This is a genomic window from Glycomyces sp. NPDC048151 (assembly GCF_043202775.1).
Classification (GTDB): Bacteria; Actinomycetota; Actinomycetes; order Mycobacteriales; family Micromonosporaceae; genus Glycomyces.
Window position 1 is genome coordinate 56,549 of sequence record NZ_JBIDBB010000002.1, and the last position, 57,362, is coordinate 113,910.

A 57,362-nucleotide genomic window follows, 5' to 3' on the forward strand; every position below is an offset into this window, starting at 1 on the left:
CCTGTAACCGTCGCCCCAAGCTCTTACACTGATCAGCAGGTGTAGGAGGTGCGGGTTGACAACGACGACAGGGGACCTGACCGGTGCGCGGGTCGACGGCCGGTACCGGCTCACGCGGCTCATCGCGCGCGGCGGCATGGCCGACGTCTACGAGGCGCAGGACGAGCGCCTCGACCGCACTGTCGCGGTGAAGATCATCACGAACGCGGCTGTCGCCGGGTTCGACGTGAAGGCGTTCGCCGACGAGGCGAAGACGATCGCGCGGCTCTCGCACCCGAACGTCGTGGCCGTGTTCGACCAGGGCGTCCACGAGGGACTGCCGTACGTCGTCATGGAGTACGTGCCCGGCACGACCCTGCGCGACCTGCTCAACCGGCGGCGGCGCCTGCGCCTCGAAGAGGCCGTGGAGCTGTGCGGGCAGGTGCTCGACGGGCTCCAGGCCGCGCACGACGCGGGGCTCGTGCACCGCGACATCAAGCCCGAGAACATCCTGCTCAAGAACGGCGGCCGGGGCGACCGCGTCAAGGTGGTGGACTTCGGTCTGGCCGAAGCGGTCCACGGCGACCGTGACACCGGCGGCCCGCTCGTCGCCACCGCCGCGTATGTCGCGCCCGAGCTGGTGAACGGCAAGCCGGCGACGACCGCGAGCGACGTGTACTCGACCGCGATCCTCCTGTACGAACTGCTCACGGGCGAAGTGCCGTTCGACGGCCCCGACTCGGGTGCGGTGGCGCGCAGGCACGTCGACGAGGACGTGCCGACCCCGCAGGAGAAGGCCCCTGACGTGCCCGACGGCCTCGCGGAGCTGGTGCTCGCGGCGGCCTCGCGGCGGCCCGGCGCGCGCCCCGTCGACGCGGGGGCGTTCCTGCGCAGGCTCCAGGCGGTCGACGTGCGGCCCGCGAAGGGCAGCACCGGGAAGGTCCCGCGGCCGACCCGGGTCGTGCAGACCACGATGGTCGTCGAGCCGCCGAAGGCGAAGCGGTCGTGGAAGGCCCTGTCGACGCTCGGGCTCATCGCGGTGCTGCTCGTCGGCGTCGCCGCAGCCGGGTGGTGGATCGGGATCGGCCGGTACACGGCCGCGCCGTCGCTGCTGGACCAGAGCCGCGAGAGCGTCGCGGCGTACGCCGAGGAGCAGGGCTTCGAAGTCGAACTCGTCGACGGCTACAGCGAGAGCGTTCCTGTGGGCGGGATCGTCTCGCAGGACCCGGGCGTGGGCGACCGGATCAGGCGCGGCTCGACGATCACCGTCGTCATCTCGCAAGGGCCGGAACGGTACCAGGTGCCGAGCCTGAAGGGGATGACCGAAGAGAAGGCCCTGTCGGAACTCGCTGCGTTCGACGCCGAGGTGAAGGTCGAGCACGAGTACAGCGTGGACGTCAAGGCGGGCGAGGTCACCCGCACCGACCCTGCCGCAGGTGAAGAGGTCAAGGCCGGGACGCCGGTGACGCTCTTCGTCTCCGACGGGTTCCCGCCGATCACCGTCCCCGATGTGGTGGGCCAGGACGAGGACGCCGCAGTCGACGCGCTCGAAGCGGAGGGGCTCGTGATCGGCGAGGTCACCCGCAGCCACAGCGACACGATCGATGCCGGGCAGGTCATCTCGCAGACCCCCGCCGGAGAGGCCCCGGCGGGACCGGGCGACACCGTCGACCTGGTGGTCAGCGACGGGCCCGAACCGGTCGAGGTGCCGGACGTCGAGGGCATGGAGATCGGCGAGGCCACCGAACTGCTCGAAGGCCTCGGGTTCGCGGTGAAGACCGCGCAGATCTGGTTCACAGGGAAGGTCTTCGACCAGTCCCTCGACCCGGGCTCCGAGCACCCGAAGGGGTCCGAGATCTGGCTCTGGGCCAGGTAGGCGACGAGAAAGGGGCCGGACGAGTGATCGTCCGGCCCCTTTCCTCTTCGCTCAGTTCGCTCCGGCGGCCTTCAGCTCGGTCATCGTGAACAGCGCCTGGATCTGCACGTCGATGTCGGACAGGTTCTTCAGCCCGCCCGACTCGCGGTCGATGACGCACACGCCGCCCTCGACGATCCCGCCCCGGTTCCGCAGTTCCTTCACGGCGTCGAGCACGGCGCCGCCCGAAGTGATGACGTCCTCGACGATGAACAGCCGCCGACCCTCGACCTCGCCGCCCTCGGCCAGACGGCACGTGCCGTACGTCTTGGCCTCCTTGCGCACGAACAGGGCCGGAAGGCCCGTCACCTGCGACAGCATCGTGACGATGGGGATGCCGCCGGTCTCCAGGCCCGCCAGGGCGTCGACGCCGTGCGCGGGCACCAGCGGTGCCAGCGCCTCGGCGATGCGCCGCAGCAGGACCGGGTCGGACTCGAACAGGTACTTGTCGAAGTACTCGTGTGCGACCACACCGGACCGGAGCGTGAACTCCCCGGTCAGGTGCGAGCGGTTGAAGATGTCGCGCGCGAGGTCGGCGTCAGTGGTGCTCATGCGGTCAGCCTGCCACGTGCGGGCCCTTACGGGCGCAGCGGCGGGTAATCCGGGTCGAGGAGGTCACGCTCGGCGAGCCAGTTGTACAGCGGCGTCTCCTTCGGCCAGTGGCCCCAGCCGTGGTCGCCGGTGGGCATGTGGCCGCCGAGCATCTGCTGCTGGACCGGGTCGAGGTCGTTCCACCACGGCTCGTTGGGCAGGTGCTCGACGATGTCGCGGGCGCGGATCCAGCGCGGCGTGAACCCGAAGAACGCGACCTTGCGGGTCAGGTCCGAGTAGTTGTCGCTGCGGGCGTGCCAGATGCGGCGGTCGAAGAACATGACGTCGCCGGCGTTGCCGGTGACCTCGATGGCGCCTTCGGGGTCGGGCCACTCCATGTCGCGGCGCGGCGGGCCGTCGATCCGGTTCCACTTGTGGGAGCCGGGGATGATCTTGGTGTTGCCGCGGCCCTCCTCGGCGAGGTCGGTGAAGAAGTAGGCGAGCTTGACCGACAGGCGCGGGCGCGGGTCGGTCTCGGTCTCGCGGTTCTGGCGGCCGCCGTCCTGGTGCCACTCGAAGCGGAACGGGCGCTTGCCCTCGATCGGCGGGTGCTTGTCCACGTGCGAGTGGTAGACGTGGAAGTTCCAGCCCAGGATCGACCACACGTAGTGGAAGGTCTTGGGGTGGTTGAGCAGGAACGCGAGTTCCGGGCAGGAAGTGACGGCGTCGAGGCGGTGCATCGCGCCTTCGGGGCTGAGCCGCCCCGCTTCCTTCTCGATCTCGTACACGCGGTCCAGAGCGTCGTTGCAACGCTTGAGATCGTCGGCGTCGAGCGCGCCGCGGATCATCAGATAGCCGTCGCGATCGAAGGCTTCACGCTGCTCAGGGGTGAGAGCTGCGGCACCGACCGATGTCAATGCGGTCATCTCAATGCCTTTCCGGGTTCCAGGGGGGATCTTGTCGTCTAGCTAGACGCCTGATCCGCCCAATGCGGTTGCACTGCGGGAGTCGGAAAATCAGGCAAGATTCCCGCGGTGTTCATTACCGGAAATCGTAGTGGCCATCACTTCACAGGCGCTGGAGAAAGACTCGAAGTTCCATGGGAAGTCGCGAAACATGCCGCACCGAAAGCGAACGGGCCGTCACTCTCCGAAGAGGTCGGTGATCCAGTCGAACCAGCCGAAATCAAGCGAGATCCAGTCCCAGCTGAGCTGGTCGAGGTAGCTCATGCCGACCATGAACAGGAAGACGCCGGTCGCCAGGTGCGCGAGGCGCGCGGACTTGCGCTTGGCGTGCAGCCAGCGGCCCCACAGGATGCCGCCCGCGACGCGGATCAGGAAGAACAGGCCGACGGCCACTGCGAGCACGAACAGGTAGCTGAAGACCTGGCTGCGCAGCGTGTCCATGCCCTGCTGGATGGCCCAGATGAGCCACATGATCAGGGAGAACAGGCCGCCGATCACCGACAGCTCGAAGCCCTTCGAGAGCGACCCGGGCGGGCCGAGCAGCGGGGGCCGGTCGGCCTTGTCGAGCTCGCGTTCGCTCGGTTCCTCGGGGTCTGTCGAGAGCTTGAGGCGCGGCAGCGGGTCGCGGCCGGGGGGCGGCCCGGCGGAGCGGCCGGGCGAGTAGCCGTCGGGGCGCTCGTTCTGACTGGGGACGCGGACGCGCCCGGCGGGCTTGTCCTGCACCGGGCTCGGGGCGCCGGCCTCCATGACGCGGGTGCCGTCGGCCATGACGCGGGTGCTGTCCGCGGCCGGGGCGACGGGCGTGACCTGGGTGGGCGCCGCGAGCGGCGCGTTCGGCCGGTCGAGGCGGCGGGTCGCGGCGGTGTCGATCGGGCGGCCCATCGGGGCCGAGTGCACGCCCGCGGTGTGCTCGGTGTTCCAGTCGACGCCGAGGTCGGGGAGGTTCGAGCGGGTCATGACCGCGCAGAGCTCGCCGATCCAGCGCGGCAGCTCCTCGGTGCGGGGCCGGTTCTCCGGGTTGTCGTCGAGCGTCGCGGTGAGCAGCTCGCGCAGGCGCGGGTTCGCCTCGAGCGCCGGGTGCTTGCGCAGCCGCGCCCACGGCACGGACTGCTCCTGGCCGGGCGAGTCGGTGCGGGCGCTCGCGCCCGTCACGAGGTAGAACGCGATCGAGCCGAAGCCGTGCACGTCGTAGGCGGGGCCGACGGTGCCCTGGTGCGCTTCGGGACCGGCGGTCTCGCGCGTGTACGCGATCGTGGTCAGGTGCGCGGGGGTGTAGTAGCGGGCGCCGGTGAAGTCGATGACCTTCGCCGAGCCGTCAGGGCCGATGATCACGTTCGCGGGCTTGAGGTCCATGTGCAGGACCGGGTGCGCGCCCGTGGGCGGGTGGTGCATCGCCTGCATGACCTCGGCGACGGACTTCAGGGTGCGGGCGGCGTCGACGCGGCCGAGCCGCCACTGCAGCAGCTGGCGCAGGTCGTGCCCGGGCAGGTACTCCAGGACCTGGAACGGGACGGGCTCGCCGGTCGGGGCCTGGCCGGGCGGGTGCGGCAGGCGGCCGTAGAACGCGTCGATGCGGCGGCAGATCGCGCCCACGTTCCGGCCGTGGAGGTCCATGAGGACCGCGTCGCCCTTGTCCCAGGAACGGAACTGGTGCTCGCGCGTGTCGTGCGGGTTGAGCCGGAGGACCTTGACGCTCAGGGGCGCCGAGGCGACCCCGGCGGAGACGCGAACGGCCTGGTACACGTCGGCCTGCCCGCCCGAGCCGAGCAGGCCGGTCAGCCGGTAGCTCTGCTCTGACCCCGGCAGGGGGTCGGCCGGGCCGCAGACGAGGTCGACGGTGGCGTTCGACATGAAGTGGTCCTTCGCGATGAATAGTCCGAGCCAATAGCGTAACGCCCGGAACCCACCCTCCACGGCCCCCAGAGGCGGCGCTGTTCGCATCGTCTCAGCGAGCAACCGCTACCCGCCCGGAGCGGGTCAGCGACCCGAGTTCCACGGGCTCCCGGCCTGCGGCGACGACGGCCCGCCCGCGGACGGCTGCCCGTACGAGCTGGCGGGCGGCGCGGGTGCGATCGAGCTGTTCATCGGCTCGAACACGCCGCCGGTCTGCTGCTGCGGCTGCGACGGGACGGGTGTGACCTGCACGCGGTCGAACGTCCCAGTCGAGGCGGGCGCGGCCTGGCCTCCGGCACGGGAAAGCGACCACAAGGCGGGTGAGAGCGCCAGGGTGAGGATGCCGAAGCTGATGGCCCACAGCTCGACCGGGGCCGAGTCCTCGGCGAGGCCGGTCAGGTCGAAGTCGGCGATGTACCAGAGCAGGGAGGAGGTGATGAACAGCAAGGTGCCGATCAGGCCGATGACCTGGAAGACCTGGAGGAGAACGCGAAAACCCTTATTCATGGGTTGACGCTACCAACACCCGTCCAATTACTCCAGATCCGATGTGTCGAATTCTCCTGGTTTTCGCCCACGGAGAAGGCCCGGGCCGAAACCCGGGCCTTTCCTCTGCTTCGTTGCCGCTTAAGGCAGTTCGGGCAGCTCGTGGGTGGACTCCCACTCGGTGAGCATGTCGATGCGGCGCTGGTGGCGCTCGGCGCCGGAGAACGCCTCGTCCACGAACGCGTCGGCGAAGCTGGTCGCCTCGTCGAGCGAGTGCATGCGGCCGCCGATGGCGACCACGTTCGCGTCGTTGTGCTGGCGGCCGAGCTTCGCGGTCTCCACGCTCCAGGCCAGGGCCGCGCGGCAGCCCGGGACCTTGTTCGCGGCGATCTGCTCGCCGTTGCCGGAGCCGCCGATGACGATGCCGAGGCTCCCCTTGTCCGCGACCACCTGCGAGGCGGCGTTGAGGCAGAACGGCGGGTAGTCGTCCTCGGCGTCGTACTGGTGCGGGCCCACGTCGACGACCTCGAAGCCGCGGCCGCCCAGGTGCTTCACCAGGTGGTCCTTGAGTTCGAGGCCCGCGTGGTCGGAGGCGAGATAAATGCGCACGATGGGACCTTAGCCTTTCGGAAGCTCGACGATGGCGAGACCGGCGCGGGCCTTGGGCACGAACCAGGTCGACTTGCGCGGCATCTTCAGCCGCTGGAGGTTCACGTCGATGAAGTCGGGGACGGTGACCGGGGCGATGAGGATCGCCAGGTCGGCCTTGCCCGCGTCCACCTGCTCGGCGAGCCACGACGCCGGGTAGTCGCCGCCCACGTACGTGATGCGCTTGTCCCCCGCGTCCCAGCCGAGCAGGCCCGTGAAGACCTCGTTCTCGACCTGCGTGTGGTCGAGGCGGTCGACGACCGAGCCTTCGACTCTGGGGAAGGCGATCTCCCAAGTGCGGCCCTGGCCGTAGACGACCACGGTGCCGCCCTCGGCGGGCGTCTGGGGCGGGTCGTCGACCTCGATGACCGAGGCGCCGATCTGCCCGATCTGCTCCACCAGCTGCGCGGCCGAACCGGGCAGGCCCTTCACGAGGCGGTGGTAGGGGCGGATGACGACCGACTGCGGGGTGGTGATCACCGCGAGGAACCGGTCGAGCTCGCCGACCTGCGCGGCCAGCGAGCGGTGGTTGCCGTCGGCCACGATGAGGTCGCCGTCCCCGGCCAGCGCGGTCAGGGCCTCCCCGGCCTCGCCGCCGATCGCCCAGATCTCGTGCGCGCGCCCGGCCTCGTCGACGTCCTTCGCGACGGGCTCGCCGGCACCGGCGATCGCGGTCTCGATCGCGGCGTGCAGCTCCTCGCCGCGGCTCGACTGGAGCAGCAGGACGGGGCTGAGCAGGTGGCGCAGGCGCTGGTTGAGCTCGTTGCGCTGCTTGACCTTCTCGATGAAGACGTCCTCGTTGCGGATGACCTTGCCGGGCTCCTCGGCGGAGGAGGAGATCTCGGCGGTGTCGACGAGGCAGAACACGCCGTACGCGGTGGGCTCCTCGCCGCCGGAGATCCGGTAGGCGACGGCGACGTCGCCGAACGCGGCGAAGCGCCCGGCCTCCTTGAGCGCGGAGAGCCGCTCGGCCGCGGCGGGCAGGGCCTGCTCGAACGTCAGTCCGGCGGCCACCGCCTCGGGCGTGTGCGCGGGCATCTCGACGCCCAGCATGGACGCGGGGTTCGCCTCGATGATCCGGGTGATCTCGGTTTCGTCGGGGAACTCGTCGTAGTTCTTCGCACCAGTGCTCCCGGTGGAAAGCCAGGCCTGGTCGATCGGGTGTGCAGCAGTCACGCCACGAGCGTAATCGACCCTGTTCATCGCCGACGTGGCCGCCGAGTGAACTCCCGAGATGTGACACACTTCTTTCATATCCGAATCCCTGACTGGAGGCACTGTGGCGGCAACGCACATTCTCACTCGAGACGAGGCTCAGCGTCGCGCTGAGCTGCTCCACGTCGAGTCCTACACCGTGGAGCTCGACCTCACCGGGCACGAGCAGGGCGACACCTTCGGCTCGCGCACCGCCGTCAAGTTCTCCTGCACCGAACCGGGTGCGGAGACGTTCATCGAGATCGCCGCCGAACGCATCGAGGACGCCTTCCTCAACGGCGAGCCCGTCAGCCTCATCGGCTACGACCCCAAGGACGGGCTGAAGATCACGGGTCTCGCGGCCGAGAACGAGCTGGTCGTGAACGCGGTCTTCGCGTACTCGACCGACGGGCAGGGCCTGCACCGCATGACCGACCCGGTCGACAAGGAGACCTACCTCTACTCGCAGTTCGAGGTCGCCGACGCGCAGCGCGTGTACGCGTGCTTCGACCAGCCGGACCTGAAGGCCGCGTTCACGTTCCAGGTGCGGACCCCCAAGCACTGGACCGTGATCTCGAACATGCCCGCCGAGCACGAGACCGTGGTCGAGGACGTCAACCTGAAGGTGACGCTGTTCAAGCAGTCGGTGCGGATGAGCCCGTACATCACCGCGATCTGCGCGGGCCCGTACGTGGGCGTGCACGCGGTGCACGACGGCATCGACATGGGCCTGTACTGCCGCCAGTCCATGAAGGACTACCTGGACCCCGAGGGCGTCTTCGAGGTCACCCGCCAGGGCTTCGACCACTTCCACGAGCACTTCGGGGTGCGGTACCCGCTGCCGAAGTACGACCAGGTCTTCGCCCCCGAGTACAACTTCGGCGCGATGGAGAACTTCGGCTGCGTCACCATCGCCGAGGCCTCGTTCCTGTTCCGCTCGCAGGTCACCGACTTCGAGCTGGAGCAGCGCGCGAACGTGATCCTGCACGAGATGGCGCACATGTGGTTCGGCGACCTCGTCACGATGCGCTGGTGGGACGACCTGTGGCTCAACGAGTCCTTCGCCGAGTGGGCCTCCCACTGGGCGAACGTCGAGGCGACCCGCTTCGACGGCGCGTGGACGACGTTCCTGTCGGCCCGCAAGAACTGGGGCTACGGCGCCGACCAGCAGCCGACCACGCACCCGGTGTACACCGCCGCAGGCGACACCGAGGAGATCCAGGCGAACTTCGACGGCATCACCTACTCCAAGGGCGCCTCGATCCTCAAGCAGCTCGTCGCCTACGTCGGCATCGACCCGTTCCTGGCGGGCCTGCGCGCCTACTTCGAGAAGCACCAGTTCTCCAACGCGGTGTTCTCGGACCTGTTGGGCGAGCTGGAGGCCGCGAGCGGCAAGCCGCTCAAGGACTTCGCGGACACGTGGCTGCGCACCGCGGGCGTCTCGACCCTGCGCCCGGACGTGGCCGTGGACGCGGACGGCAACTACACCAAGGTCACTGTGCTGCAAGAGGTTCCGGCCGAGCACCCGACGCACCGCACGCACCGCATCGCGATCGGCCTCTACGACCTGGAAGCGGGCGTGCTCAAGCGCCGCGACCGGATCGAAGTGGACGTCACCGGTGAGGCCACCGAGATCACCGCGCTCGCGGGCGTGAAGCAGCCGGACTTCCTGCTGCTCAACGACGACGACCTGACGTACGCGAAGCTGCGCCTGGACGAGCGGAGCCTCGCCACGGCCGTCGAGCACACCTCGGCGCTCGAGGACTCGCTCGCGCGGGCGCTCATCTGGGCCGCCGCGTGGGACATGCTCCGTGACGCCGAACTGACCGCGACACAGTTCGTACAGCTCGGCGTGAAGAGCCTCACGACCGAGACGGACATCAACATCGTCACCGTCGCGCAGCGGCAGGTCGCCGGGGCGCTCGCCTACGCCGACCCGGCCCACCGCGCCGCGCTGCGCGAGTCCTGGGCGCAGGCCGCGAAGGCCGCGATGGAGGCCGCCGCGCCGGGCTCGGACCCGCAGCGGTCGTGGGCGAAGGCCTACGCGTCCGCGTCGCGCTCCGAAGCGGACCTGGCCCGCATCGGCGGGTGGCTCGAGGGCAACGAGGTCCCTGAGGGTCTGGCCGTCGACGCCGACCTGCGGTGGGCCCTGCTCACCGGGCTCGTCGGCAACGGGGCAGTCCCCGAGGACGCCATCGACGCCGAGCTCGACCGCGACTCCACGGCGGACGGCCAGCGCCTGGCGATCATCGCCCGCGCGGTCGTCCCGAACGCGGAGGCGAAGCAGCGCGCCTGGGAGCGGATCACCGACCCGAACTCGGAGAACTGGGTGCGCCGGTCCTCGATGCTCGGTTTCGCGCCGCTCGACCAGGCCGACCTGGTGCGCCCGTACCTGCGGCCGTACCTGGACGCGGTGCCGGAGCTGTGGGAGAAGCTGGGCGCGCAGCAGGCCGTCGAGTTCTCCAAGCTCGCGTTCCCGTCGAACCTGATCGAGGCGGAGACGCTGGAGACGCTCGACGCGTGGCTCGCCGAGGACCGGCCCGCGCCGGTCAAGCGCGGCGTGGCCGAGGGCCGGGCGGACATCGCCCGTGCACTGAAGGGCCGGGAACTGGACAAGTCCGCTTAAACTCGGATCGAGTCTCATCGGGGCTCCGGGACCGCCGCGCACATCGGCGTCCCGGAGCCCCGAGCGCTTTTCGCGCCGTTGATAAGCTCGCCGTGTTCCACACCCCCGCCTTAAGAGGAAAGAGCCGTCTTGTCCGCGCTTTTGCCGGTGGTCGTCCTGAGCGCCACCCTGGTCGCGTTGTTCGGGATCGTCCTGCCGCTCCTGCTGCTCGGGCCCGTGCTCGCCTCGCGCACCCGGCCCCAGCCGCAGCAGCTGATGTTCGCCGTCGTGCTGCTCATCCCGACCGTGCTCATCGGTTCGGGCTTCCTGGCCTGGTGGGCGGTCGACTGGCTGCGCCGGTACGACGTGCCCGCGCCCGAGCTCGTCGGCATCAGCCTGGTCGTGTCGGGCGTGATCGGCCTGATGGCGCCGCTGCGCGTGCCGACCGGGAGCGGGCCGTTCTGGCTCAAGCCGCTCCTCGGCCTGGCCGCGGGCGTGCTCGTGCCGATGTCGATCATCTGGACGGTCGACGCGGGGCTGCACGAGGTCGCGGCCGTCGGCATCGGCGTGCTCGTCCTGGCCGCGCTCGTCGTGGTGTTCCGGGTGGTCGCGAAGCCGCTCGCCGACCGGCGGCAGGCGAAGCAGGCGCGCAACTCGGTGCGGCGTTTCCAGGGGCAGCTCGTGGACGTCACCGACACGGCGTGGAGCCTGTCGAGTGCGCGCGGGGACGCGAACCGGATCGTGCTGACCTACAGCGGCGAGTCCGGCGGCAAGACCGTCGGTGCGTCCCTGATCCTCAAGCGCGACATGGAGTGGGTGCCGAAGGCCAAGGAGAACGAGTCGGCGGTGTTCGAGCTCGCGAAGGGCCTCAACGGCCAGCCGACCGAGGCGGTCCTGGCGCAGAAGGCGATCGGCTCCCCCGCGACACTGACGATGCGCATCCCGGGGACGACGATCCTGTCGATCCGCGAGACCGTCGCCGATTCCCTCTCGTGGGTCGAGTTCATCGGGAAGCTCGAGCTGACCGAAGCCGACGACCTGCTCAAACGCCAGTTCCCCGAGGACGCGAAGCGGAAATGAGCGAGCACGAGAACGGCCCGGAAGCCGAGGCTTCCGGGCCGTTCCGCTGTCTCTGGTCTAGCGGCTCGCGGCGGTCTCCGCGAGCATGCGCAGGCCGGTGATGATGCCCCCGGCGAGCTGTCCGGCGCCGAACGCGGCCTCCATGGAGAAGACCACGAGCGCGGCGGAGCGGTCCGGGACCTTCTCCTGGGCGAGCTTGCCGGTCACGATCTCCAGCTGCCGCTGCTCGGGCGAGACGGCGATGAGGATCGAGCGGTCCGGGTCGGCGAGCTTGTCGTGCAGCGCCTCGGCCGCGCCGCGGACCGGGTCGTGCAGGGGCCCGACGTAGACGCTGTAGTGCAGGCCGCCGCCGTCGCGCTCGGCCACGGAGAGGGCCTCGTCGATGTGCAGCAGCTCGCGGGTGTCGAACGGGCCTTCGAGCATCGCGGGCTTGACGTCCTCGGGGCTCTTGTCGACGCCCTCGACGATCGCCACCTGGTTACCACTTGCCATGCGAGCCTCCCTTGGGTCCACTGGCGACGGTCTCGGCGCCGTGGGCGCCGGACTCGAGTTCGGCCAAGCCGGACTCGCCTGCCACCGCGCCATTGCGGGCGACGAACCACACCGGTTTGAAGTTGTAGGGCTCGCCCGTGCGGTAGCGGGACTGCGGCCTCGGGTGCCGAAGGAAGATCAGGGCGAAGACCGCGACCACGACCAGGATCGGGGCGCCGAAAAGTATCAGCCAGTCCTGGAAATTCATGTTGCTCCCCTAGATTTCGATACAGGTGACCCGGCGGACTCGCAGGCTGGCGAGCAGGCGCCGTCACCATGGCCCTCAGACTAATCCAATTACGCCCCTCACATCGCCGCAGGTGGTAACTCCGTGCACCCGGTCGCACAGGGTCCGAAAGCGTTGGTGCGGCAAGGCAAGCGCACGAACGGGGCCCGCCGACGGTCATGCGACTGTCGACGGGCCCCGCTCGTCCGATGGCGGCTCCTACGAGAGCCGGGCGCGCTCCTTCCCGTGGCGGGGCAGCCAGGCCTCCCACGCCGGGTCGGGGCGGCGCTGGCCGCGGAAGCCGCGCAGCTGCCAGCCCGAAGGCGGCCGGGGCGCCCGGGGCAGGCGCCAGCCGAGCTCGGCCAGGGTCTTGTCGCTCTTGCGGTGGTTGCAGGGGGCGCACGCCGCCACGACGTTGTCCCACGTGTGCGTCCCGCCGCGCGAGCGGGGCACCACGTGGTCGATGGTCTCGGCCGACGCGTTGCAGTACACGCACCGCCAGTCGTCGCGGGCGAACACGCCGCGCCGCGACGGGCTCGACCCGACCTGCCTGGGGATCGGCACGTAGCGGTTGAGCCTGACCACCGAGGGGACGGGGATGTGCATGGTTTCGGAGCGCAGAAAACCGTCACCAGGAGTGACGGTTTCGGCCTTTCGAGTGAGCAGCAGCACCGCCGCCCGCTTGACTGGTATCACGCACAGCGGCTCGTAACTCTGGTTCAGGACGAGGGCGGAGCCCAGCGTGGCCGCGTTGTGCGTGAAGAGATTCGGGAGCACCCCTGGGGAAGGGTCGCTGTCGAGAGCGCTCCTATGTCGAGGACCTATCACGGTGACGTACCTCCAAGCCATCGGTCCCCACAAGTTTGACCTAAATCTCAGAAAATTGCACCCTGGTTCCGTGGGATCTTGAATGACACGCGAATATCGTCTGTGCGGGCCCAGCGCGACACCGGATCGGACGGACGTCGGTAAGGGTGCCGGAGAGGCGTGAACACTGCGCCCGCGCCTGGATGACCTTGAGAAGGACGAACGTGGAACTGCTAGCCGCCACCGAGGAGACCTCGCCCTGCGACCCGGGTTTCAACTCGTGTTCAGTGCTGTGGAGCGTCACCAAGAACGACAACTTCGCCGTCGACGGCGGCGTGGTGCTCGACAAGATCGGGCAGGTCCTGCTCATCATCTTGGCGGCGTTCTTCCTGCGCTGGCTCGTCAACCGCGCCATCGGCCGCATCATCAAGCAGGTCACCTCGATCAAGGGCCCGCAGTCGATCGCGGAGCTCGCCGACAAGCTCGGCTCGGGCAACGCCCGCCGGGACGAGCTCCTGGGCGACCGCAGCGACAAGCGCGCCGAGACCCTCACCGGCGTGCTGCAGCACGTCGCCGGGATCGTCATCTTCTCCGTCGCGTTCATGCTGGTGCTCAGCGCCTTCAACGTGAACCTCGCGCCGATACTCGCCAGCGCGGGCATCGCGGGCATCGCGATCGGCTTCGGCGCGCAGAACCTGGTGCAGGACTACCTGGCCGGGATCTTCATCCTCATCGAGGACCAGTACGGCGTGGGCGACAACGTCGACGTCGGCGACGCCCAGGGCACCGTGGTCGACATGGGCCTGCGGGTCACGACGCTCAGGTCGCTCGACGGGACACTGTGGTACGTGCGCAACGGCCAGATCCTGCGCGTCGGCAACTCCAGCCAGAGCTGGGCGTACGTCGTGGTCGACACGCCGCTGCCGCCGACCACGGACATCGACCGGGCCGGGGAGATCATCACGCAGGTCGCCGAGGAGTTCGTGCAGGACGAGGAGTGGAGCGACCACATCCTCAAGGAGCCCGAGTACCTCGGCCCGATCGCGATCACCATCGACGAGATCAAGGTGCGCCTGGGCGTGCGGACGACCTCCGACCAGCAGTGGGCGGCGGGCCGTGAGCTGCGGCTCCGCGTCTCCGAGGCGCTGCGGTCGGCCGGGATCATCGACCTGGCCGCCACCGGGCGGATCTACGTGCCGCGCACGGTCGCGGGCGGCGGGGCCGCCGGTGCGGCCGGCGCGGCGGGGACGACTCCCTAGGTACCGCGCTTTCCAGGTGATATAGAGCCCATTCGGTGTGACGCGTGCCGGATCGCCTTCCCAGTCGGTCCGGCCCTTGGCACGATTGGGAGATGCCTAGTGACAGCCCGCGAGCCGTAGTGGCTCTGACGCCCACCGGACAGCCTGCGCCCACGCAGTCCTTCTATGAGGCCGTGGGCGGCGAGGCGACGTTCGAGCGCCTGACGAACGCGTTCTACGCGCACGTGGCCGACGACCCGATCATGCGGCCGATGTACCCCGAGGAAGACCTGGCCCCGGCCGCACGGCGGTTGAAGATGTTCCTGGAGCAGTACTGGGGCGGGCCGCACACGTACTCCGAGGAGCGGGGCCACCCGCGCCTGCGGATGCGCCACAATCCGTTCACCATCGGCGAGCGCGAGCGCGACGCCTGGTTGAAGTGCATGCGCGCGGCCATGGACGAGGTCGCCCTGCCCGCCGAGTACGACCAGGTCATGTGGGAGTACATGGAGCGCGCGGCGGACTTCATGAGGAACGAATGAAGCTTGAGCGCAGCATGCGCAACGAGTAGGCCTGCGGGCCAACGAGACTGAAGACGAGAACGGAGCGGCGGGGAGACCCGCCGCTCCGTTCTTCTCTGCGTTCAGGTCAGGCGAGGCACTGGCGCTCGACCTCGCGGAAGAGCTCGTCGTGGGCCTCGGCCCACTCGAGGTACTCGGCACTGACGAGATCCTCGAAGCTGTCGATCGTCCCCGGATAGTTGTCGGCGATGAACGCGTCGAGCGCGTCGGAGCAGGCCTGGCGGGCGTCGGAGTCGGCCTGGAGGGTGTCGCGCTCCAACTGGAGGGCGACGACCTCGTCCTCGAGGTCGTCGCGTTCGGTCTCGGTCGTCTCGAGCTGTCCGGCCTGGTCGTCGAAGTCGTTCGTCTTCTCCGAGTAGAGGATGCCGAAGGTCGCCGCGACGCCGGCCAGCACGACCGCGATGACCGCGAAGGCGATCGCGGCCTTGTTGCGGGGCTTGCGCGGGGCCATCGGCATCGGGATCGGGCCGGTCGGCATCCCGGGCGGGGGCACGCCGGGTCCTCCGACCGGCATGCCCGGGGGCGCTGCGGCCGGGGATCCCATCGGCGGCGGGGTCATCGCGTAGCCCTGGGCGGGCGGCGGGACCGGCGAGGGGAGCGCCGTCTGCGGCAGTGCGCCGGTCGATGCGGTAGCGGCCGGTGCCATGGCGCTCGCCGGGGCGGGCGGCACGGCGGGGGGCGAGTATCCCGGAGCCTGCGCGGCGACGGGTGCCTGTGCCTCCGTGAGGAAGTCGTCGGTCGCGGAGGCGGGCTGCGGGGCCTCGGCCGTCGGAGCGGCGGGCTGCGGGGCGGCGCCGGGGACGACCTTCACGGTGGCGTCGTTCTCCCCTGAGAAGACCGAAGGCGATGAGTCCGGTTGCGGCGCTGCCGAAGACGGGACCGCGGGCGGCTGGGGCTGGGCCGCTTGCGGCGCCTCGGGTTCGAGACCGGAAGTGAAGTCAGGGGTCTGGGCGGGCTCGGGAGGCTGGGGCTGGGGTTCGGGGCTCATGGGGTCTCCTATCCAATTTGGAGGTGGGGGTTCCTCATGATCGTACCGGCTCAAAGCGAAACGCACCTGCTCAAAGCGGCGCCCCGGGCTCCTCGCGGAACCCGGGGCGGCGTCTTGCACAGGTGCACAACGGTCAGACCGGCAGCCTCTAGAGCAGTTCGCCTTCCAGCCACTCGACGAATGTGCCCGAGATCGCGGTGCCGCAGTCGATGAGCTCTTCGAGCAGGGCGGTGGTGATGCCGGGGCGGACGGGGACCTGGATCTCGCCGAAGACCGGGAGCGCGCCCGAGTCGGTCGGCTCGCCGAGGTAGGCCTTGAGGAAGCGGCGGGTGCGGTTCCACTCGTTCATGGCGGCGTAGCCGCGCTCGGCCCACTCGCGCGGCACGGTCTGGTAGGCGCGGGCGCGCAGCACCAGGATGTCGCGGTCGGGGCCCTCGGCGCGGACCTGGACGATGTGGCGCTCCCAGAGGGCCACGATGCCGCCGTTCTCGTCGACGAGGTAGCGGATGTCGAGGTTCTTCAGGGCCGCGATGATGCGGTCCGAGTCGAGCGGAGCGGCCTCGTCGACCTCCTGGGCGACCGCGTCGGCGGCGATCTGCTCCAGGTCGGTGATGAAGTCGGGGTCGATCTCCTCGAGGTCCTTCTTGATGAGATGCCAGCGGTCGACCTCGGAGATCTGCTCGTGCTCGGGGCCGAGCAGGAGCTGTTCCGCGGTGAGCTCGTGACGCAGCTCGCGGGAGGCGAACTCGAGGTCGACCTCGAGCTCCTCGGTGTCGAACTCGGGGTCCTCGTGCCGTTCGGCGCGCGGGTTCGGGACCGCGCTCGGCTGGCTGCCGCGCGCCTGGGCGCGCTCGGCGGCTCCGCCGAGCTCGCTGTCGGCCTCGGCGACCGCCTCGGCGATCGACTCTTGCTGTGCGTCGCGTTTTCTGCTGCGCCACCATGCCATGGTGTTGTCCGCCTTCCCACCCAAAATGCGAATCACTGGCAGTGTTGGGTAATACGTTGGCATTCATGCTGAGCTGAACCATTGGATGTGATTGGTCGTGCTTCGCGGGGCATAGCCAAGTTACGTCGTGTTGCAGTGAGCAGGCTACGACCTCGCTACGACTTGGCACAACCGTCAACCAATCCTGACCAAAAGTATGAACCGTCGAGCGTTTGTTCGCAGGCGCGAACGGGGTACTGTCACCGGTTTCATATGTATCAGAACAGGAAGGGCCGTCCCATCCTCCGGACGTCGGGTATCCGTCACCGATCGGGGTGACAGTCACTCAGTGTTCCGAATCGGTCACAACAAGGGAAGGCCGCGGTCCCGGTCCCAGACGGTGCCGTAGGTGGCGGCGAGGCCGATGCGCCGGCCCGACTTGAGGACCCGGACCGGGTCCGTCCCGAGGAAGCCCATGCGGCAGAGCCCGGCGACGAGCCGCAGCTCGACCGGGTAGATCCGGCCGTCGTGCTCGACGCGGAGCGTGACGTGGTCGAGCATGGCGTCGCGCAGGCGGCGGTCGCCGATGCCCTGGCCGCGCCGCTCCCGCAGGGCCTGGGCGGCCTTCTGGTCGATGTCGGCGATGTCGGCGGCCGGGACGGACTCGACGGTCGTCCACGGCCGCTTCGGGAGGCGCCCGCGCCACTCGGCGGCGGGCCGGGCGGCCGGGGAGCCCGCGGCGAGGTCTCCGGCGCGGTAGAGGCCCTCGGGGAGGGCCGTCGCGCCTTCGCGGACGGCCAGGACCCCGAAGGGCAGGGCGGCCCACAGGAGGCCGCCCTGCGCGAGCACGAGGGTGTCGGGGTCGAGCCTGGCGGCGCGGGCAGCGAAGGCCGCGTCGTCCCCGGCGGTGGTCGGTTCTGGTTTCAACGGATCGTCATTCGCGGACTAGTCGGTCCACTGCTCGAGGTACGCCCGCTCCTCGGCGGTGATGCGCCGGGGCCGCTGGGAGACGATGTCGTACGGCACCATCACGGTCTTGGCGCGCAGCGCGAGCTTGTCGTTCGCGATGAGCTCGTAGGCGAACGAGAACGAGGAGTTCCCGATCCGCTCGACCCAGAGCTCCACGCGGGTCTCGGCGGGCACCGTCACCGGCAGCAGGAAGTCGACCTCGTGGCGGGCCACGACGACGCCCTCGCGGAACCCGGGGACGCCGGACTCCGCGGCGGCGGAGAACATCATGGCGACCCGGGCCTCCTCGAGGAGGACCATGAACTGGTTGTTGTTCACGTGCCCGAAGGCGTCCATGTCCGACCAGCGCAGCGGGACGTCGACCTTGAAGCGCGCCACGGCTAGTCCCGGGTGAGCTTCCGGTGCGTGACCCGGTGCGGGTTCAGGGCCTCCGGGCCGAGGCGCTCGGCCTTGTTCTTCTCGTACGACTCGAAGTTGCCCTCGAACCAGAACCACTTCGGCAGGCCGTCCTCGTCCTCGCCCTCCCAGGCGAGGATGTGGGTGGCGACCTTGTCGAGGAAGGCCCGGTCGTGGGAGATCACGACGGCGCAGCCGGGGAACTCAAGGAGCGCGTTCTCCAGGCTGGAGAGCGTCTCGACGTCCAGGTCGTTGGTGGGCTCGTCGAGCAGGAGGACGTTGCCGCCCTGCTTGAGGGTGAGCGCCAGGTTCAGGCGGTTGCGCTCGCCGCCCGAGAGGACCTTGGTGGGCTTCTGCTGGTCCGGGCCCTTGAAGCCGAACGCGGCGATGTAAGCGCGCGAAGGCATCTCGACCTTGCCGACCATGAGGTAGTCGAGGCCGTCGGAGACGACCTGCCAGACGGTCTTGTCGCCGTCGAGGCCCGTGCGGTTCTGGTCCACATAGGAGATGTCGACCGTGCCGCCGATGTTCACGACGCCGGAGTCGGGCTTCTCGAGGCCGACGATGGTCTTGAACAGGGTGGTCTTGCCGACACCGTTCGGGCCGATGATGCCGATGATGCCGTTGCGCGGCAGGTTGAAGTCCAGGCCGTTGATGAGCGTCTCGCCGTCGAAGCCCTTGACCAGGTCCTTGACCTCGATGACGGTCGAGCCCAGGCGCGGGCCCGGCGGGATCTGGATCTCCTCGAAGTCGAGCTTGCGGGTCTTCTCGGCTTCGGCGGCCATCTCCTCGTAGCGGCCGAGGCGGGCCTTGGACTTGGTCTGGCGGCCCTTGGCGTTGGAGCGGACCCACTCGAGCTCGTCCTTGAGGCGCTTCTGGAGCTTGGAGTCCTTGCGGCCCTCCACCTTCATGCGCTCGGCCTTCTTCTCCAGGTAGGTGGAGTAGTTGCCCTCGTAAGGGTAGGTGCGGCCGCGGTCGAGCTCGAGGATCCACTCCGCGACGTTGTCGAGGAAGTACCGGTCGTGCGTGATCGCGATGACCGCGCCCGGGTAGGTGGCGAGGTGGCGCTCCAGCCAGAGGACGGACTCGGCGTCCAGGTGGTTGGTGGGCTCGTCGAGGAGCAGCAGGTCGGGAGCCTCGAGCAGCAGCTTGCAGAGCGCCACGCGGCGGCGCTCGCCGCCGGAGAGGTTGGTGACGGGCCAGTCGCCGGGCGGGCAGCGCAGCGCGTCCATGGCCTGCTCGATCTTGGAGTCGAGCTCCCAGGCGTTGGCGGCGTCGAGCTCCTCCTGCAGGCGGCCCATCTCGGCCATGAGCTCGTCGGTGTAGTCGGTGGCCATCTCCATGGCGACCTCGTTGAACCGGTCGAGCTTGCCCTGGATGTCCGCGACGGCCTCCATGACGTTGCCCATCACGGTCTTCTCTTCGTTCAGCGGCGGCTCCTGCGCGAGCATGCCGACCGTGGCGCCCGCGGCGAGCTTCGCGTCGCCGTTCGAGACCTGGTCCTGACCGGCCATGATGCGCAGGAGGCTGGACTTACCGGCGCCGTTGGGGCCGACCACGCCGATCTTCGCACCCGGGTTGAAGTACAAGGTGACGTCGTCGAGGACGACCTTGTCACCGTGCGCCTTACGCGCCTTTTCCAAGGTGTAGATGAACTGCGCCACGCTGATCCTTCGCTTTGCGACGGGCTGTACTGAACTGACCGGTGTCAATGATGTCAAGTCCCGGGGGCCGACCGCCAATCGGGCCGTCGCCGGACCCGTCTGCGTCACCGCGACCGCCCGGCGGCACTCCCCGGTAGGCTTGCGAAAAGGAGGAAATACGAATTGAGCAACGCATCCTTCATTGTCGTCGCCAACCGCCTCCCCGTCGACGCTGTGGTCGACTCAGAGGGAAACCGAACCTGGCGCCGATCCCCTGGCGGCCTCGTCACCGCCCTCGAACCCGTACTCCAGGCCAATCAGGGCACCTGGATCGGCTGGGCCGGCATCGCCGGCGAAGCCCCTGACGCCTTCGAGTCCGACGGCGTGACCCTCATGCCGGTCCCGTTGAGCGAGAACGAGGTCCTGCGCTACTACGAGGGGTTCTCGAACGCCTCGCTGTGGCCGCTCTACCACGACGCGGTCGAACCGCGCGTCTTCCGCCGCTCCTGGTGGAAGTCCTACTACGAGGTCAACGAGCGCTTCGCCGAAGTCGCCGCCCGCGAGGCCGCCCCCGGGGCGGTCGTGTGGGTCCAGGACTACCAGCTCCAGCTCGTCCCGGGCATGCTGCGCGAGCGGCGCCCCGACCTGCGGATCGGGTTCTTCCTGCACATTCCGTTCCCGCCGGTCGAGCTGTTCATGCAGCTCCCCCACCGGATGGAGATCCTCAAGGGCCTCCTGGGCGCCGACCTCGTCGGCTTCCAGCGGCCCCTCGCGGCGCAGAACTTCCTCGCGCTCACCCGCCACCTCCTCGGCTACCGGCCCAGGGGCCACTACGTCACCGTCGACGACCGGCTCGTGCGCGCGGACGCCTTCCCCATCTCGATCGACACCGCCCACAACGAAGAGGTCGCGAGCACCGAACGGGTCCGCCAGCGCGCCAAGGAGATCCGGGCCGAGCTCGGGGAGCCGGAGACGATCATCCTCGGTGTCGACCGGCTCGACTACACGAAGGGCATCGAGCAGCGGCTCAAGGCCTTCCGGGAACTCCTGGAGGACGGGCGGCTGGAGGTGCCGAAAGCGGTCATGGTCCAGGTCGCAACCCCCAGTCGCGAACGCGTGGACCAGTACCGGGCGCTGCGCGAGCGCGTGGAGCGCGAGGTCGGGCGGATCAACGGCGAGTACGGGCAGGTCGGGCTCCCGGCGGTGCACTACCTGCACCAGAGCTTCGACCGGTACGAGCTGGCGGCGCTGTACCAGGCGGCCGACGTCATGGCGGTGACCCCGCTGCGCGACGGCATGAACCTGGTCGCGAAGGAGTACGTGGCGAGCCGCGTCGACAACCGCGGCGCGCTCGTCCTGAGCGAGTTCGCCGGTGCCGCAGGCGATCTGCGGCAGGCGTTCCTGGTGAATCCGCATGATTTGACCGATTTGAAAGACGGATTTGTGACAGCGGCGACCGCGCCCCTCGACGATAAGATGAAGAGGATGCGCGCGATGAGGCGGTATCTGCGCAAGCACGACGTGAGTCGCTGGGCGCGCAGTTTCCTCACAGCGCTAGGAGTTCCGGAGCGCAGCGCGGCGTACAATCCGGGCAGCCCGACAGCCGAAGTCTGATACCCGGCGTCGGGCGGCAGGCCAGAATTTCCGCAACGACGGTGTTGGAGAGATACGCCACGATGACCGCACCACGCCCTGAGGGCCCCGCGCCGGAGGACTTCAGCTCCTCCGAGGAATTGCGCTCAGCCCTCACACTGCTCGCCCGCGTTCCGCAGCTGCTGATCGCGTGCGACTACGACGGCACGCTCGCGCCGATCGTCACCGATCCCTCGCAGGCCATGCCGATTCCGGAGTCGGTCTCGGCCCTGCGGACGCTGGCGAACCTGCCGCAGACGAAGGTCGCGGTCATCTCGGGCCGCGCGCTGCGCGACCTGGCGGCGCTCTCCCGCCTGCCTTCCGAGATCCATCTGGTCGGGTCCCACGGATCCGAGTTCGACGTCGGCTTCACCCGGGCGCTCTCCAGCGAGGACCAGCGGTTGCGCGACAAGCTCGTGGCCGAGCTGTCCGCGATCGCCGAACGCTACGAGGGCGCCCGGGTCGAGCCCAAGCCCGCCGGTTGCGCGCTGCACGTCCGCGAGGCGTCCGACGCGGACGCGATGCGGGCCGTCGAGGACGTCCGCGAGGGTCCGTCCACTTGGGACGGCGTGCAGACGACCGAGGGCAAGGCCGTCATCGACCTGTCCGTGGTCACCACCCACAAGGGTGACGCGCTCGACAAGCTGCGCCACCAGCTGGGGGCCTCCGCGGTCCTCTTCCTGGGCGACGACGTCACCGACGAGAATGCGTTTGCGCACCTGCACGGCCCCGACGTCGGCGTCCGCGTCGGCCCGGGCCCCACCCGCGCCTCGTTCCGCATCTCCGACCCCGAGGACGTGGCGAAGCTCCTCGCGCGCCTGGTCGACACCCGCCGCGCCTGGCTCCAGGGCGAATCGGCCCAGCTCATCGAGCGGCACACGATGCTCGCCGACGGCGCCAACCACGCGCTGCTGACCCCTGACGGCCGCGTCACCTGGATGTGCCACCCGCGTCCGGACTCCGGCTCGGTCTTCGCCGACCTGCTCGGCGGCGAGCACGCCGGGCACTTCACCGTCCAGCCCGTCAACGCCGGCATCCCCCTCGGCCAGCGCTACGTCTCCGGCACGATGACCGTCGAGACCCGCTGGCCGGGCCTGTCGGTCACCGACTGGCTCGACTCCACGCCGCGGCGCCGGGGCGACCTCAACGCCACCGTCCTCGTCCGCGAGATCAGCGGCGAGATCCCGGTCAAGCTCACCTTCGCGCCCAGGCCCGAGTTCGGGCAGCTGCCCGTGCAGCTCCAGCCGGTCGGCGACGACGGCCTGCACGTCCTGGGCGGCCGCGAGCCCATCAGCCTCCGCTCGCCGGGCGTGGACTGGCACATCGAGTACGACGGCCAGCACTCGCTCGCCGTCGCCGTCGTCGACCTCGCCGCCGTCGGCGGCAGCCTCGTCCTCGAGATGCGCGCCGGATCGGCGAGCCTCGACGAGTGGTCGCCGGTCGTCGGCGTCCGCCGCCGCACCACCGAGGCGGGCTGGCGCAACTGGTCGGACTCGCTCAAGCTCCCGCGCGTCGAGACCGAGATGGTCTCGCGTTCCGCACTGGCGCTCAAGGCCCTCTGCTACCAGCCGACGGGCGCGATCCTCGCGGCCGGTACGACCTCGCTCCCCGAGGAGCTGGGCGGCGTCCGCAACTGGGACTACCGGTTCTGCTGGATCCGCGACGCCGCGATGACCGCGAACGCGCTCGTCGACCTCGGCTCGCTCCAGGAGGCCGAGGCGTACTTCGCGTGGGTCGCCGGGATCCTCGAGCGCACCGCGGGCCACCCCGAGCGGCTGGCCCCGCTGTACGACATCGAGGGCATGGCCCCGAGCCCCGAGGCGATCATCGACACGCTCCCCGGTTACGCCGGGGCGCGGCCGGTGCGCATCAACAACGCCGCGTCGAACCAGGTCCAGCTGGACGTGTTCGGCCCGGTGGCGATGCTCGTCGAGGCCGTCGCGCAGCGCCGCGGGCACCTCTCGGACTTCGAGCAGCAGGTCCTCGCCAATATGGTCGAGGCCGTCGCGAAGCGCTGGCACGAGCCCGACCACGGCATCTGGGAGGCCCGCCAGGCCCCCCGCCACCACGTGTACTCGAAGGTCATGTGCTGGGTGACGGTGGACCGCGCGCTCAAGGTCGCCGAGCACTTCGGCATGGAGTACGGGCCGGACTGGCACGAGCTGCGCGACCAGATCGCGAAGAACGTGCTGGAGCTGGGCTGGAACGACGAGGCCGGGGCCTACACGGCCGCGTACGGCCACGAGGACCTGGACGCGGCGTCGCTGTGGGTCGGCCTCTCGGGTCTGCTCGCGCCGGACGACCCGCGCTACCTCAAGACCGTGCTCAAGATCGAGGCCGGGCTGCGTTCGGGCCCGACCGTGTACCGCTACCACCGCGACGACGGCCTGCCGGGCACCGAGGGCGGGTTCATCATCTGCGCCGCGTGGCTCGCGGAGGCGTACCTGCAGGTGGGCCGCCGCACCGACGCCGAGGAGCTGTTCGAGCAGATCCTCGCGTGCGCGGGCCCGACGGGCCTCCTGCCCGAGCAGTGGGACCCGATCGCCGAGCGCGGCCTGGGCAACCACCCGCAGGCGTACTCGCACCTGGGCCTCATCCGGGTCGCGAACCTGCTGAACGGCCAAAGCGGACGCATCTGAGTCACCCTCAAGGCGAGGGCTACTCTGTTCAGGACGACAGCACGCTCTCCTGACAGGAAGCCCTCGCCTTGAGCTCCCCCACTCCTGCCATCCCCGGCTACCGCGACTTCGCGATGGTCGCGCACGGGTCGACCGCGTTCGTCTACACCGCCGTCCAGGAGCGGCTCGACCGCACGGTCGCGGTGAAGGTCCTGCTCGTCGACGACGACATGACCACCGCGGACTCGGTCGAGAAGGAGCTCGAGGCCACCGTCGCGGTCTCGAACCACCCGCACATCGTCTCGATCATCGACACCGGGCACACCGACGCGGGCCAGCCGTACATCGTCATGGAGTACTGCGAGGGCGGTTCGTACTCGGCGATCCTGAAGGCCAACGGGCCCTTGCCCGTCGACGACGTGATCGACGTGGGCGTGAAGATCGGGCAGGCCCTCCAGGCGGCGCACAACGCCGACATCCTCCACCGGGACGTCAAGCCCCAGAACATCCTGCGCGGCCAGTACGGGCCCGCGCTGGCCGACTTCGGCATCGCCCGCAGCGGCGCCTCGCTCGCCGCCACGGCCGCGATCGACAAGCTCACTCCGCTGCACGCCTCCCCTGAGGCGCTGCTGCGCCAGGCCCAGACCCCCTCGAGCGACCTGTTCAGCCTCGCGTCGAGCATGTGGCACCTCCTCGCCGGGTACGCGCCGTTCGCGAACCCCGAGGGCGGCACCGACCCCGACACGCACCGCGAACGCGTCACCTCCGACGCGCCGCCGCCGAAGCTGCCGCGCGAGGACGTGCCCGAGTGGCTGGAGAGCCTCCTCGTGCGCGGCCTCTCGCGCGACCCTGCCCGGCGGCCCGCTTCGGGCCAGGCGTTCGCCGAGGAGCTCCAGAGGGGCATGTACGGCGGCGGGGTCGGCAAGGCCGCCGCGCCTTCCGTCATCGGCGACGTCAGCAACGAGGCGACGGTGTACCGCCCCGAGGTCGCCTCGCGGGGCACCCGGGTGCCGCTCGACCCGTTCGCGCCCGTGCAGCCGGTGCCGCAGCCCGAACGGGGTGGCACGCTCGGCGGCGGCATGACCGGCGGCCGCACCGGCGGGTACGGCGCTGAGCTCGGCCACGCGGTCGACCCCCGGTACGCCCAGCTCGACGGGAGCACGCAGGGAGGCCCGGTCTCGGCCGCGCCGTTCTCCGGCGCCCCGATGAGCGCGCAGCCGTTCTCGGGTGCGCCCATGAGCGCCCAGCCGTTCTCCGGTGCGCCGCAGCAGCACGCCGCGAACGTCGCACCGTACTCGGCGCCGCCGCAGGCACCGGTGAGCATGCAGCCGCCGCCGATGCCGTGGAACGGGCAGGCCCAGCAGCAGTCGGTGCAGCAGGCTCCGCAGGAGCAGGTCTTCGCGCCCCCGGTGATCGGCCGCGACGGCACGAAGCAGCGCAAGACCAAGGCGTACAAGGCGCCCAAGCAGGTCCAGCCGAAGCAGAAGGACGAGCGGAGCCTCAAGTCGTACGTGATCCTCGGGCTCGCGATCACCGTGCTGCTCGGCGGGATCATGACGGTGTGGCTGTGGATCATCACGCCCAACAAGGACGGCGGCGACCTGGACCAGGCGAACACCGAGGGCGGCGGCGCCGCGCAGACGCTCACGATCGATTCGTGGGCCGAGGGCGAAGTGTCGCTGAGTTGGACGGCCCCCGAGGACGCAGAAGGATTGCGGTACATCGTGTTCGCCCAGCGGGTGGGCGACGAGAAGGCCGAGCCGCTCAACAAGGACGGCACATTGGAGACCGAGTTCACCGCAGCGGGTCTGATCCCGAGCGAGGACTACTGCTTCACAGTGGGACTGCTGCGGGGCATCGACGACGTGCCGATGTCCGAGCCGGTCTGCACCGCCGATCTGGCGGACTGAGACGCTCGCCCCATTGGGGATCGTCCGATCGGGTGAGGCGCGGCGCTTCAGGGGGCTTATTCAGAGTGCCTGCAATTGCACGGAATGCAATTCCTGCATACGCATTCTCGAACAGACGATCGAGCAATTCCGAGGGCCCCTGAACCCGAGCACGAAAAAGCGCCCCACGCCCTGACGGGCATGGAGCGCGAAGTCGCGGGTGCGAGACCTAGGCGGCGACGGCTTCGGCGGAGAACACGCCGGCCTCTTCGAGACCCTTGAGGGTGGTGTCCCAGCCCTGCTCCGCGGGGAGCTTGGCGGCGAGACCCTCGATCTCGGCCTTGATCTTCTCGCCGTGACCGGCGGCGGCGAGAGCCTTGACGGCCTCGGTGAACGCCTCGGAGCCGGTGGCGAGGTGCAGGGTCTTGCCGTCGGTCAGGTTGCGCAGGTACACGTGCTTCCCGTTGTTCAGCGGGATCAGGTACTTGAACTCGCCGAGGACGCTGAGTCCAGCGCCGCCCTTGGCCTGGCCGGCCTTGACGGACGCGCGTGCTGTCTTGGAAGTGTTGGCTGCCACGCCGGTCTCCTCACCATGTCGTGTAAGACGAATCTTCGGCCTGACACAGGGAGAGCAGCCCGAATGGCGGGCGCTGAACCTGGGTTGGACCACAAAAGAAAACCGACAGTACGCCGGTCATGCGCAAGTGTAGCTCAGGTGCGGGGTGCGGCAACTAGCACACGTACCGGGTGTGACGCATCGAATGATCGAAAAAGTGAGCCCGCGGAGCGGTTTAAGCCTAGCGCGATGCTTTCGAAGCTGTCAGTATGTAACTGAGCGGAATAGCGCGCCGGGTTCGAGTTCATCCCACTCTCATCCCGGCCGATGCTCGATGCACGGCTTCAAGTCGTAGCGAAATGACCACAAGGAGTGAGCCAGTACTCAGAGACGCCGATTCCCAAGGAGGTGCGCGATGCAGACACGCGGCGTGATCTACATCCACTCCAGCCCGTCTGCGGTCTGCCCGCATGTCGAGTGGGCGATCGGCCGTGTCCTGGAGCGCTCCGGCTCCGCGAGCCAGGGCGTGAAGCTGGGCTGGACCCCGCAGCACGCCGAGCGCGCCACCATGCGGGCCGAGCGGGCCTGGACCGGCTACGCCGGCATGGGCGCCGAGTTCGCGAAGGCCCTCGCCCAGTGGCCGATGCTGCGCTTCGAGATCACCGAGGACCCGAGCGCGGGCGTCGACGGCGAGCGGATCATGCACGTCCCCGGCCGCGGCATCTACCGCGCCGCGATGAGCGCGGGCGGCGAGATCATGATCGCCGAGGACCGCATCCGCGCGCTCCTGGCGACCACGACCAGCGCCGAGGCGCTGCGCAACGGGCTCGACCAGCTGCTGGGCCTGGAGTGGGACCGCGAACTGCGGCCCTTCCGCCAGGCCGCTGGCGGCACCGAGCAGTCCTGGCTGTCCCAGGTCGGCTAAGACGGACACACCCGACCCCGGGGTGCGGATCCCCGCCCCCGGGCACACCAACGCCCGCAACGCGATGCGTTGCGGGCGTTGCGCTGTCGGTCGTGCTGCCGCGTTGCCGCGACGCCTCGCCGCCTAGATGTCGGCAGTGAGGTTGTCGAAGTTCGGGCCGTCGGTGCGCGAGCGCTTGAGCTCGTAGAAGCCCGGCGTGGTGGCCACGGCGTAGACGCCGTCCCACAGCTTCGCGGCGGCCTCGCCCTGCGGGGCGGGGGTGACCACGGGGCCGAAGAGGCCGACCTGCACGCCCTCGTCGTTCTCGACGGCGACCACCGGAGTGCCGACGTCGGTGCCCACGAGGCCGATACCGCGCTGGTGGGAGGCGTTCAGTGCCGCGTCCCACTCCTCCGTCTTGGCGGCGTCGGCCAGCTCGACCGGGAGGCCCGCGGCTTCGAGCGCGGACGGGATGTAGACCTCGGCGTCCTTCTCGCCGCCGAGGTGGATGCGGTTGCCGAGGGCGGTGTAGAAGCGGCCGAGGGTCTCGTTGTCGTACTGCTGCGCTACAGCGGTCGCGACGCGCACGGCCGCACGGGTCTTCGGCAGCATCTGCTGGTAGAACTCGGGTAGCTCGTCCATCTTCGGCTCGTTGAGCACGTACAGGCTCATCACGTTCCAGCGGACGTTGATCGGGCGGAGCTTCGCGGCCTCGATGATCCAGCGGGAGGTCATCCACGCCCACGGGCAGGCGGGGTCGAACCAGAAGTCGACGGTCTTGGTTTCAGCCATGCCGACTAGACTACTTCAAATTTGAACACGATTTCGAGGCGGCTCGGTCCAGGCGCCTCGACCCTATGATCGAGACACAACGTGGAACCACGATAAAAGGGATAAACTTGCCGTCGATGCTGGTGAATACGCGACAAGATGACATAACGGGCCGCCTTTTCGCGCCCGCCCTGGAACCGTCCCGCACCGACGGCCCCCTGATCGAGATCCTCACGCTCTCGCGGCTGCGCGCGAGCGGTGACGCTCCCGCTCTGACGCGGCCGTTCAGGTCCGACCGGCACTGCCTGCTCACCCTCACCTCGGGCGCCATGCGGCACTCGGTGGACTTCATCGAGCACCCGCTCGGCCCCAGCCAGTGGCTGTGGGCGCGGCCGGGCCAGGTGCAGCAGTGGAGCGGCCTCGACCAGGCCGAGGGCACCGTCATCCGCTTCGCGACCGAGTTCCTGGACCCCGACACGTCGATCGGCGTGTGCGTCGACGACCCGCACGCCCCCGTCGTGCGCGTCCCCACGAGCGAGGACCACGCGCTCCTGCGCGCGGCGACCACGCAGCTGCAGTGGGAGCACTCCGCCGACCGGCTGCCGCTCGACACGCGGCTCCAGGTCCTGCGGCACCTGCTCGCCGTCCTGGTGCTGCGCGTCGCGAGTCTCCCTGCGCCGCAGGCGGGACCGGAGCCGAGCGAGGTGTACCTGGCGTTCCGCGACGCCGTCGAGCGCGACTTCGCGAACTCGAGGCGGCTCAGCGACTACGCCGAGGCGCTCGCCTACTCCCCCAGGACCCTCTCGCGGGCCACGCTCGCCGCGGCCGGGATCCCCGCCAAGGAGTTCATCGACCGCCGCGTCATCCTCGAGGCCAAGCGCATGCTCGCCTGCTCCCCGACCCCCGCCGCCCGCATCGGCGAGCGCCTCGGGTTCAGCAGCGCCACCAACTTCAACAAATTCTTCGCACAGCGAACCGGCACGACCCCGATCGCCTTCCGAGCCGCGACCCAGGCACAACCCGTGTCCCCTACCCGCTGAACTGGCACAACACCGGACTGTCGGACCCATGTGGGACAGTCATGTCATTTCTTCGGTAGGTCGGAGGTGGATGCGGGTGGGAAGGGGCACGCCCTATAGCCACCGCGACGCGGAGCGCGGCGAAGCCGCGCAAGCCGCGGCACGGGCGGCTGCGTCGACCGCGCGGCGCTCCCCTAGCTCGCCGCCGCGAACACCGTCTCCGGCTTGGCCTTGCCGCCCTGCTCCGTCATGACCGCCAGCAAGTCACCGCTCTCGCTGAGGACCGCGTATCGGCCCTCGATCCCCGCCGCGTCGAGCGGCTTGCCGTACGACAGCGCCTTGGCCTCCGCCTCGGTCGCAGTACGCGTCGGCATGAGCCGCGCCGCCGCCTCGCCCATCGCGAGCGCGCCCAGCGGCTCGCCCCCCTCCGAGCGCTCCGCGAGCACCTCCAGAGTCGCGGCCGTGTCGAGCCCGAAGCCGCCGATCCTGGTGCGCCGCAATGCGGTCAGATGCCCACCGACGCCGAGCGCCGCACCGAGGTCGCGCGCGATCGCGCGGATGTAGGTGCCGGACGAGCACGACACCCGCACGTCGACATCGATGACCGGCAGATGCGGGTCGCTTGCCGCGTGCGCGCTGCGGATGTCGCCGACTTCGATCGAAGCGATCGTAATTCGACGCGGTTGCAGTTCGACCACTTCGCCGTCGCGCACCCGCTTGTAGGCGCGCTGGCCATCGATCTTCACCGCACTCACGGCACTCGGCACCTGGTCGATTTCACCGACCATGGCTGCGAGGCCCGCACGGATCGAATCCTCAGTCACTTCATCCGGGACCACGTAGTCGATGAGGTCGCCCTCCGCGTCGTCGGTGACAGTGGATTCACCGAGCCGGATCGTCGCCGCGTAGGACTTGTCGAGGCCTGACACATAGGTGAGCAGCTTGGTGGCCTTGCCGACGGCGACGATGAGGACGCCCGTGGCCATCGGGTCGAGCGTGCCGCCGTGGCCGACTTTGCGCGTGCCGCAGATGCGGCGCATGCGGGACACGACACCGTGCGAGGTGATGCCCTGCGGCTTGTCGACGACGATGAGGCCCGGCAGCGGCTCGGGTTTAGCGGATCTGGTCACGGTCGTAGAGGCTAACCGCGCCTCGACGCACGCCTGCCGCGCGGGTGGCTACTGGTGCCGGTCGAGCGATTCCTGAAGGGCGCGCAGTGCCTCCGCCTTCTCCTCGTCCCAATTATCGGGACGGGTGCGGCGCTTCCGTCGAGTCGATGAATGAGTCTTCATCCTCGACACCTTAACGAAGGTTCAGGCGAAGTTCATCGCACAATTCACATAGTGGGATAAGAATTCTCAGGTGCGCTCGGCCCCGGTGACGGCCCAGTCGCCCGAGCGCAGGCGCCAGAGGATCATGCCGAGGCGCACGAGCATGAACACCGCGATGCCGCCCCAGATGCCGGTGAGGCCCCACCCGAACACGAGCGTGAGCCACGTGAAGGGCAGCCCGCTCGCGATCGAGATGACGGTCATGTTGCGCATGAACCGCAGGTCGCCCGCGCCGATGAGCACGCCGTCGAGCGCGAACACGACCCCGGCGACAGGCAGGAGCAGCACGAGCCACGGCCAGATGAAGCCGAGCTGGTCGTGGACGTCGGCCGAGGCGGTGAACAGGTCGGGCAGGACCGGCAGCGACGCGAGCACGACGAGGAGGAAGACGAGGCCGTACCCGAGGCCGACGATCGTCAGGCGCTTTGCGGTGGCGCGAGCGGCCGCGGGCCTGCCCGCGCCGAGGTCGGCGCCGATGAGGGCCTGCGCGGCGATCGCGACCGCGTCGAGGGCGAGCGCCGCGAAGAACCACAGCTGCATGCCGATCTGGTGCGCGCCGAGCGCGGCCGTGCCGACCCGCGCGGCCACGGCGGTGGCCGAGAAGGAGCTGACCTGGAACGCGATGCCGCGGATGATGAGGTCGCCGTTGGCGACGAGCTGCTTCGACATGAGCGGCCAGTCGACGCGCAGCGGCACGCGCTCGCGGCGCAGCGCGAGCAGGAACAGCACGCCCGAGACGGCCTGCGCGACCGCGTTGGCCCAGGCCGAGCCGACCAGGCCGAGCCCGACCGGGTAGACGAGGATCGGCGCGAGCACCGCCGAGAGCAGGAACGACGCGGTCACGAACCACATGGGCCGCTTGGTGTCCTGCACCGCGCGCATCCAGCCCTGACCGGCCCCGGCCGCGAGCAGGAACGGCGCGCCGAGGACGGCGACGCGCAGCCATTCGGCGGCCGCGGCCTCCACGGCGGGGTCGTCGCCCATGAGCCCGGCGACCGGGCCCGCGAGGAACTGGAAGGCCACGATCATGACGAGACCGGCGGCGAGCGCGAGCCAGGTGCCCTGGACGCCTTCGGCGACCGCGCCGGGCCGGTCGCCGGCGCCGTAGCGCCGGGAGGCCCGGGCGGTCGTGCCGTAGGCGAGGACCGCGCCGATGAACGGCGCGAGGCCCATGATGACGCCGCCGAGGGCGAGCCCGCCGAGCGGCACCGCGCCGAGGTGGCCGACGACGGCCGTGTCGATCAGGAGGTAGATCGGCTCGGCGGCGAGCACGACCAGGGCGGGGATCGCGAGGGACGCGATGCGCCCGTACGAGGCCGGGCGCGGCGCGGCGTCGGAGGCGGCCGGGGTCACCGGGTGGACTCTTCCGAGTCCTCCTCGTCCTCTTCGTCCTTGACAATGTACGGGTTCTCTTCGCCCGCGTAGGAGGCGCCCTCGGCGATCTTGTGGACCTCCGCGTCGGCCGCGGCGGCCTGCGCGAGGAGCGCCTCGATCCGGTTGGCCTGGTCCGGGACGGTGTCGGCGATGAACTGGAGGGACGGCGTGTGGCGCATCCCGAGGGCGCGTCCGACGGTGGTGCGCAGGTGCCCGGTGGCGCGCTCCAGACCGGCCGCGGAGGCCTTGACCTGCTCCTCGTCGCCGAGGACGGTGTAGAAGACCGTCGCTTCGCGCAGGTCGGAGGTGACCCGCGCGTCAGTGATGGTGACCATGCCGACCCGGGGGTCCTTGAGCTTGCGCACCGCCTGGGCGGTCAGCTCCATGACCCGCTTGGAAACCTGGGCCCGCTTCGCTGCGTCTGCCATCGCACTCCTGCCTTCCGCTACTCGCGCATCTCGTCTCGGATGCGCCTTACTCCGCCGCCCGATGGGCCGCTACTGGTCTCGCTACTCGTCTTCTGGGCCGAAGACGCGCCGCCGGACGCTCAGGAGCTCCACTTCGGGACGGCCCGCGACGTGGTGCTCGCAGGCGTCCAGGAGCTCTCGGACGTGCCGGTTCTCGCTCGCAACGGCGGCGACGCCGATGGTAGTGCGGCCGTGGACGTCCTGGTCGCCGACCTCGGCCACCGCCACTTCGTACTTCCGCAGCGAGGCGACGATCGGGCGCACGTAGGAGCGCTTGGCCTTCAGTGAGCGGGAGTCCGGCGGGAGGAGGAGGTCGAATTCTGCGCATCCGGTGAACACCGCTCTACATTACGCGCCGCCTCCGACATCCCCAAGATCTTTTCACCCTCGGCGAAGCCGGCGACACGTAAATCGAGGGAGTCCGAAAACATCGGTTTCGCGACCTTCATCACGGGTTACTGCCACCATGGGGCCCAGGAGCGGGCCGTCACGTGCGGCCTGCGGGCTTCGCCGAGGAGGAGGAACCATGTCGGCACCCCAGAACGGCTGGGCCGGGAACCAGGACCCGACGAGGCGGTACCCGGCGGCGGCGCAGCCGCAGCCGGAACCACAGCGCCCGACGGTCGACGCCGCGAAGCTCTGGGCGGGCGGGTTCGGCACGGCCGTGGTCGCCGCCCTGGTGGCGCTGGTCGGCATCCTGCTGGTGCGCGGCGTCTTCGGCATCAACATCCTCTCGCCGTCGGACGCGGGAGCGTACGGCGACGCGAGCACCACGACATACGCGTTCGGCGCGTTCGGCGTGGCGATCCTCGCCACCGGCGTCGTCCACATGCTGCTGCTGCTCATGCCGAGGCCCATGAGCTTCTTCGTGTGGATCATGCTGCTGGTGATCGCGGTGGGCGTGCTCATCCCGTTCACCGTCGTGGCCGACCTGGAGTCGCAGATCGCGACGGCCGGGCTGAACCTCGTCATCGGGATCTGCATCCTGAGCCTGCTCAACTCCGTGGCCGGGATCGCGACGCGCGAGCCGCGCCAGCCTGGGGCCGGAGTGCGTTGAGGTAGGGCTGTCCCTACCTTGAAGACACAGGACGGCCGGGTCGCGGTGGCGACCCGGCCTTTCTAGTGTTGACGCATGCGTACAACCCTGCGACAACTGGGCGTCGACACCGGCTATCTGCTGTCGATGTTCTTCATCGCCTTGCCCGCCTTCATCATCGGCGTGGTCGGCACCGTGCTCGGCGTCGGCACAGCCGTCATCTGGATCGGCGTGCCCATCGCCGCCGCCACCCTCTTCGCGATGCGCGGCATGGCCGCCGCGGGCCGCTCGATGCTCCCGGCGGTGCTGCGCCGCGAGCTGCCCCGCCCCCGGTACAAGCGCGCCCGCGAGGACGCCTCGGCGCTGCGCCGGTACCTGACCCCCCTCACCGACGGACAGTCGTGGCTGAACGTGCTGTGGGCCGTGACGATCCTGCCGATCGCGATCGTCGGGTTCGTCGTCGCGATCGCGTGGTGGACCGCGACCGCCGCGACGCTCCTGTACCCGCTGTACAGCTGGATCATCGAGGCCGCGACCGGCGGCGACAGCGACGACGGCCTCCACTACGCGACGGTGTGGCTCGGCTGGGGCGACTCGTACACCGCCCGCTCGATCCTCGCGATGATCGGCGGCGTCGTCATGGCCCTGACGCTCGTCCCGGTCCTGCGCGGCCTCGCGCTCGCCCAGGCGTACGTCGGGAAGGGCATGCTGACCTCCATCAGCGGCCTGCACGAGCGGATCGACCAGCTCGACGAGGCCCGCAACGCCGCGACCTCCGCCGAGGCCGACGCGCTGCGCCGGATCGAGCGCGACATCCACGACGGCCCGCAGCAGCGACTCGTGGGCCTGGGCATGGAGCTGGCCCGCGTCAAGCGCCAGCTCGCGACCAATCCTGAAGCGGCGCAGGCGACCCTGGAGGCGGCGATCGCGCAGACCAGGGAGACCATCGACGAGCTCCGCTCGCTCTCGCGCGGCATCGCCCCGCCGATCCTCACCGACCGGGGACTGGACGCGGCGCTCGCGGCCCTGGCGGCGCGGTCGCTCGTCCCGGTCGAGCTCGACACGAACCTCAACGGCCGCTACAAGGCCAGCGTCGAGAGCACCGTCTACTTCGTGACCGCCGAGTGCCTGACGAACATCGCGAAGCACTCCCAGGCGACGAAAGCGACCGTGTCGGTCGAGGACTGGGGAGATAGGCTGGTGCTCTCGGTCGGCGACAACGGGATCGGGGGCGCGCACGTCTCGAAGGGGCACGGGCTCTCGGGTCTCACCGACCGGGTCAAAGCCGTCGAGGGCCAGTGGACCATCGACTCCCCCGACGGCGGTCCGACAGTGATCGTCGTGGAGGTTCCGTGCGTGTAGTGGTGGCCGATGACGCAGTGCTCATCCGCTCAGGGCTGGTCAAGCTCCTGGAGGAGTTCGGCTGCGAAGTGGTCGCCGAGGTCGGCGACGGCGACGCCCTCGTGGAGGCCGTCGCCGAGCACCGGCCCGACGTGTCGGTGGTGGACGTGCGGATGCCGCCGTCCTTCACCGACGAGGGGCTGCGGGCGGCGACCCGCGCCCGGGAGCTGGTGCCGGGCGCGCCGATCCTCATCCTCAGCCAGTACGTGGAGGTCTCCTACGCGGACGACCTCCTCGCCGACGCCCGGGGCGCGGTCGGCTACCTGCTAAAGGACCGCGTGATCGACGTGGACGACTTCATGGACTCGCTCAAGCGGGTCGCGGGCGGCGGCACGGTCTTCGACCCCGAGGTCGTCTCGCAGTTGATGGTGCGCCGCAGGAAGAACGACCCGGTCGCGACCCTCACCCCCCGCGAGAAGGAGGTCCTCGGCCTGATGGCAGAAGGGCACTCCAACAAGGCGATCGGCAAGAAGCTCTTCATCTCCGACGGCGCGGTGGAGAAGCACATCCGCAACATCTTCACGAAGCTCACGCTCAGCAGCGAGGACGGCGACCACCACCGCCGCGTCAAGGCGGTCCTGGCGTACCTCAGGTCCTAGACGAGGAAGCCGCGTTCGACGAGGCCGCGGATCACGGGGTAGAGCTGGGCGTAGAGCATCGCCGGTTCTGCCCCGTACGTGTCGGCGAGGAGCTGGACCTGAAGGCGCACTTCGGCTTCGCCGTTGCAGCCGCCCATGAACTGGACGACGAGCGGGTCCAGTTCCTCGGCGTAGCGCATGCCGTCCGCCTGCTGGAGCCACTGGCGGTCGACGTCCCAGCCTTCCTCGCCGATCGCGGCGGTCTGCTGGAGGACGACGCCGTCGGCGACGCGGAGCTTCGCCTGCCACAGGGTCTCGGGCTCGAGGTCCCTGGCGCGCACCGCGAACCAGTCCTCGACGCGGTCGCGCCAGGGCGTCTCGACCGAGTGGCGGGCCTCCTCGCAGCAGACCTCGGTCGGGCCTTCGACGCGGCGGACGCTGACGAAGCCGAACCCGACGCCTTCGACGCGCTGCGCCTCGAACCAGTCCAGCCAGGCCGCGGCCTGGTCGGCGTCGTGGTCCTCGCCGGAGTCGCGCAGCCAGGTGCGCACGTAGTCGAGCGGGTCGAGCTTCTCGCGTTCGACGACCCAGACCCGGACGCTTTCGTCGGGGAACCAGCCCGCGACGCGCTCGGCCCAGTCCTCGCCCGCCACATGCAGCCAGTTCGCGAGGAACTGCATGGTGCCGCCCGGGTTGAGCAGGTCCGCCGAGGCCGCCGCGAGCTCGGCGGCGATGCCGTCGGCCTCGCGGCCGCCGTCGCGGTAGGTCCAGCCGGGGCCGGGCGTGCCGATCACGAACGGCGGGTTGGCGACCACGAGGTCGAAGCGGCGGCCAGCGACGGGTGCGAGCAGGTCGCCTCGCAGGAGTTCGAGCGCTGCGCCGTTGACGGTCGCGTTCAGGTCCGCGAAGGCCACCGCGCGTTCGCTCAGGTCGGTGGCGGTCACGGTCGAGGCGTGCCCGGCCAGGGCCAGGGCCTGCACGCCGCAGCCGGTGCCCAAGTCGAGGGCGCTGCCGACCGGAGTGCGGAGCGTGGCGTCCATGAGGAGCTTCGAGGCGCCGCCGATGCCGAGCACGTGCTCGCGGGTGCGGCCGCCCGTGGTGTTCGGCAGCTGGTCGGAGAAGAGCAGCCGGTCGCCTTCGAACTGGGCGCCCCAACCGGCCGATACCTCTTCGCCGCCGACGAGGAGGCCGCAGGCGAGCGCCTCGTCGATACCGAAGGGCGCGAACGCCTTCGACGCCGCGTCCCGGGGCACCGGTACACCGACGACGAACAGGCGGGTCCACACGCCGAGGGCGTCGTCCCCGCACCGCGCGAGGAGGGCCCGGTAGTCGCCGCGGTCGGCGGCGGCCGTCGTCTCCGGGCCGTAGACGGCCGACAGCGCGGCCCGACGGAAGCCCCGGAGGGCCTCGCCGAGCCGCGCTGCGGCTTCGGTCTCGAGGAGACGCACTAAACGCGCGGCTTCTCGCGCATCTCGAAGGCTTCGATGACGTCGCCCTCTTCGATGTTGTTGTAGTTCTTCAAGGTGAAACCGCACTCGAAGCCCTCGCGGACCTCGGTCGCGTCGTCCTTGAACCGGCGCAGCGACGAGATGGTCGTCTCGATGACGACCGCGCCGTCGCGCATGAGGCGGACCTTCGCGTTGCGCTTGATCGAACCGCTCGTGACCAGCGCACCGGCGATGTTGCCGAGCTTCGAGGAGCGGAACACCTCGCGGATCTCGGCGGAGCCGAGCGCCACTTCCTCGTACTCGGGCTTCAGCATGCCCTTGAGCGCGGTCTCGATCTCCTCGATCGCCTGGTAGATGACCGTGTAGTACCGGACGTCCACGCCTTCGCGCTCGGCCATGTCGCGGACGCGACCCTCGGCTCGAACGTTGAACGCGATGATCGTCGCGGGCTCGCCGTCGCCGGCCGCCGCGAGGTTGACGTCCGACTCGGTGATCGGACCGACGCCGCGGTGGATGACCTGCAGGTGCACTTCCTCGGGGATCTCCAGCGCGACCAGGGCCTCTTCGAGGGCCTCGACCGAACCGGCACCGTCGCCCTTGATGATGAGCGACAGCGTGGTGCGCTCGCCTTCGGCGATCTTGTCCATGAGGTTCTCGAGCGTGGTGCGCGAGACGCGGGACGCCTGCTGAGCGGCGCGGCGGCGGGCCTGACGCTGCTCGGCGATCTGGCGGACCGTGCGGTCGTCGTCGGCGGCGAGGAACACGTCGCCCGCCATCGGGACGGACGCGAGGCCCTGCACCTGCACCGGGAACGACGGGGTCGCCTCGGTGACGCGGTGGCCGTCGGCGTCGTGCATCGCACGGACGCGTCCGTGCGCGCCGCCGGCGACGATCGAGTCGCCGACCCGCAGCGTGCCCTTCTGGACGAGCACCGTGGCGACCGGGCCGCGGCCCTTGTCGAGGTGCGCCTCGATGGCGATGCCCTGCGCGTTGCCCTCTTCCGAGGCCTCCAGCTCCAGGGACGCGTCGGCGGTCAGCAGGACCGCCTCGAGCAGGTCGGCGATGCCGATGCGCGGCTTCGCGGCCACGTCGACGAACATGGTCTGCCCGCCGTACTCCTCGGCGACCAGGCCGTACTCGGTCAGCTGCTGGCGGACCTTGCCCGGGTTCGCGTCGGGGAGGTCGGTCTTGTTGACCGCCACCACGACCGGAGCGCCGGCGGCGCTCGCGTGGTTCAGGGCCTCGACCGTCTGCGGCATGACGCCGTCGTCGGCCGCGACCACGAGCACCACGATGTCCGTGACGTTCGCGCCTCGGGCGCGCATGGCGGTGAACGCCTCGTGGCCCGGGGTGTCGATGAAGGTGATCGCGCGGTCTTCGCCCTCGTGCTCGACGTGCACCTGGTACGCGCCGATGTGCTGGGTGATGCCGCCCGCTTCGCCCGCGACCACGTTGGAGCTGCGGATCGCGTCCAGCAGCTTCGTCTTACCGTGGTCGACGTGGCCCATGACGGTGACGACCGGGGGACGCGCGACGAACGTGTCCTTGTCCTCGGCGTCGAGGTCGATGCCGAACTGCGAGAGCAGCTCGCGGTCCTCTTCCTCGGGGGACACGATCTTGATGTCCCAGTCGAGGTGGGCGCCCAGGAGCTCGAAGGTCTCCTCGGACACGGACTGCGTCGCGGTCACCATCTCGCCCAAGGAGAACAGCTCCTGGACGAGAGTGCCCGGCAGGGTGCCGATCTTGTCGGCGAAGTCGGCGAGCGACGCGCCGCGGGCGAGGCGGATGGTCTCGCCGTTGCCGCGCGGAGCGCCCGACTGCATCCTCGGCGCTGCGAGGTTGTCGAACTCCTGGCGACGCTGACGACGCGACTTGCGGGACTTGCCGCGAGGGCCGCCGCGGCCGAACGCGCCTGCCGCACCGCCGCCGCGGGCCTTGCCGCCGCCGCCTGCGCGACCGCCGCCGCCGCGGTAAGGCGCGGGCGCACCGGTCGAAGGACCGGAACCGCCGCCTGCACCGCCTGCTGCGCCACCGCCGCCGCCGGCACCGCCGAACGTGCCGCGGTAGTTGCCGCCGCCCCCACCGGGACGACCGCCGCCGCCGCCGGGACGGCCTGCGCCGCCGCCGGGTCCGCCGCGACCGCCGCCGCGGGCCCCGCGGGGACCGCCGTCACGGCCGCCGCCGGCCGGACGACCGGGCATCATGCCCGGGTTCGGGCGCGGAGGCATCATGCGCGGGCTCGGGCGGGGACCGCCCGGGCGCTCGGCGCCGCCGTCAGCGGCGGCCGGGCGCGGCTTGGCGCTGGCACCGCCGACGCCGAACGGGTTCTTGGGGCCCGGCTTCGGGGCACCCGGACGGGCGGCCGGAGCGGGCTTGGGGCCGGGCTTCGGAGCGGCGGCGGCGCGCTTGGCGGCCTCGGCCTGCTCCTGCTGGCGCTTGACCAGCTCCTCGGCGCGCTTCTGCTCCGCGGCCACCTCGATGTCGCGGGCGCTCGTGGGCTGGGCGGCCGGAGCCGGGGCCGGAGCGGGCTTCGGGCCCGGCTTCGGCGCGGCCGCACCCGGCTTCGGGGCGGCCTTCTTCACGGCCTTCTTCGCTTCGGCCTCGGCCTTCGCCTCGGACTTGGCGTCCTTGGCCTCGACCTTGGCCTGCATGATCTTGGACGGGCTCGGAGCCGCCGGGCGCGGGCCCTTGGGGGCCGCCGCCTTCACGGGCTCGGGCGTCGGGGTCTCAGTCTTCCCGGCCGACGCAGCCGGGGCGCCCTGTGCGGCGTCGTACTCCTGCCGCAGCCGACGCGCCACAGGCGCTTCGACCGTGCTCGACGCTGACTTCACGAACTCGCCCATGTCACCGAGGCGGGCGAGCAGTTCCTTGCTCGTCGTGCCCAGTTCCTTGGCGAGTTCATGTACGCGGGGCTTTGCTGCCACTGCACTCCTCAATTCGAGGTCGTACGGGCAGCGCCCGCCGACCTTATCTACCGACTAGCAACGCGTTCATTCGCAGAACTTCATCGCGTGGTCTTCATTCGGTCTCTACCTGCTTCGTGTGCGGGAGTCGGCCTCTCGGCCGACTCCGACTCGACATGGGTTCGCACCGCTTCAACGTCTACCGCGCCCTCTATTCTGAGGGCTCGGGTGAACGCACGCTTGCGAACTGCCTGGTCAAGGCAGTTCAGGTCGTGGTGCACATGTGCTCCGCGGCCGCTGAGGCGGCGCTGCGGGTCCGGAACCAGCTGGTTCGGGGAACCCTCAGAGCGTTGAACGACGACTCGCAGCAGCTCGGCGGCCGATGCGCGTCTGCGGCACCCCACACAAGTGCGGACTACCGCTGCGTCACGTTGCGATCCGCTAATCAGTCTACCTCCCGGACCGCCGACCGCCACCGGCCGGGCCGGTCTCCTCCTTCGCTCCGCCGGAGACATGAGCGTCGGACTTGATGTCGATCCGCCACCCCGTCAGGCGCGCGGCGAGACGGGCGTTCTGGCCTTCGCGGCCGATCGCGAGCGAAAGCTGATAGTCGGGGACGATCACCTCAGTGGACCGCGTGGCCTCGTCCACCACCCGCACCGACAGGGTCTTCGCCGGGGAGAGGGCGTTCGCGACGAACCGCGCGGGGTCGGCGTCCCAGTCGACGATGTCGATCTTCTCGCCGCCGAGTTCGCTCATGACGGCGCGCACGCGCGAGCCCATAGGGCCGATGCAAGCGCCCTTCGCGTTGACGTCCTTCGTTGTGGCGCGCACCGCGATCTTGGAACGGTGACCGGCCTCACGTGCGATCGCCGGGATCTCCACGGCGCCCTCGTCGATCTCGGGGACCTCGAACGCGAACAGCTTCTTGACCAGGGCGGGGTGGGTGCGGGACAGCGTGATCTGGGGGCCGCGGGCGGTGCGGTTCACCTGGATGACGATCGCGCGGATGCGCTTGCCGTGCTCGTAGTTCTCACCGGGGACCTGCTCGTTGAGGGGCAGGGTGGCCTCGATCTTGCCGAGGTCGACGGTGACGATCCCGCGCTCGTTGCGCTCGCCGTGGGCCTGGACGACACCGGTGACGATGTCGCCCTCCTTGCCGGAGTACTCGCCGTAGTTGACCTCGTCGGCGGCCTCGCGCAGCCGCTGCAGGATGACCTGCTTCGCGGTCTGGGCGGCGATGCGGCCGAAGCCCTCGGGGGTGTCGTCGCGCTCGGAGACGACCTCGTCCTCTTCGTTCAGCACCGGCACAAGGACATTGGCGATGCCGCTGTCGCGGTTCACCACTACTCGCGCGCGCTCATCGGCCCCGGGGGTGTGCTTGTAGGCGGTCAGCAGCGCCGATTCGATAGCGCCGAGGATTGTCTCGAAAGGGATGTCGCGCTCGCGTTCCAGCGACCGCAGCGCGGCCAGGTCGATATGCACCCGTTCTCCTTAAGTCTTGAGTTGTCCTCACCGCGGCCGTTCAAGGCGTGCGAGCCGCGTCTTCGAGCAGACGCTCATCTCAGCTCGATCTGCACCTTGCCGGGCCCCAGCTCGGCATAGGTAGCCGAGCGGCGCACGCCGTCGGCTTCTAGTTCAATCCCCCGCTCGCTGGCGGCCGTGACGCGCCCAGTGAAGGGCTCCTCCCCGATGTTCACGGCTACCAAGCGCCCAATATTACGCCGCCAGTGCCGAGGCTCGGTCAGCGGACGGTCCACGCCCGGCGAGGACACTTCCAGGGTATATGCGGTGTCGGCGAAGGGCCCGCCCGTGGAGTCCGACTCGTCCAGGGCCTTCGAGCAGGCTTTCGAGACAACCGCCACATCGTCCAGACTGATCCCGCCGTCCTTGTCGACCAGGACGCGGACGAGCAGCCGCCGTCCGGCCTTGGTGACTTGCAGCCCTTCGAGATCGAAACCGATCTTGGCCACTGCCGGCGCCAGGATCGCCTCCACCTCGGCTTGCCGCTCAGAACCCATGCGTACTCCCCCTCCGGTTGCCTGTTCGGCCGAGATTAACCGCCCGGAGACAGAATGGAAAGGCAGCCTGGGAAACTGGGTGTGTGTTCACGACCCGACGCGGACTCCTGGTCGGGGCGGCCGTAATCACGGCCGCCGGATGCACCCGGGAGACGGCGCACATCACCACTGCAGACGCGGACCTCACCGCCGCGCTCCGCACCGCGCGCACGCTCGCAGCGGCCGCCGACGAACTGGGGTTCGGCGACTTCGCCGAGGACCACCGCACCCACGCCGCCACATTGGAGCGTCTCCTGAAGCCCAATGCGATCGCCGACGAGACCGGCGAGCTCCCGGCGGACGCCGCCGCGCTCGCCGAAGCCGAAACGGCCGCAAGCGAAGAGGCGGGCGCGGCCTGCCTCAGCACGGACTCGGACTACGCCGTCGTCCTCGGGGAGATCGCGGCCTGCCGCGCCGCCCACGCGGCGGTGCTCGCATGACCGTCGTCGACACCGGACTCGCCGCCGAGTACGCGGCCATCTACGCCTACAGCGCCGCCACGGTGCACCTCGACGGCGACCCGCGCTGGATCGCCGAAGAGCTCGAGGCCGAGCACCGCGCCCGCCGCGACGCGCTCCTGGACTTCTACGACGAGCACGGCCTCGAAGCGGCCCCGTCCCTGGCGGGCTACGACATCGACCCGATCGCCGACGCCGCCGCCGCGCAGGACCTGCTCCTCGCGATCGAGACGAACGTGACCAGCACGTGGCGCGCCGGAGTCGTCTCGACCGAGCCGCACGAGCGCGAGCTCTGCCTGCGCATGTACGGCGACTCCGCTGTGACGCTCGCGCGCTGGCGGCTCGCGGTCGGCCAGTCCGCCGCCGACCCCTGGCCCGGCCGCCCCGAGTAGACGACCACAGCCGAGCATTCAATACCCCGTATCCCCGAGCTGCATACCAGCTATGCCATACTCGGTATCTCTCCACGTGGAGAGGTCTAGTAGCGATACGAGGTGCACATGAGTGTCAAGCACAGCCTCCTCGCGCTGCTCGAACGGGGACCCGCCTACGGCTACCAACTGCGGGCCGCGTTCGAGAGCGCCACGGGGAACACCTGGCCGCTCAACATCGGACAGGTCTACACCACCCTCAACCGGCTCGAACGCGACGCGCTCGTCGAAGCCCTCCCGGAGAACGAGTCCGGCCAGCGCCCGTACCGGATCACCGACACCGGCCGCCGCCACCTGGCCGGCTGGTTCGCGTCCCCGGTGCAGGCCGCCGACCGGCCGCGCGACGAGCTCACGATCAAGCTGGCGCTGGCGGTGACCACGCCGGGCGTGGACGTCGCCGACGTCATCCAGCGGCAGCGGTCCGCGACGCTGCGGCTGCTGCAGGAGTACACGCGGCTGAAGGCGGCCGAGGACGACGCGGAGCTGGCCTGGAAGCTCGTGCTGGAGTCGATGATCTTCCGGGCCGAGGCGGAGATCCGCTGGCTCGACCACACCGAGGCCGTCGTGGCCCGCGCGGAGCTGCCCGTGCCGTTCCCTTTCGCGGTCGGCGAGCCGGACTCGGCCGACGCGAACACTGAATTCGACAGTTCCCGAACCATCTGAGAGAGAACGCGGTACCCCCATGACCGTTCTGCACTTGAAAGGCGTGAGCCGCACCCACGGCTCCGGCGAGAACCTCGTCCACGCCCTCGTCGACGCCGAGCTCACCATCGACGCCGGTGAACTCGTCGCCATCATGGGCCCCTCCGGGTCCGGCAAGTCGACCCTCCTCAACCTCGCCGGAGGCCTCGACGCCCCCACCACAGGCGAAGTCCTCGTCGAAGGCACCGTCCTCGCATCGTTGAACAAGAAGAAGCTCGCCGGACTCCGCAGGCGCAGCGTCGGCTACGTCTTCCAGGACTACAACCTCGTCCCGTCCCTGACCGCCGCCGAGAACGCCGCCCTGCCTTTGGAACTCGACGGGCTCTCCGCAGGCAAGGCCCGCAAGCTCGCCCTCGCCGCCCTCGAAGAAGTCGGCCTCGACACCAAACAGGCCGACCGCTTCCCCGACGAGATCTCGGGCGGCCAAGCCCAACGCGTCGCCATCGCCCGCGCGTTGATCGGCGAACGCCGCCTCGTCCTCGCCGACGAACCCACCGGCGCCCTCGACTCCCACACCGGCGAAGAAGTCCTCAAACTCCTGCGCCGCCGCTGCGACGCCGGAGCCGCCGGACTCCTCGTCACCCACGACGCCAGACATGCGGGCTGGGCCGACCGGGTGGTGTTCCTGCGTGACGGGCGCATCGTGGATTCGTCTGCGCCGCTTGCCGGTGCGGACAGCCTGCTCGAAGGCGCGGGTTCGTAGCGTGGGCCGATTCCTGGCGAGCCAGCGTCTCGCCTTCAGGATCGCGCGCCGCGAAGCCCTGCGCTACAAGGGACGGTCGGCGCTGTCGATCACACTCCTGGGCCTCCCGCTCCTCGGCGTCGCGATCGGTGCTTCCGCGTACGACACGACGACGCTGAACGAGGAGGAGACCTACGACCAGTACGTCGGCGAGAACGACGGGTACATCGAGGAGGCGTACCCGGGCGAGCCGCTGGTCCAGTACACGTGGCGCGAGCAGTACCCGTGGTGGGAGGCGGACTGGGAGGAAGGGAAGGAGCCGCCCGGGATCTCCGAGGCGGAAATACTGAACGCCCTCCCGGTCGGCTCCCGGATCACGCCGTACGGCTTCTGGAACGGCGGCGAGGAGCGCGCGGAGGTCGAGACCCCGAACGGGGTCGGCGAGATCGAGGTCCTGGGCTACGACCTGACCGACCCGGCCTACGAGGCCGCCGGGATCACGTACCTCGACGGCGGGGCGCCGATCCGCGACGAGGTTGCCCTCAGCGAGGACGCGGCCTCGTACCTCGGTGTGGGCGTGGGCGACTCGGTCACGTTCGTCACCGGGATCACGACCGAGGAGCACGAGGTCAGCGGGATCGTGGAGATCCCGTGGGGCATCAACGACCGGTACGCGGTCGCCTCGTTCTTCCCCGACTCCACCATGGGCTGGCTGGTCGACACGCCCGAGCAGATCACGCACGAGGACGCGTTGCGGCTCAACGAGTCCGGGCTGACGGTCTGGGCGGCCTCGCTGTTCGACGTCCCGCCCTCGTCCCCCGACGACTCGTATTACTCGACCTCGATGGACGAGTTCACGCTCACCATCTACGCGCTCATCATCGTGACCGTGGTCATGGAGGTCGTGCTCCTCGCCGGACCGGCGTTCGCGATCAGCGCCAAGCGGCGCACGCGTGAGTTCGCGCTCATGAGCGCGAACGGGGCGACGCCGAGCCAGATCCGCGGGGTCGTGCTCGCGGGCGGGATCCTGTTCGGGATCCTCGCGGCGCTCGCCGCGGTGATCCTGGGCGTCGGTCTGGTCGCGGCCGGGAGGCCGTGGCTGGAGCAGCTCGTCGGGTACCGCACGCCGGGCGTGCAGGTGCTGCCGTGGCTGCAGGGTGTGCTCGTCGTCGCGGCGATCTGCACGGGTCTGCTCTCGGCGCTCGCCGCGGCGGTCAGCGCCTCGCGCGTCAACGTGGTCGCGGCCCTCATGGGGCGCACGCTGGGTCGCAAGAGCTCCCGGGTCTGGCTCATCATCGGCCTGGCCATGGTCGCGGGCGGGCTCGTCGCGGGCTTCGCGGGCATCTCCATCTGGAACATGCCGCTCATGGCGGCCGCGATCGTCATGCTGCAGCTGGGCCTGGTCGCGTGCACGCCGGCGCTGTTGTCGGCGACGGCGAAGCTCGGCCGCTGGATGCCGCTGGCGCCGCGCATGGCGCTGCGCGAGGCTGGACGCAACCGCGGCTCGGCCGCCCCCGCCATCGCCGCCGTCCTCGGCGTCGTCGCGGGCGGCATGGCGTTCACGCTGACCGTGGCCGCCGACAACGTGCGCAACGAGGCGGCCCAGGAGCGGCTGCTGCCGCAGGGCACCGCGTCGCTGCTGCTGCACAACAATGCCGAGTACGACCCCGAGACCGGCGAGCCCGTCGGCGAGCCCGCTTGGGACGCGGCCTTGGCGGAGACCGAGACGCGGCTGGAGAAGCATCTCGACGATGTCGACCTGGTCGCGGTGAACCTCGTGGGCGAGTCGGAGACGTGCGGCCGGGAAGGGGACTTCGCGGCCGGCGCGGAGCTCTACTGCTTCATCCAGTTCAGCCGCCCGGACGAGAACATGTGCTCGTACTGGGAGACCATGCCCGAGACCGAGGAGGAGATCGCGGCGGCCGTGGAGGAGGCCCGGACGGATCCGCGCTGCGACGAGCAGTGGGACTCGTACGGGTACGGGATGTACGACGTCCCGTCCACGACCGATCCGGCGGTGGTCGCGGCCTACACCGGCTTGGAGGGCGACGAGCTCGACGCGGCGGTGGCGGTCCTGGAGGACGGCGGCGTCCTCGTCTCCGACCCGTGGGCGGTGACCGACGAGGGCACCGTGGTGTTCACACAGGAGGTCTCGGAATTCGTCGAAGAGGGCCCGGAGCCGGAGCCGAAGCGCTACGAGGTTGCGGTGCCCGCGATGGCCGTCGACAAGGACCTGCTGGGCTACGCCAAGGTCCTGTTCAGCCCGGGCGCGGCCGAGCAGGTCGGCATGGTCCCGTCCGAGTGGTCGCAGCGGTACCTGGTCGAGACCTCCACCGCGATCGACGGCCCGCTCGACGAGGCGGTCTCGGCTGACATGCGGGCCGAGCTCTCCGACGACTCGGTCTTCGCGAGCTTCGAGGTCACCGACTACAACGACCCGGGCACGTTCTACATGATGCTGGCGGTGGCCGGGCTGTGCGCGCTCATCACCCTCGGGTCGACGGCGGTGTCCACCGGGCTCATCATCGCCGAGCAGAAGAAGGACATGACCACGCTCGGCGCGGTCGGCGCGGCGCCGGGTCTGCGCAAGCGGTTCGCGATGTGGCAGACGACGATGATCGCCCTGTTCGGCACGATCCTCGGCACGTTCGCCGGGCTGATCGGGTACGCGCTGATCCGCGAGGCGCTCAACCGCCCGCTGACGAACCAGTACCCGTACCAGACGCTGTACGGCTGGGAGCTGCCGTGGGCGAGCTTCGCGATCATGCTGGTGGCCGTGCCGGTCCTGGCCGCGGTCGGGGCGCTCGTCTTCACGAAGGCGCGGCTCCCGAGCGAGCGGCGGCTGACGTAGCGCTCTCCGAGGAAGGCTGAGGGCCCCAGAGCGAATGCTCTGGGGCCCTTGGTCTGTCCGTTGAGGAGCGGCGCCGGCTCAACCCCTCGGAGACATCGGCATCTCACTGACCGGCGCCGCCCCGCTCAGGGTAGGAGCCCGGTGCCACAGCTCAGCGCATGGTTGTCAGCGCTGAGTCTCGGGCGTGCCCGCCGGGACGCCGCTGGAGGGCATGGTGAGGATCTCGAAGCCGTCGTCGGTGACGAGCAGGGTGTGCTCGAACTGGGCGGTCCACTTGCGGTCGCGGGTGACGGCGGTCCAGCCGTCGTCCCACATCTCGTGCGCGGCGGTGCCGAGGTTGATCATCGGCTCGATCGTGAAGGTCATGCCGGTCTCGATCTCGACGTCGAGGTCGGGGTTGTCGTAGTGCGGCACATAGAGGCCGGAGTGGAACGCGGTGCCGATGCCGTGGCCGGTGAACTGGCGGACCACGCCGTAGCCGAAGCGGTTCGCGTAGGCCTCGATGACCTTGCCGACGACGTTGAGCTGGCGGCCGGGCTTGACGGCCTTGATGCCGCGCCACGTGGCCGTCCAGGTGCGTTCGACGAGGTCGCGCGCCTCCTGCGAGACGTCCCCGGCGAGGAACGTGGCGTTGCAGTCGCCGTGGACGCCGCCGATGAACGCGGTGATGTCGATGTTGACGATGTCGCCGTCCTCGACCACGGTGGAGTCGGGGATGCCGTGGCAGATGACCTCGTTGAGCGAGGTGCAGCAGGACTTCGGGTACTCGCGGTAGCCGAGCGTCGAAGGGTACGCGCCGAGGTCGCACAGGTATTCGTGGACGATCCGGTCGAGCTCGTCGGTGGTGACGCCCGGAGCGACGGCCTTGCCGACGGTCTCGAGGGCGTCGGCGGCGATGCGCCCGGCGACGCGCATCCGCTCGATCGTCTCGGCGTCCTTCACTTCCGAGCCGGTGAACGGGGAGGGCGCGGGCTTGCCGACGTACTCGGGGCGTTCGATGGCGTCGGGGACGCTCCTGCGGGGGCTCTGCCTGCCTGGGCGCAGCGCGGGACGGGTTTCCATCCGCCAAGCCTAACTTGGGGGGCGGGCGCGGCTTGGTGCCGCGGTGGTGCTCCGTTACCGAGACGACGCGTACAAATCGCGGCGTCGGGCGTGAAAACCTCTTGCGTTCCGGGGCGCCAGGCAGCATTCTGGGAGCACCGGCGAACCCGTGTCTGACCTGTTCGGAGCGGGGCCGACCGGGACCCCGCGAGGCTTTTCCTACCGAGCCGGCGCGGGGCGCGGCTCCCTCCGGAGATCCGCGGGCCCGGCTCCGGCCGGGCGCGCGGTGTACGACACCTCCGATGGTCGAGCGCCCCGCCTGTCCAACCCAGGCGGCGTGCAGTCGCCCCGCGTCGGCTCACCAACGCTCCTCCCCCGAGCACGCGAAGGCCCGCAGCCGGTTCGACTGCGGGCCTTGGCGAACGATGAGGTCAGGCGGCTTCGAGCTCCTTGGTGGGCTCCTCCGCGTCGGCTTCGGCCGCCGCTTCCATGTCGGCGGTGGAGACCTCCTGCGCCAGGCGCTCCCACAGCATCCCGCCCGAGTGGGCGAGCGCGCCGATGATCGAGGGGACGAACGGCAGGACCCAGTCGGCGAGGAACCCCGAGTGCGGCATGTTGAGCACGAGCATCGCCGAGCCGGCGCACAGCAGGCCCTGCAGCGTGCCGCGCCAGGCGGCGCGGGTGCCGTCGACGACCGCTTCGCGGCGCTCGGTCGCGGGGTCGTGGAACTCGGAGAGGCCGGCGGCGTCGCGGCGGCCGAGGTAGGCGCCGACGACCGCTTGGACGGCGGTGCCGGAGACGACGGCGGCGAGGAGGCTGTTCTTGGTGACCACGTAGATCAGGAAGAACAGGAGGCCGCCGCCGAGGACGGTCAGCGCGCCCCTGATCCAGTCGACCTTCTCGCCTGGGTACCAGTAGTACTTGGTGACGCCCTCGGAAATCTGTCGCTCGAACTTCCCCATGCCGGTCGCTCCCCTTTCGCGGACGCAGCCTCCGGGCTGCGTATGACACGCACGGAAGTCATTATGCGCGGCACCGGACGGCGCTTCGGCGGAATCCCCTGGAGTCATCTTTGTGGAATTTCGCACAATATGATCGCTTTGTCTGATTCGGGGACGGCCTCAGCTGGCGCTATGCACCAGCGTAGAGAAGGATCGCCGACCGTGCAGTCGGCGATCCGACAGTTCTGCTAGTGAACCGAGACGACCGGTCCTGCGAGGTCCTTGAGCTCGTCGGGGAGGTCCGCGCCCATCGCCTCAGCGAGCTTGATCGCCTCTTCGATGAGCGTCTCCACGATCTGCGACTCGGGCACGGTGCGGATGACCTCGCCTTTGACGAAGATCTGGCCCTTGCCGTTGCCGCTGGCGACGCCGAGGTCGGCTTCGCGGGCCTCGCCGGGGCCGTTGACGACGCAGCCCATGACGGCCACGCGCAGCGGCACGGGCAGGCCTTCCAGACCGGCCGTGACCTGCTCGGCGAGCGTGTACACGTCGACCTGGGCGCGACCGCACGACGGGCACGAGACGATCTCCAGGCCGCGTTCCTTCAGGCCCATCGACTCCAGGATCTGGTTGCCGACCTTGACCTCCTCCACGGGGGGAGCCGAGAGGGAGACGCGGATGGTGTCGCCGATGCCCTCGGCGAGCAGCGCGCCGAACGCGGCGGCGGACTTGATGGTGCCCTGGAAGGCGGGCCCGGCCTCGGTGACGCCCAGGTGCAGCGGGTACTCGCACTGCTGGGACAGGAGCCGGTAGGCCTTGATCATGACGACCGGGTCGTTGTGCTTGACCGAGATCTTGATGTCGCGGAAGTCGTGCTCCTCGAACAACGAGGCCTCCCACAGCGCGGACTCGACCAGCGCCTCCGGGGTGGCCTTGCCGTACTTCTTGAGCAGGCGCTTGTCGAGCGAGCCGGCGTTGACGCCGATGCGGATCGGCGTCCCGGCGTCCTTCGCGGCCTTGGCGATCTCGCCGACGCGGTCGTCGAACTGCTTGATGTTGCCGGGGTTGACGCGCACGGCGGCGCATCCGGCGTCGATCGCGGCGAACACGTACTTCGGCTGGAAGTGGATGTCCGCGATGACCGGGATCTGCGACTGCTTCGCGATGACCTTGAGCGCGTCGGCGTCGTCCTGGGTGGGACACGCGACGCGGACGATGTTGCAGCCGGTGGCGGTGAGCTCGGCGATCTGCTGCAGCGTCGCGCCGATGTCCGAGGTCCGGGTGGTGGTCATCGACTGGACGCTGATGGGCGCGCCGCCGCCCACGAGGACGCCGCCGACGTTGAGCTGCCGGGTCTTGCGGCGCGGGGCGAGCGGCTCGATGTCGTGGTCGTGGCGCTTGGTGGGGATACCGAGGTTCACTGCGGTCATGTGGCTAGTTTCCACCTTGATTCGCGGGTTAGTTGAAGATAGTGATCGGGTTGACGATGTCAGCCGTGATCGTCAGCAGCATGAAGCCGCCCAGGAGGACGATGACAGCGTAGGTCAGCGGCATGAGCTTCATGTAGTCGACACGCCCAGGGTCGACCTTTCCTCGCTTTAGCGCGATCCAGGAGCGGGCTTTCTCGTACCAGGCGATCGCGATGTGCCCGCCGTCCATCGGCAGGAGCGGCAGCAGGTTGAAGATGCCGATGAAGTAGTTCAGGACCACCAGGAGCATGAAGAACATCGCCCACTGGTCGTGCTGGACCATCTCGCCTCCGAGCCGTGACGCACCTACCACGGAGACCGGCGAGTCGGCGCTGCGCTCTTCGCCCATGATCGCGTCCCACAGCGGCGCGATCTTCGAGGGCAGCTGCCCGAGCGCGATGAACGTCTCCTTGAACATGTCGCCGGTGTAGGTGATAGTTTCACCGACCCCCTGGATCGGACCGACATCAAGAACGGGGCTGATGGTCGGATCGACATAGGGGGTGACTCCCAGTCGCGCCACGGTCTGCGTGGTGCCGTCCTCCAGCTCGACCTCAGAAGAGTACGGAGTGACCGAGTACGTTTCCTCGGCGCCGTCGCGCTCAACGGTGACGTCGACCGGCTCCTCCGGGGTCAGATCGGAGACGGCGGCGACCAGCGATGTCCAGTCGGTCACGGCCTTGCCGTCGACCGACTCGATCTCGTCGCCGTTCTGGATTCCGGCGGCATAGGCCGGGCCCGGCTGGTCGGCTGCAGAGCACTCGAAGTCCGCGGTCGCGTCCGCGGGCGGGACGCATTCCGAGACGTCGACGATCGTGTTCTGCTCAGACTTCTCGTACGACGCCGCGGCGGCCGGGTTGGCGATACCGACGAAGGAGACGAGGATCCACAGCGCGATGAAGCCGATGATGAAGTGCGTGACCGAGCCCGCCGCGAGGACGACGGTGCGCTGCCACAGGGGCTTGCGCCAGAAGACGCGCTTCTTGTCCTTATCGTCGAGCTCTTCCTCGTCCTCCTCGAGCGGGGTCATGCCGACGATCTTGACGAAGCCGCCGAGCGGGATGCCCTTGAGGCCGTACTCCGTCTCGCCCTTGCGGAAGGACCACAGGGTCGGGCCGAAGCCCACGAAGTAGCGGGTGACCTTCATGCCGAAGCCCTTGGCCGTGAGCATGTGGCCGAATTCGTGCAGGCTCACGGAGATGAGGATCGCCAACGCGAACAGGACGATCCCGGTGATGTAGGCCAGCAAGTCGGTCTCCTTCTAACGCTCGGACGCGTCCAACACTAGCCGTCGGGCGCACGCACGCGCCCACTTCTCCGCTTCGAGTACGTCTGCGACACTGGAGGGTCGCTCGAACTTCGGAGCGGCGGCGAGGACGGCTTCGATCGTGTCGACGATGCCGAGGAACGGGAGCCGCCCGTCGCGGAAGGCCGAGACGGCTTCCTCGTTGGCGGCGTTGTAGACGGCGGGCATGAGGCCGCCGGCGCGGCCGGCGTCCTTGGCGAGGCCGACGGCCGGGAACGCCGTCTCGTCGAGAGGCTCGAAGTGCCAGTCGGCCGCCTGTGTCCAGTCGACGGGCTTCGCGGAACCGGGGAGGCGGTCGGGCCAGGCGAGCGCATGGCCGATGGGCAGGCGCATGTCCGGCGGGGAGGCTTGGGCGATCGTCGAGCCGTCGGCGAACTCGACCATCGAGTGGATCACCGACTGCGGGTGCACGACCACCTCGATGTCCTCGTAGGGGACGTCGAAGAGCTCGTGGGCCTCGATCACCTCGAGGGCCTTGTTGACCATGGTCGCGGAGTTGATCGTGACGACCGGGCCCATCGCCCAGGTCGGGTGCGCGAGCGCCTGGTCGACGGTGACCTCGGCGAGCTCGGCGCGCGACTTGCCGCGGAACGGGCCGCCGGAGGCGGTGAGCACGAGCTTCGCGACCCGCTCCATCGAACCCGACCGCAGGCACTGCGCGAGCGCGGAGTGCTCGGAGTCGACGGGCACGAGCTGACCGGGCTTGGCGACCTCCCGCACGAGCGGGCCGCCCGCGACGAGGGACTCCTTGTTGGCAAGGGCCACTTGGCGTCCCGCTTTGAGCGCGGCGAGGGTCGGCTCGAGGCCGATGGAGCCGTTGATGCCGTTCAGGACGGTGTCGCAGGGCCAGGCGGCGAGGTCGGACATGGCGCTGCGGCCCGCGATGAGCTTCGGCATGCGGGCGTCGCCGGAGGTCCAGCCCGCCTTGGTGGCGGCCGCGAACAGGCGCAGCTGGACGGCTTCGAGCGCGGTGGCGTCGGCGACCGCGACGACGTCGACGCCGAGCTCGACGGCCTGCTCGGCCAGGAGCGCCGGGTTGGCGCCGCCCGCGCCGATGCCGACGACGCGGAAGCGGTCGGGGTTGGCGCGGACGATGTCGATGGCCTGCGTCCCGATGGAGCCCGTGGACCCCAGGAGCACGATCTCGCGTTGGTCAGTCACGCGCGCCATTATCCGCTACCGGAATACGACGGTCTTCGTGCCGTTGATGATGACGCGGTCGTCCAGGTGGGCGGCCAGGCCGCGGGCGAGGCAGGTCGATTCGAGGTCGCGTCCGGCGGCCACCAGCTCGTCGGGGCTGTGGGCGTGGTCGACGCGGGCGACCTCCTGGTCGATGATGGGGCCTTCGTCGAGGTCGGCGGTGACGTAGTGGCAGGTCGCGCCGATGAGCTTGACGCCGCGGGCGTGGGCCTGGTGGTAGGGCTTGGCGCCCTTGAAGCTCGGCAGGAACGAGTGGTGGATGTTGAGGATCTTGCCGGGGAGCTTGGCGCAGAAGTCGGAGGAGAGGATCTGCATGTAGCGGGCGAGCACGACGGTGTCGATGCGCTCCTCCTCGATGAGGTCGAGGATCTGCTGCTCCTGCGCGGCCTTGCCGGCGGGGCCGACGGGCAGGTAGTGGAAGGGGACGCCCGAGGAGGCGGCGAGGTCGGCCCAGTCGGGGTGGTTGGAGACGACGGCGGCGGCTTCGCCGTGGAGAGCCCCGATGCGGAAGCGGTAGAGCAGGTCGTTGAGGCAGTGGCCCTGCTTGGAGGCCATGATGAGGACGCGGCGCTTGACGGCGCGGTCGTGGAGCTGCCAGTCCATGTCGAATTCGCGGGCGATCTCGGCGAAACCCACGGCCAGTTCGTCGCGCTGCGCAGCGGTGTTGAACTCCACTCGCATGAAGAAGCGTCCGGACGCGTGCTCGGAGAACTGCTGGGAGTCCTCGATGTTGGCGTCGCGGCGGGTGAGGAAACCCGAGACGGCGTACACGATGCCGAGGCGGTCGGGGCACGAGAGCGTGAGCACGAACTGGCTGGTCATCCTACCAATGATACGGAGCGGTCGGGACGGGCGACAATCGACTTCCGTCACGGACGGGTTGTCACGGGGTGTCGCTTTTCGTCCCGGCCGCTCCGCGTGGAAGCGCGAAAGGCTCCGGGCAAGGAGGAAGGGCGGACTCTTTCGGGTTCGCCCTTCGACCTCTATTGCAACTCGCTCTGTGTGATTGTCAACTCACTCTAAGCGCCGATTTCCGCGCTCAGCTGCTCCATGAACGCCGCGGTGGTCTCCTCCACCGTGGTGTCGTCGAAGATGAGCGTCTCGAACACGCCGAGCATGATGTCCGCGGCGGTGCCCGAGCCGATCGGCGGCACGACCGGGCCCTCGCCCAGGTCCGGGGTCAGCGCCGCGATGTAGTCCGCGCCGAGCTTCTGGTCCGGCGGGAGCATCGGCAGGATGCGCTCGCGCTGCGCGGTGTTCGAGGGCAGGCCCCGGTCGCCGAGCATGAGGTCGAGCGACTCGTCGCTGTTGAGCAGGAAGTCCACGAGCTTGCTCGCGGCCGCCTTGTCGGAGACCGAGCGCGAGACCGACCAGTACATGGCCGACTTCAGGTACAGGCCCGGCTGGTTCTCGGACTCGCCGGGGACGCGCAGCAGCACCAGGTCGGAGCCGAGCACCTTCTGGATCGCGCCGATCTGGTTGGTCCAGTAGAACTCGGTGGCGCCGGTCCCGGTCGCGAGCGGGGCCTGGTCCTGGCCCGCCGCGAACGACTCGACGATCGTGCTGGCGTCCGGGATGGCCCCGGAGTCGCGCATGTCGAGCACCATCTGCCACCAGGCGTTCATGGTGGGCTCGGTGAAGCCGAGCTTGCCGTCGTCGGTGTACAGCGACTCGCCGCGCTGGCGGGCGAAGACGTTGAACAGCGACTCGTTCGAGTAGGTGATGGCCGAGTTGCCGATCGCCGCGCCCGACTTGGAGATGTCGGTGGTGAACTGCATGAAGTCGGCCCAGGTCCATGTCTTGTCGTCGGGCATGGCGACGCCCGCCGCCGTGACGAGGGCCGGGTTGACCAGCAGCGCCAGCGCGTTGACGCCGGTGGGGATGCCGTAGGTCTTGCCTTCGAACTGGCCGGTGGCGAGCGTCCCCTCCTCGATGTTCGAGAGGTCGATGTCGAGGTCCTCGATCGCCAGGAGGGCGTTCTTGTCGGCGTAGTCGCGCAGGTAGCGCTCGTCCTGCTGGAGGACGTCCGGCGCGTTGCCGCCCGAGACCGAGACGTTCAGGGCGTCCCAGTAGGAGTCGAACTCGTTGGGGCTGGGCTTGATCGTGATGCCGTCGTTCTTGGCGAGGAAGGCGTCGACGATCTTCTGGGTGTACTCGTGGCGGGGGTCGGAGCCCCACCACCAGAAGTCCAGTTCGCCGTCGCCCTTCTCGGCTCCGCCGCCGCCGTTGCCGCAGGCCGCGAGGAGGGGTGCGGTGGCGGCGCCGAAGATCCCTGCTTTGGCGAGCGTTCTCCGAGACACGCCCGAGGGGTTGGTTGACTTCATCGTCAGTGTCCTTTCAGGACTTTGTGAGGGTTGGTTGCCGGATTTACTTGATGCCGGTGGTGGCGATACCCCGGACGAGGTAGCGCTGGCCGGCGAGGAAGAACCCGAAGATCGGGCCAAGTGCCACAATAGACATCGCGAAGAGCGCGCCCCAGTTGGTGGTGCCCGTCGAGTCCATGAACAGGCGCAGCGCCAGCGGGACGGTCTGGAGGTCGACGTCGCGCAGGTAGATCAGCTGCGAGTAGAAGTCGTTCCAGGTCCAGATGAACGTGAAGATTGCGGTGGTCGCCAGCGCGGGCATGCACAGCGGCATGATGACGCGGAAGTAGGTGCCCCAGTAGCCGCAGCCGTCGATCGAGGCGGCCTCGTCGAGCTCCTTGGGGAGGCCGCGGATGAACTGGACCATGAGGAAGACGAAGAACGCGTCGGTGGCCAGCAGCTTCGGCACGATGAGGGGCCAGAAGGTGTCGACCCAGCCGAGGTTGTTGAACAGGATGTACTGCGGGATGATCACGACGTGGATCGGCAGCATGATGGTGCCGAGCATGATCGCGAAGAGCATGCCGCGCATGGGGAACCGGAGCCGTGCGAAGGCGTAGGCGGCCATGGAGCAGGACACCAGGTTGCCGAGGATTGATCCGGCGACGATGACCGTGGAGTTCCAGATGTACTTCTCGAACGGGTGCGGCAGGGCGTTCCAGCCGTCCGCATAGTTGCCCCACTCCCAGCTGGAGGGGATGAGGCCGGGGTCGGAGAAGATCTCGTCGAGCGGCTTGAGGCTGGCCGAGAGCATCCACAGCAGCGGGTAGATCATGACCATCGCGGCGGCGATGAGCAGCAGGTGGAAGACGAAGCGCTTGAGCCCGACGGTGGCCGCGCCCTGCTTGGCGCGCGGCCGGGGCGGCGCGGGGGTCGGAGTCTCAGTCATTGTCGCCATAGAACACCCAGAATTTCGACATCAGGAAGTTGAGCGCGGTGAAGATCGCGATGATGGCCAGCAGGAGCCAGGCGATGGCCGAGGCGTACCCCATGTCGAACTGGGTGAAGCCCTGGTCGTAGAGGTACAGCGTGAGGAACATCGTGGAGTCGGCCGGGCCGCCCTTGCCGCTGGAGATGATGAACGCCTGCGTGAAGGACTGGAACGAGTTGATGATCTGCAGCACGAGGTTGAAGAAGATGATGGGGGTCAGCAGCGGGAGCGTGACGCTCACGAAGCGCTGCATGACGCCGGCGCCGTCGATCTTGGCGGCCTCGTAGTACATGGTGGGGATCTGCCGCAGGCCCGCCAGGAAGATGATCATCGGTGAGCCGAAGGTCCACACGTGCAGGATGATCAGGGTGCCGAGGGCGTAGTCGGGGTGGGAGACCCAGCCTTCGCCTTGGATGCCGAAGATGGCGAGCACCTGGTTGACGAGGCCTTCGGTGCCGAAGACCTGGCGCCACATGATCGCGATGGCGACGGAGCCGCCGAGCAGCGAGGGCAGGTAGAAGATCGAGCGGTAGAACGCCATGCCGCGCAGGCCGCGGTCGAGGACGATCGCGAGGAGGAGCGCGGCGGCGAGCTGGAGGGGCACCGACACGAAGGTGTAGACGGCGGTGACCTTGATGGCGTTGGCCAGGCGCGGGTCTTCGAACATCCGCGCGTAGTTCTCGCCGCCGACCCATTCGCCGTAGCCGAGGCTGTAGTCGGTGAACGAGAGGTAGAACGAGGCGATCATGGGTCCGATGGTGATGGCCAGGAGGCCGATCAGCCACGGGGAGAGGAATCCCAGTGCGGCCCATCGCTCGCGGGAGCGGATGGACGCGCCGGTCCTCCTGCGGGCCCGCTGGGGGCTCGGCGGGGGCGCGGAGACGGCGGGCCCGGGGGGTGCTCCCGAGCTGCGCTGCTTCGGGCGCACCACAGCGACATCGTTGTCGGTCATAAGGTTTTGGGACCTTTCGGAGGGGGTTGGCTCCTAGATCACATCAGGCTATGCAACCGCTTGCCTCTTGTCAATGCTTCAACTTAAATTCCTGGATATCTTTCAGGTCGCGGAGTGGGAACGTTCCCGCATAGCACTTTGACCGCCCCCGCAACACGAGTCGGCCCGCCCGGTGCAGACCGGGCGGGCCGTGGGTTCCCTAGTGGAGGTTCAGGCCTCAGACGTGCGCGTGCGGCCGGTCCGCGACGGGGGCGACCGAGTCGTCGCCCTCCTTGAGGCCGTACTTGGAGTACAGCTTCCCGAGCGGGCCCGGGACCCACCAGTTCGCGCGGCCCAGGAGGCGCATCGTGGCGGGCACGAGCAGCATCCGGACCACGGTCGCGTCGAGGAAGATCGCGATGGCCATGCCCAGGCCGATCATCTTCATGAAGGTGATGCCGCTGAACGC

The 57,362-nt window shown here is 69.5% G+C and carries 54 protein-coding genes (2 of these 54 running past the window's edge); 19 read left to right on the forward strand and 35 right to left on the reverse strand.

The features are described from left to right. Together ACGGCP_RS03660 and ACGGCP_RS03665 are read left to right on the forward strand one after the other, a co-directional pair. On the forward strand, positions 1–7 hold the final stretch of the coding sequence (locus ACGGCP_RS03660) for a HelD family protein (RefSeq protein WP_392960551.1). Its footprint begins 2,207 nt before the window's first position; 7 of the gene's 2,214 nt are visible here — the last part of the coding sequence; its start codon lies beyond the left edge, outside the window; the stop codon is at positions 5–7. Between the two features lie 48 nt (positions 8–55). Then, the gene (locus ACGGCP_RS03665) at positions 56–1,855 is read left to right on the forward strand and encodes a PASTA domain-containing protein (RefSeq protein WP_392960553.1); all 1,800 of its coding nucleotides are present in this window, start codon (positions 56–58) and stop codon (positions 1,853–1,855) included. Between the two features lie 51 nt (positions 1,856–1,906). Here ACGGCP_RS03665 and pyrE read toward each other — a convergent pair whose 3' ends face one another. From pyrE to ACGGCP_RS03695, 6 genes are all read right to left on the reverse strand, one after another. Next, entirely contained in the window at positions 1,907–2,446 is a 540-nt protein-coding gene (gene pyrE / locus ACGGCP_RS03670) for an orotate phosphoribosyltransferase (RefSeq protein ID WP_392960555.1), read from the reverse strand. A 26-nt stretch (positions 2,447–2,472) separates the two neighbouring features. After that, a complete protein-coding gene (locus ACGGCP_RS03675) occupies positions 2,473–3,351 on the reverse strand; it encodes a phytanoyl-CoA dioxygenase family protein (RefSeq protein WP_392960557.1) in 879 nt (292 codons plus the stop codon). A 216-nt stretch (positions 3,352–3,567) separates the two neighbouring features. Then, positions 3,568–5,241: a serine/threonine protein kinase gene (locus tag ACGGCP_RS03680; RefSeq protein WP_392960560.1), complete on the reverse strand. Its 1,674-nt coding sequence runs from the start codon at positions 5,239–5,241 to the stop codon at positions 3,568–3,570. Between the two features lie 126 nt (positions 5,242–5,367). Next, a complete protein-coding gene (locus ACGGCP_RS03685; protein WP_392960563.1) occupies positions 5,368–5,790 on the reverse strand; it encodes a hypothetical protein in 423 nt (140 codons plus the stop codon). 120 nt (positions 5,791–5,910) lie between these two features. Beyond that, positions 5,911–6,378 (reverse strand): ribose-5-phosphate isomerase, encoded by a 468-nt coding sequence (locus ACGGCP_RS03690; RefSeq protein WP_392960565.1) that lies wholly within the window; start codon positions 6,376–6,378, stop codon positions 5,911–5,913. Between the two features lie 9 nt (positions 6,379–6,387). Next, positions 6,388–7,593 carry a DUF1015 family protein gene (locus ACGGCP_RS03695; RefSeq protein WP_392960567.1) on the reverse strand — a complete coding sequence of 402 codons (1,206 nt, stop codon included), beginning with the start codon at positions 7,591–7,593 and terminating at the stop codon, positions 6,388–6,390. 103 nt (positions 7,594–7,696) lie between these two features. Between ACGGCP_RS03695 and pepN the strand changes: the two genes are divergently transcribed. Together pepN and ACGGCP_RS03705 are read left to right on the forward strand one after the other, a co-directional pair. Next, positions 7,697–10,237, forward strand: coding sequence for an aminopeptidase N (pepN, locus tag ACGGCP_RS03700; protein ID WP_392960570.1), 2,541 nt, complete (start codon positions 7,697–7,699; stop codon positions 10,235–10,237). Positions 10,238–10,366: 129 nt separating this feature from the next. Next, positions 10,367–11,296 (forward strand): hypothetical protein, encoded by a 930-nt coding sequence (locus ACGGCP_RS03705; protein ID WP_392960573.1) that lies wholly within the window; start codon positions 10,367–10,369, stop codon positions 11,294–11,296. Between the two features lie 57 nt (positions 11,297–11,353). Here ACGGCP_RS03705 and ACGGCP_RS03710 read toward each other — a convergent pair whose 3' ends face one another. From ACGGCP_RS03710 to ACGGCP_RS03720, 3 genes are all read right to left on the reverse strand, one after another. Beyond that, positions 11,354–11,719, reverse strand: coding sequence for a DUF5130 family protein (locus tag ACGGCP_RS03710; RefSeq protein ID WP_392962009.1), 366 nt, complete (start codon positions 11,717–11,719; stop codon positions 11,354–11,356). Between the two features lie 55 nt (positions 11,720–11,774). Next, the gene (locus ACGGCP_RS03715; RefSeq protein WP_392960576.1) at positions 11,775–12,035 is read right to left on the reverse strand and encodes a hypothetical protein; all 261 of its coding nucleotides are present in this window, start codon (positions 12,033–12,035) and stop codon (positions 11,775–11,777) included. A gap of 237 nt (positions 12,036–12,272) precedes the next feature. Further along, complete coding sequence (locus ACGGCP_RS03720; protein ID WP_392962012.1) at positions 12,273–12,794, reverse strand: HNH endonuclease; 522 nt, start codon at positions 12,792–12,794, stop codon at positions 12,273–12,275. Between the two features lie 290 nt (positions 12,795–13,084). Between ACGGCP_RS03720 and ACGGCP_RS03725 the strand changes: the two genes are divergently transcribed. Both ACGGCP_RS03725 and ACGGCP_RS03730 read left to right on the forward strand, forming a co-directional pair. Then, a complete protein-coding gene (locus ACGGCP_RS03725) occupies positions 13,085–14,119 on the forward strand; it encodes a mechanosensitive ion channel family protein (RefSeq protein WP_392960579.1) in 1,035 nt (344 codons plus the stop codon). A 92-nt stretch (positions 14,120–14,211) separates the two neighbouring features. Next, entirely contained in the window at positions 14,212–14,640 is a 429-nt protein-coding gene (locus ACGGCP_RS03730; RefSeq protein WP_392960581.1) for a globin, read from the forward strand. A gap of 106 nt (positions 14,641–14,746) precedes the next feature. Here the strand turns inward: ACGGCP_RS03730 and ACGGCP_RS03735 are convergent, their stop codons facing one another. The 5 genes from ACGGCP_RS03735 to ettA all read right to left on the reverse strand — a co-directional run bounded on the left by ACGGCP_RS03735 (position 14,747) and on the right by ettA (position 19,621). Then, positions 14,747–15,667, reverse strand: a complete 921-nt coding sequence (locus ACGGCP_RS03735) for a hypothetical protein (protein ID WP_392960584.1) — start codon at positions 15,665–15,667, stop codon at positions 14,747–14,749. A gap of 148 nt (positions 15,668–15,815) precedes the next feature. Then, entirely contained in the window at positions 15,816–16,613 is a 798-nt protein-coding gene (locus ACGGCP_RS03740) for a YbjN domain-containing protein (protein ID WP_392960586.1), read from the reverse strand. Positions 16,614–16,955: 342 nt separating this feature from the next. Next, on the reverse strand, positions 16,956–17,519 hold the full coding sequence (locus ACGGCP_RS03745; RefSeq protein ID WP_392960589.1) for a hypothetical protein: 564 nt from the start codon (positions 17,517–17,519) through the stop codon (positions 16,956–16,958). Positions 17,520–17,537: 18 nt separating this feature from the next. Continuing rightward, positions 17,538–17,939, reverse strand: coding sequence for an acyl-CoA thioesterase (locus ACGGCP_RS03750; protein ID WP_392960591.1), 402 nt, complete (start codon positions 17,937–17,939; stop codon positions 17,538–17,540). A 2-nt stretch (positions 17,940–17,941) separates the two neighbouring features. Further along, complete coding sequence (gene ettA, locus ACGGCP_RS03755; protein WP_392960593.1) at positions 17,942–19,621, reverse strand: energy-dependent translational throttle protein EttA; 1,680 nt, start codon at positions 19,619–19,621, stop codon at positions 17,942–17,944. A 162-nt stretch (positions 19,622–19,783) separates the two neighbouring features. Here ettA and ACGGCP_RS03760 point away from each other — a divergent pair, with 162 nt between their 5' ends. The 3 genes from ACGGCP_RS03760 to ACGGCP_RS03770 all read left to right on the forward strand — a co-directional run bounded on the left by ACGGCP_RS03760 (position 19,784) and on the right by ACGGCP_RS03770 (position 25,760). After that, on the forward strand, positions 19,784–21,214 hold the full coding sequence (locus ACGGCP_RS03760) for a trehalose-6-phosphate synthase (protein WP_392960595.1): 1,431 nt from the start codon (positions 19,784–19,786) through the stop codon (positions 21,212–21,214). Positions 21,215–21,276: 62 nt separating this feature from the next. Further along, positions 21,277–23,871: a trehalose-phosphatase gene (gene otsB, locus ACGGCP_RS03765; RefSeq protein ID WP_392960598.1), complete on the forward strand. Its 2,595-nt coding sequence runs from the start codon at positions 21,277–21,279 to the stop codon at positions 23,869–23,871. 68 nt (positions 23,872–23,939) lie between these two features. After that, positions 23,940–25,760, forward strand: coding sequence for a protein kinase (locus tag ACGGCP_RS03770; protein ID WP_392960601.1), 1,821 nt, complete (start codon positions 23,940–23,942; stop codon positions 25,758–25,760). Positions 25,761–25,968: 208 nt separating this feature from the next. Here the strand turns inward: ACGGCP_RS03770 and ACGGCP_RS03775 are convergent, their stop codons facing one another. After that, entirely contained in the window at positions 25,969–26,316 is a 348-nt protein-coding gene (locus ACGGCP_RS03775; RefSeq protein ID WP_392960604.1) for a hypothetical protein, read from the reverse strand. Between the two features lie 394 nt (positions 26,317–26,710). Here ACGGCP_RS03775 and ACGGCP_RS03780 point away from each other — a divergent pair, with 394 nt between their 5' ends. Next, the gene (locus ACGGCP_RS03780; protein ID WP_392960607.1) at positions 26,711–27,220 is read left to right on the forward strand and encodes a DUF3145 domain-containing protein; all 510 of its coding nucleotides are present in this window, start codon (positions 26,711–26,713) and stop codon (positions 27,218–27,220) included. 123 nt (positions 27,221–27,343) lie between these two features. Here ACGGCP_RS03780 and ACGGCP_RS03785 read toward each other — a convergent pair whose 3' ends face one another. Continuing rightward, positions 27,344–27,991 carry a disulfide bond formation protein DsbA gene (locus ACGGCP_RS03785; protein WP_392960609.1) on the reverse strand — a complete coding sequence of 216 codons (648 nt, stop codon included), beginning with the start codon at positions 27,989–27,991 and terminating at the stop codon, positions 27,344–27,346. 116 nt (positions 27,992–28,107) lie between these two features. Here ACGGCP_RS03785 and ACGGCP_RS03790 point away from each other — a divergent pair, with 116 nt between their 5' ends. Then, entirely contained in the window at positions 28,108–29,010 is a 903-nt protein-coding gene (locus tag ACGGCP_RS03790; RefSeq protein ID WP_392960611.1) for a helix-turn-helix domain-containing protein, read from the forward strand. Between the two features lie 173 nt (positions 29,011–29,183). Here the strand turns inward: ACGGCP_RS03790 and truB are convergent, their stop codons facing one another. The 4 genes from truB to ACGGCP_RS03810 form a co-directional block, all read right to left on the reverse strand. Next, complete coding sequence (gene truB, locus ACGGCP_RS03795) at positions 29,184–30,119, reverse strand: tRNA pseudouridine(55) synthase TruB (RefSeq protein WP_392960613.1); 936 nt, start codon at positions 30,117–30,119, stop codon at positions 29,184–29,186. Positions 30,120–30,347: 228 nt separating this feature from the next. After that, positions 30,348–31,673, reverse strand: a complete 1,326-nt coding sequence (locus tag ACGGCP_RS03800) for an MATE family efflux transporter (protein ID WP_392960615.1) — start codon at positions 31,671–31,673, stop codon at positions 30,348–30,350. After that, the gene (gene rbfA, locus ACGGCP_RS03805; RefSeq protein WP_392960617.1) at positions 31,670–32,122 is read right to left on the reverse strand and encodes a 30S ribosome-binding factor RbfA; all 453 of its coding nucleotides are present in this window, start codon (positions 32,120–32,122) and stop codon (positions 31,670–31,672) included. Before rbfA ends, ACGGCP_RS03800 begins: the two co-directional genes overlap by 4 nt. An 81-nt stretch (positions 32,123–32,203) precedes the next feature. After that, on the reverse strand, positions 32,204–32,500 hold the full coding sequence (locus tag ACGGCP_RS03810; RefSeq protein ID WP_392960619.1) for a DUF503 domain-containing protein: 297 nt from the start codon (positions 32,498–32,500) through the stop codon (positions 32,204–32,206). Between the two features lie 187 nt (positions 32,501–32,687). Here ACGGCP_RS03810 and ACGGCP_RS03815 point away from each other — a divergent pair, with 187 nt between their 5' ends. The 3 genes from ACGGCP_RS03815 (at position 32,688) to ACGGCP_RS03825 (ending at position 35,197) form a co-directional block, all read left to right on the forward strand. Further along, positions 32,688–33,218 carry a DUF6069 family protein gene (locus ACGGCP_RS03815; RefSeq protein WP_392960621.1) on the forward strand — a complete coding sequence of 177 codons (531 nt, stop codon included), beginning with the start codon at positions 32,688–32,690 and terminating at the stop codon, positions 33,216–33,218. A 75-nt stretch (positions 33,219–33,293) separates the two neighbouring features. Next, positions 33,294–34,559, forward strand: a complete 1,266-nt coding sequence (locus ACGGCP_RS03820) for a sensor histidine kinase (protein ID WP_392960624.1) — start codon at positions 33,294–33,296, stop codon at positions 34,557–34,559. Continuing rightward, positions 34,550–35,197 (forward strand): response regulator, encoded by a 648-nt coding sequence (locus tag ACGGCP_RS03825; RefSeq protein WP_392960627.1) that lies wholly within the window; start codon positions 34,550–34,552, stop codon positions 35,195–35,197. The genes ACGGCP_RS03820 and ACGGCP_RS03825 overlap by 10 nt, the downstream gene beginning before the upstream one ends. Here the strand turns inward: ACGGCP_RS03825 and ACGGCP_RS03830 are convergent. The 5 genes from ACGGCP_RS03830 to rimP form a co-directional block, all read right to left on the reverse strand. Next, positions 35,194–36,624, reverse strand: a complete 1,431-nt coding sequence (locus ACGGCP_RS03830) for a methyltransferase (protein WP_392960630.1) — start codon at positions 36,622–36,624, stop codon at positions 35,194–35,196. The two genes, ACGGCP_RS03825 and ACGGCP_RS03830, sit on opposite strands and share 4 nt — an antisense overlap. Further along, a complete protein-coding gene (gene infB / locus ACGGCP_RS03835; RefSeq protein ID WP_392960633.1) occupies positions 36,624–39,548 on the reverse strand; it encodes a translation initiation factor IF-2 in 2,925 nt (974 codons plus the stop codon). The genes ACGGCP_RS03830 and infB overlap by 1 nt, the downstream gene beginning before the upstream one ends. Before the next feature lie 80 nt (positions 39,549–39,628). Then, entirely contained in the window at positions 39,629–40,042 is a 414-nt protein-coding gene (locus ACGGCP_RS03840; protein ID WP_392960635.1) for a YlxR family protein, read from the reverse strand. Continuing rightward, a complete protein-coding gene (gene nusA, locus ACGGCP_RS03845) occupies positions 39,978–41,012 on the reverse strand; it encodes a transcription termination factor NusA (protein WP_392960638.1) in 1,035 nt (344 codons plus the stop codon). The genes ACGGCP_RS03840 and nusA overlap by 65 nt, the downstream gene beginning before the upstream one ends. Positions 41,013–41,086: 74 nt before the next feature. Further along, complete coding sequence (rimP, locus tag ACGGCP_RS03850) at positions 41,087–41,548, reverse strand: ribosome maturation factor RimP (protein ID WP_392960641.1); 462 nt, start codon at positions 41,546–41,548, stop codon at positions 41,087–41,089. Between the two features lie 83 nt (positions 41,549–41,631). Between rimP and ACGGCP_RS03855 the strand changes: the two genes are divergently transcribed. From ACGGCP_RS03855 to ACGGCP_RS03875, 5 genes are all read left to right on the forward strand, one after another. Beyond that, positions 41,632–42,027, forward strand: coding sequence for a hypothetical protein (locus tag ACGGCP_RS03855; RefSeq protein WP_392960643.1), 396 nt, complete (start codon positions 41,632–41,634; stop codon positions 42,025–42,027). Continuing rightward, a complete protein-coding gene (locus ACGGCP_RS03860) occupies positions 42,024–42,437 on the forward strand; it encodes a DUF4439 domain-containing protein (RefSeq protein WP_392960646.1) in 414 nt (137 codons plus the stop codon). The genes ACGGCP_RS03855 and ACGGCP_RS03860 overlap by 4 nt, the downstream gene beginning before the upstream one ends. A gap of 108 nt (positions 42,438–42,545) precedes the next feature. Next, complete coding sequence (locus tag ACGGCP_RS03865; protein WP_392960648.1) at positions 42,546–43,139, forward strand: PadR family transcriptional regulator; 594 nt, start codon at positions 42,546–42,548, stop codon at positions 43,137–43,139. Between the two features lie 19 nt (positions 43,140–43,158). Beyond that, a complete protein-coding gene (locus ACGGCP_RS03870) occupies positions 43,159–43,881 on the forward strand; it encodes an ABC transporter ATP-binding protein (protein ID WP_392960651.1) in 723 nt (240 codons plus the stop codon). Between the two features lies 1 nt (position 43,882). Beyond that, a complete protein-coding gene (locus ACGGCP_RS03875) occupies positions 43,883–46,711 on the forward strand; it encodes an FtsX-like permease family protein (protein WP_392960654.1) in 2,829 nt (942 codons plus the stop codon). Between the two features lie 165 nt (positions 46,712–46,876). Here the strand turns inward: ACGGCP_RS03875 and map are convergent, their stop codons facing one another. The 10 genes from map to ACGGCP_RS03925 form a co-directional block, all read right to left on the reverse strand. After that, positions 46,877–47,773, reverse strand: coding sequence for a type I methionyl aminopeptidase (map, locus tag ACGGCP_RS03880; protein ID WP_392960656.1), 897 nt, complete (start codon positions 47,771–47,773; stop codon positions 46,877–46,879). A gap of 410 nt (positions 47,774–48,183) precedes the next feature. Beyond that, positions 48,184–48,714 carry a hypothetical protein gene (locus ACGGCP_RS03885; RefSeq protein WP_392960658.1) on the reverse strand — a complete coding sequence of 177 codons (531 nt, stop codon included), beginning with the start codon at positions 48,712–48,714 and terminating at the stop codon, positions 48,184–48,186. Positions 48,715–48,941: 227 nt separating this feature from the next. Continuing rightward, the gene (gene ispG, locus ACGGCP_RS03890) at positions 48,942–50,123 is read right to left on the reverse strand and encodes a flavodoxin-dependent (E)-4-hydroxy-3-methylbut-2-enyl-diphosphate synthase (RefSeq protein WP_392960660.1); all 1,182 of its coding nucleotides are present in this window, start codon (positions 50,121–50,123) and stop codon (positions 48,942–48,944) included. Positions 50,124–50,151: 28 nt separating this feature from the next. Further along, entirely contained in the window at positions 50,152–51,408 is a 1,257-nt protein-coding gene (locus ACGGCP_RS03895; protein ID WP_392962013.1) for a M50 family metallopeptidase, read from the reverse strand. 15 nt (positions 51,409–51,423) lie between these two features. Continuing rightward, entirely contained in the window at positions 51,424–52,608 is a 1,185-nt protein-coding gene (gene dxr / locus ACGGCP_RS03900; RefSeq protein WP_392962016.1) for a 1-deoxy-D-xylulose-5-phosphate reductoisomerase, read from the reverse strand. Between the two features lie 36 nt (positions 52,609–52,644). Continuing rightward, complete coding sequence (gene purU / locus ACGGCP_RS03905; RefSeq protein ID WP_392960662.1) at positions 52,645–53,490, reverse strand: formyltetrahydrofolate deformylase; 846 nt, start codon at positions 53,488–53,490, stop codon at positions 52,645–52,647. Positions 53,491–53,687: 197 nt separating this feature from the next. Further along, positions 53,688–54,992 (reverse strand): ABC transporter substrate-binding protein, encoded by a 1,305-nt coding sequence (locus tag ACGGCP_RS03910; RefSeq protein ID WP_392960664.1) that lies wholly within the window; start codon positions 54,990–54,992, stop codon positions 53,688–53,690. 43 nt (positions 54,993–55,035) lie between these two features. Beyond that, positions 55,036–55,929: a carbohydrate ABC transporter permease gene (locus ACGGCP_RS03915; RefSeq protein WP_392960666.1), complete on the reverse strand. Its 894-nt coding sequence runs from the start codon at positions 55,927–55,929 to the stop codon at positions 55,036–55,038. After that, positions 55,913–56,914, reverse strand: a complete 1,002-nt coding sequence (locus tag ACGGCP_RS03920; RefSeq protein WP_392960668.1) for a carbohydrate ABC transporter permease — start codon at positions 56,912–56,914, stop codon at positions 55,913–55,915. Before ACGGCP_RS03920 ends, ACGGCP_RS03915 begins: the two co-directional genes overlap by 17 nt. 217 nt (positions 56,915–57,131) lie before the next feature. Further along, positions 57,132–57,362, reverse strand: the end of a protein-coding gene (locus ACGGCP_RS03925; RefSeq protein WP_392960670.1) for an MMPL family transporter. The gene runs 1,959 nt beyond the window's last position; 231 of the gene's 2,190 nt are visible here — the last part of the coding sequence; its start codon lies beyond the right edge, outside the window; its stop codon occupies positions 57,132–57,134.

Bases quoted from the DNA above. Each gene is read 5' to 3' on its own strand.
- ACGGCP_RS03735 (WP_392960584.1), bottom strand. From the start codon at position 15,667: ATGAGCCCCGAACCCCAGCCCCAGCCTCCCGAGCCCGCCCAGACCCCT.
- ACGGCP_RS03860 (WP_392960646.1), top strand. From the start codon at position 42,024: ATGACCGTCGTCGACACCGGACTCGCCGCCGAGTACGCGGCCATCTAC.
- ACGGCP_RS03785 (WP_392960609.1), bottom strand. From the start codon at position 27,991: ATGGCTGAAACCAAGACCGTCGACTTCTGGTTCGACCCCGCCTGCCCG.
- ACGGCP_RS03820 (WP_392960624.1), top strand. From the start codon at position 33,294: ATGCGTACAACCCTGCGACAACTGGGCGTCGACACCGGCTATCTGCTG.
- rimP (WP_392960641.1), bottom strand. From the start codon at position 41,548: ATGGGTTCTGAGCGGCAAGCCGAGGTGGAGGCGATCCTGGCGCCGGCA.
- ACGGCP_RS03710 (WP_392962009.1), bottom strand. From the start codon at position 11,719: ATGCTCGAAGGCCCGTTCGACACCCGCGAGCTGCTGCACATCGACGAG.
- otsB (WP_392960598.1), top strand. From the start codon at position 21,277: ATGACCGCACCACGCCCTGAGGGCCCCGCGCCGGAGGACTTCAGCTCC.
- ACGGCP_RS03865 (WP_392960648.1), top strand. From the start codon at position 42,546: ATGAGTGTCAAGCACAGCCTCCTCGCGCTGCTCGAACGGGGACCCGCC.
- ACGGCP_RS03840 (WP_392960635.1), bottom strand. From the start codon at position 40,042: ATGTCTCCGGCGGAGCGAAGGAGGAGACCGGCCCGGCCGGTGGCGGTC.
- ACGGCP_RS03715 (WP_392960576.1), bottom strand. From the start codon at position 12,035: ATGAATTTCCAGGACTGGCTGATACTTTTCGGCGCCCCGATCCTGGTC.
- ACGGCP_RS03780 (WP_392960607.1), top strand. From the start codon at position 26,711: ATGCAGACACGCGGCGTGATCTACATCCACTCCAGCCCGTCTGCGGTC.
- pyrE (WP_392960555.1), bottom strand. From the start codon at position 2,446: ATGAGCACCACTGACGCCGACCTCGCGCGCGACATCTTCAACCGCTCG.
- ACGGCP_RS03675 (WP_392960557.1), bottom strand. From the start codon at position 3,351: ATGACCGCATTGACATCGGTCGGTGCCGCAGCTCTCACCCCTGAGCAG.
- ispG (WP_392960660.1), bottom strand. From the start codon at position 50,123: ATGACCGCAGTGAACCTCGGTATCCCCACCAAGCGCCACGACCACGAC.
- ACGGCP_RS03815 (WP_392960621.1), top strand. From the start codon at position 32,688: ATGTCGGCACCCCAGAACGGCTGGGCCGGGAACCAGGACCCGACGAGG.
- ACGGCP_RS03685 (WP_392960563.1), bottom strand. From the start codon at position 5,790: ATGAATAAGGGTTTTCGCGTTCTCCTCCAGGTCTTCCAGGTCATCGGC.
- map (WP_392960656.1), bottom strand. From the start codon at position 47,773: ATGGAAACCCGTCCCGCGCTGCGCCCAGGCAGGCAGAGCCCCCGCAGG.
- rbfA (WP_392960617.1), bottom strand. From the start codon at position 32,122: ATGGCAGACGCAGCGAAGCGGGCCCAGGTTTCCAAGCGGGTCATGGAG.
- ACGGCP_RS03920 (WP_392960668.1), bottom strand. From the start codon at position 56,914: ATGACCGACAACGATGTCGCTGTGGTGCGCCCGAAGCAGCGCAGCTCG.
- ACGGCP_RS03740 (WP_392960586.1), bottom strand. From the start codon at position 16,613: ATGGCATGGTGGCGCAGCAGAAAACGCGACGCACAGCAAGAGTCGATC.
- ACGGCP_RS03915 (WP_392960666.1), bottom strand. From the start codon at position 55,929: ATGGCGACAATGACTGAGACTCCGACCCCCGCGCCGCCCCGGCCGCGC.
- ACGGCP_RS03870 (WP_392960651.1), top strand. From the start codon at position 43,159: ATGACCGTTCTGCACTTGAAAGGCGTGAGCCGCACCCACGGCTCCGGC.
- ACGGCP_RS03910 (WP_392960664.1), bottom strand. From the start codon at position 54,992: ATGAAGTCAACCAACCCCTCGGGCGTGTCTCGGAGAACGCTCGCCAAA.
- ACGGCP_RS03730 (WP_392960581.1), top strand. From the start codon at position 14,212: ATGCCTAGTGACAGCCCGCGAGCCGTAGTGGCTCTGACGCCCACCGGA.
- ACGGCP_RS03680 (WP_392960560.1), bottom strand. From the start codon at position 5,241: ATGTCGAACGCCACCGTCGACCTCGTCTGCGGCCCGGCCGACCCCCTG.
- ACGGCP_RS03885 (WP_392960658.1), bottom strand. From the start codon at position 48,714: ATGGGGAAGTTCGAGCGACAGATTTCCGAGGGCGTCACCAAGTACTAC.
- ACGGCP_RS03790 (WP_392960611.1), top strand. From the start codon at position 28,108: ATGCTGGTGAATACGCGACAAGATGACATAACGGGCCGCCTTTTCGCG.
- purU (WP_392960662.1), bottom strand. From the start codon at position 53,490: ATGACCAGCCAGTTCGTGCTCACGCTCTCGTGCCCCGACCGCCTCGGC.